General features: G+C 72.4%; 44 protein-coding genes, 1 pseudogene and 1 CRISPR repeat array (2 of these 46 cut by a window edge). Of the genes and pseudogenes, 16 read left to right on the top strand and 29 right to left on the bottom strand.

Annotated elements, in window-relative coordinates; genetic code table 11:
• The 5 genes from RND61_RS13825 to RND61_RS13805 form a co-directional block, all read right to left on the bottom strand.
• Positions 1-274 carry the start of a DUF6415 family natural product biosynthesis protein gene (locus RND61_RS13825; RefSeq protein WP_315878219.1) on the bottom strand. The gene continues 293 nt to the left of window position 1, outside the view, so the window shows 274 of its 567 coding nt (coding positions 1-274); it begins with the start codon at positions 272-274; its stop codon lies beyond the left edge, outside the window.
• On the bottom strand, positions 271-540 hold the full coding sequence (locus RND61_RS13820) for a hypothetical protein (RefSeq protein WP_315878218.1): 270 nt from the start codon (positions 538-540) through the stop codon (positions 271-273). Before RND61_RS13820 ends, RND61_RS13825 begins: the two co-directional genes overlap by 4 nt.
• 26 nt (positions 541-566) lie before the next feature.
• On the bottom strand, positions 567-785 hold the full coding sequence (locus tag RND61_RS13815; RefSeq protein WP_315878217.1) for a hypothetical protein: 219 nt from the start codon (positions 783-785) through the stop codon (positions 567-569).
• Between the two features lie 102 nt (positions 786-887).
• A complete protein-coding gene (locus RND61_RS13810) occupies positions 888-2,120 on the bottom strand; it encodes a helix-turn-helix domain-containing protein (protein WP_315878216.1) in 1,233 nt (410 codons plus the stop codon).
• Between the two features lie 203 nt (positions 2,121-2,323).
• Entirely contained in the window at positions 2,324-2,986 is a 663-nt protein-coding gene (locus RND61_RS13805) for an HAD family hydrolase (protein WP_315878215.1), read from the bottom strand.
• A 300-nt stretch (positions 2,987-3,286) separates the two neighbouring features.
• On the opposite strand from RND61_RS13805, the gene RND61_RS13800 reads away from it, so the two are divergent.
• Positions 3,287-3,850 (top strand): flavoprotein, encoded by a 564-nt coding sequence (locus tag RND61_RS13800; protein WP_315878246.1) that lies wholly within the window; start codon positions 3,287-3,289, stop codon positions 3,848-3,850.
• Between the two features lie 85 nt (positions 3,851-3,935).
• On the opposite strand, the gene RND61_RS13795 is transcribed toward RND61_RS13800, so the two are convergent.
• The 12 genes from RND61_RS13795 to RND61_RS13740 all read right to left on the bottom strand — a co-directional run bounded on the left by RND61_RS13795 (position 3,936) and on the right by RND61_RS13740 (position 21,570).
• Positions 3,936-4,343 (bottom strand): hypothetical protein, encoded by a 408-nt coding sequence (locus tag RND61_RS13795; RefSeq protein ID WP_315878214.1) that lies wholly within the window; start codon positions 4,341-4,343, stop codon positions 3,936-3,938.
• Between the two features lie 69 nt (positions 4,344-4,412).
• Positions 4,413-7,270: a CRISPR direct-repeat array (repeat unit 29 nt; unit sequence GGGACCACCCCCGCGTGCGCGGGGACCAC).
• Between the two features lie 101 nt (positions 7,271-7,371).
• Positions 7,372-7,725, bottom strand: a complete 354-nt coding sequence (gene cas2e, locus RND61_RS13790; protein WP_315878213.1) for a type I-E CRISPR-associated endoribonuclease Cas2e — start codon at positions 7,723-7,725, stop codon at positions 7,372-7,374.
• Positions 7,722-8,666 carry a type I-E CRISPR-associated endonuclease Cas1e gene (gene cas1e / locus RND61_RS13785; RefSeq protein WP_315878212.1) on the bottom strand — a complete coding sequence of 315 codons (945 nt, stop codon included), beginning with the start codon at positions 8,664-8,666 and terminating at the stop codon, positions 7,722-7,724. The genes cas2e and cas1e overlap by 4 nt, the downstream gene beginning before the upstream one ends.
• A gap of 4 nt (positions 8,667-8,670) precedes the next feature.
• Positions 8,671-9,432, bottom strand: a complete 762-nt coding sequence (cas6e, locus tag RND61_RS13780; protein ID WP_315878211.1) for a type I-E CRISPR-associated protein Cas6/Cse3/CasE — start codon at positions 9,430-9,432, stop codon at positions 8,671-8,673.
• Positions 9,433-9,440: 8 nt separating this feature from the next.
• Positions 9,441-10,190 carry a type I-E CRISPR-associated protein Cas5/CasD gene (gene cas5e, locus RND61_RS13775; RefSeq protein WP_315878210.1) on the bottom strand — a complete coding sequence of 250 codons (750 nt, stop codon included), beginning with the start codon at positions 10,188-10,190 and terminating at the stop codon, positions 9,441-9,443.
• Positions 10,187-11,377, bottom strand: a complete 1,191-nt coding sequence (gene cas7e / locus RND61_RS13770; RefSeq protein ID WP_315878209.1) for a type I-E CRISPR-associated protein Cas7/Cse4/CasC — start codon at positions 11,375-11,377, stop codon at positions 10,187-10,189. The genes cas5e and cas7e overlap by 4 nt, the downstream gene beginning before the upstream one ends.
• Before the next feature lie 93 nt (positions 11,378-11,470).
• Complete coding sequence (gene casB, locus RND61_RS13765) at positions 11,471-12,337, bottom strand: type I-E CRISPR-associated protein Cse2/CasB (protein WP_315878208.1); 867 nt, start codon at positions 12,335-12,337, stop codon at positions 11,471-11,473.
• Between the two features lie 43 nt (positions 12,338-12,380).
• On the bottom strand, positions 12,381-17,153 hold the full coding sequence (casA, locus tag RND61_RS13760) for a type I-E CRISPR-associated protein Cse1/CasA (RefSeq protein WP_315878207.1): 4,773 nt from the start codon (positions 17,151-17,153) through the stop codon (positions 12,381-12,383).
• Between the two features lie 129 nt (positions 17,154-17,282).
• Positions 17,283-17,438 (bottom strand): hypothetical protein, encoded by a 156-nt coding sequence (locus RND61_RS13755; protein ID WP_315878206.1) that lies wholly within the window; start codon positions 17,436-17,438, stop codon positions 17,283-17,285.
• An 850-nt stretch (positions 17,439-18,288) separates the two neighbouring features.
• Complete coding sequence (locus tag RND61_RS13750) at positions 18,289-18,765, bottom strand: NUDIX hydrolase (protein WP_315878205.1); 477 nt, start codon at positions 18,763-18,765, stop codon at positions 18,289-18,291.
• A gap of 331 nt (positions 18,766-19,096) precedes the next feature.
• Positions 19,097-19,870, bottom strand: coding sequence for an alpha/beta fold hydrolase (locus tag RND61_RS13745; protein ID WP_315878204.1), 774 nt, complete (start codon positions 19,868-19,870; stop codon positions 19,097-19,099).
• 236 nt (positions 19,871-20,106) lie between these two features.
• On the bottom strand, positions 20,107-21,570 hold the full coding sequence (locus RND61_RS13740; RefSeq protein ID WP_315878203.1) for a GMC family oxidoreductase: 1,464 nt from the start codon (positions 21,568-21,570) through the stop codon (positions 20,107-20,109).
• A 316-nt stretch (positions 21,571-21,886) separates the two neighbouring features.
• On the opposite strand from RND61_RS13740, the gene RND61_RS13735 reads away from it, so the two are divergent.
• The 12 genes from RND61_RS13735 (at position 21,887) to RND61_RS13680 (ending at position 38,452) form a co-directional block, all read left to right on the top strand.
• A complete protein-coding gene (locus tag RND61_RS13735; RefSeq protein ID WP_315878202.1) occupies positions 21,887-22,990 on the top strand; it encodes an NAD(P)-dependent alcohol dehydrogenase in 1,104 nt (367 codons plus the stop codon).
• Positions 22,991-22,992: 2 nt separating this feature from the next.
• On the top strand, positions 22,993-23,997 hold the full coding sequence (locus tag RND61_RS13730) for an ACP S-malonyltransferase (RefSeq protein ID WP_315878201.1): 1,005 nt from the start codon (positions 22,993-22,995) through the stop codon (positions 23,995-23,997).
• On the top strand, positions 23,973-24,224 hold the full coding sequence (locus RND61_RS13725) for an acyl carrier protein (RefSeq protein WP_315878200.1): 252 nt from the start codon (positions 23,973-23,975) through the stop codon (positions 24,222-24,224). Before RND61_RS13730 ends, RND61_RS13725 begins: the two co-directional genes overlap by 25 nt.
• Entirely contained in the window at positions 24,221-26,599 is a 2,379-nt protein-coding gene (locus tag RND61_RS13720; protein WP_315878199.1) for a beta-ketoacyl synthase N-terminal-like domain-containing protein, read from the top strand. The genes RND61_RS13725 and RND61_RS13720 overlap by 4 nt, the downstream gene beginning before the upstream one ends.
• A gap of 2 nt (positions 26,600-26,601) precedes the next feature.
• Positions 26,602-29,106 (top strand): SDR family oxidoreductase, encoded by a 2,505-nt coding sequence (locus RND61_RS13715; protein ID WP_315878198.1) that lies wholly within the window; start codon positions 26,602-26,604, stop codon positions 29,104-29,106.
• A gap of 114 nt (positions 29,107-29,220) precedes the next feature.
• A complete protein-coding gene (locus tag RND61_RS13710; protein ID WP_315878197.1) occupies positions 29,221-29,832 on the top strand; it encodes a hypothetical protein in 612 nt (203 codons plus the stop codon).
• Positions 29,833-29,841: 9 nt separating this feature from the next.
• Entirely contained in the window at positions 29,842-31,248 is a 1,407-nt protein-coding gene (locus RND61_RS13705; RefSeq protein WP_315878196.1) for a wax ester/triacylglycerol synthase domain-containing protein, read from the top strand.
• A gap of 16 nt (positions 31,249-31,264) precedes the next feature.
• The gene (locus RND61_RS13700) at positions 31,265-32,791 is read left to right on the top strand and encodes an ABC1 kinase family protein (protein WP_315878195.1); all 1,527 of its coding nucleotides are present in this window, start codon (positions 31,265-31,267) and stop codon (positions 32,789-32,791) included.
• Between the two features lie 518 nt (positions 32,792-33,309).
• Positions 33,310-33,984 (top strand): hypothetical protein, encoded by a 675-nt coding sequence (locus RND61_RS13695; protein ID WP_315878194.1) that lies wholly within the window; start codon positions 33,310-33,312, stop codon positions 33,982-33,984.
• Positions 33,968-35,230: a metal-dependent hydrolase family protein gene (locus RND61_RS13690; protein WP_315878193.1), complete on the top strand. Its 1,263-nt coding sequence runs from the start codon at positions 33,968-33,970 to the stop codon at positions 35,228-35,230. Before RND61_RS13695 ends, RND61_RS13690 begins: the two co-directional genes overlap by 17 nt.
• Entirely contained in the window at positions 35,214-36,701 is a 1,488-nt protein-coding gene (locus tag RND61_RS13685; RefSeq protein ID WP_315878192.1) for a glutamate--cysteine ligase, read from the top strand. The genes RND61_RS13690 and RND61_RS13685 overlap by 17 nt, the downstream gene beginning before the upstream one ends.
• On the top strand, positions 36,698-38,452 hold the full coding sequence (locus tag RND61_RS13680) for a flavin monoamine oxidase family protein (protein WP_315878191.1): 1,755 nt from the start codon (positions 36,698-36,700) through the stop codon (positions 38,450-38,452). Before RND61_RS13685 ends, RND61_RS13680 begins: the two co-directional genes overlap by 4 nt.
• A 774-nt stretch (positions 38,453-39,226) precedes the next feature.
• On the opposite strand, the gene RND61_RS13675 is transcribed toward RND61_RS13680, so the two are convergent.
• From RND61_RS13675 to RND61_RS13650, 6 genes are all read right to left on the bottom strand, one after another.
• Positions 39,227-39,586, bottom strand: a complete 360-nt coding sequence (locus tag RND61_RS13675; protein ID WP_315878190.1) for a cupin domain-containing protein — start codon at positions 39,584-39,586, stop codon at positions 39,227-39,229.
• Positions 39,587-40,262: 676 nt separating this feature from the next.
• Positions 40,263-41,258, bottom strand: coding sequence for a zinc-dependent alcohol dehydrogenase family protein (locus RND61_RS13670; protein ID WP_315878189.1), 996 nt, complete (start codon positions 41,256-41,258; stop codon positions 40,263-40,265).
• An 8-nt stretch (positions 41,259-41,266) separates the two neighbouring features.
• Positions 41,267-42,067: a HisA/HisF-related TIM barrel protein gene (locus RND61_RS13665; protein WP_315878188.1), complete on the bottom strand. Its 801-nt coding sequence runs from the start codon at positions 42,065-42,067 to the stop codon at positions 41,267-41,269.
• Positions 42,068-42,081: 14 nt separating this feature from the next.
• Positions 42,082-43,335 carry an FAD-dependent oxidoreductase gene (locus tag RND61_RS13660; RefSeq protein ID WP_315878187.1) on the bottom strand — a complete coding sequence of 418 codons (1,254 nt, stop codon included), beginning with the start codon at positions 43,333-43,335 and terminating at the stop codon, positions 42,082-42,084.
• Entirely contained in the window at positions 43,332-44,024 is a 693-nt protein-coding gene (locus tag RND61_RS13655; protein ID WP_315878186.1) for a hypothetical protein, read from the bottom strand. The genes RND61_RS13660 and RND61_RS13655 overlap by 4 nt, the downstream gene beginning before the upstream one ends.
• Before the next feature lie 279 nt (positions 44,025-44,303).
• Positions 44,304-44,957 (bottom strand): hypothetical protein, encoded by a 654-nt coding sequence (locus RND61_RS13650; RefSeq protein WP_315878185.1) that lies wholly within the window; start codon positions 44,955-44,957, stop codon positions 44,304-44,306.
• Between the two features lie 518 nt (positions 44,958-45,475).
• Between RND61_RS13650 and RND61_RS13645 the strand changes: the two genes are divergently transcribed.
• Positions 45,476-48,583, top strand: coding sequence for an amino acid adenylation domain-containing protein (locus tag RND61_RS13645; RefSeq protein ID WP_315878184.1), 3,108 nt, complete (start codon positions 45,476-45,478; stop codon positions 48,581-48,583).
• A gap of 168 nt (positions 48,584-48,751) precedes the next feature.
• Here the strand turns inward: RND61_RS13645 and RND61_RS13640 are convergent.
• The 5 genes and pseudogenes from RND61_RS13640 to RND61_RS13620 all read right to left on the bottom strand — a co-directional run bounded on the left by RND61_RS13640 (position 48,752) and on the right by RND61_RS13620 (position 53,204).
• Positions 48,752-49,135, bottom strand: a pseudogene (locus tag RND61_RS13640) (VOC family protein).
• Between the two features lie 220 nt (positions 49,136-49,355).
• A complete protein-coding gene (locus RND61_RS13635; protein WP_315878183.1) occupies positions 49,356-49,739 on the bottom strand; it encodes a carboxymuconolactone decarboxylase family protein in 384 nt (127 codons plus the stop codon).
• Entirely contained in the window at positions 49,729-51,066 is a 1,338-nt protein-coding gene (locus tag RND61_RS13630; protein ID WP_315878182.1) for a pyridoxal phosphate-dependent aminotransferase, read from the bottom strand. Before RND61_RS13630 ends, RND61_RS13635 begins: the two co-directional genes overlap by 11 nt.
• Positions 51,067-51,119: 53 nt before the next feature.
• On the bottom strand, positions 51,120-52,448 hold the full coding sequence (locus RND61_RS13625) for an amidase family protein (protein WP_315878181.1): 1,329 nt from the start codon (positions 52,446-52,448) through the stop codon (positions 51,120-51,122).
• Between the two features lie 111 nt (positions 52,449-52,559).
• Entirely contained in the window at positions 52,560-53,204 is a 645-nt protein-coding gene (locus tag RND61_RS13620) for a tryptophan 2,3-dioxygenase family protein (protein WP_315878180.1), read from the bottom strand.
• Between the two features lie 469 nt (positions 53,205-53,673).
• Between RND61_RS13620 and RND61_RS13615 the strand changes: the two genes are divergently transcribed.
• On the top strand, positions 53,674-54,888 hold the full coding sequence (locus RND61_RS13615) for a metal-dependent hydrolase family protein (RefSeq protein WP_315878179.1): 1,215 nt from the start codon (positions 53,674-53,676) through the stop codon (positions 54,886-54,888).
• 213 nt (positions 54,889-55,101) lie between these two features.
• Positions 55,102-56,700: a hypothetical protein gene (locus RND61_RS13610; RefSeq protein WP_315878178.1), complete on the top strand. Its 1,599-nt coding sequence runs from the start codon at positions 55,102-55,104 to the stop codon at positions 56,698-56,700.
• 271 nt (positions 56,701-56,971) lie between these two features.
• Here the strand turns inward: RND61_RS13610 and RND61_RS13605 are convergent, their stop codons facing one another.
• Positions 56,972-57,671, bottom strand: the 3' portion of a protein-coding gene (locus tag RND61_RS13605) for a glycosyltransferase (protein WP_315878177.1). The gene runs 515 nt beyond the window's last position; only the last 700 of its 1,215 coding nucleotides appear in the window; its start codon lies off the right edge, out of view — the gene reads right to left on this strand; its stop codon occupies positions 56,972-56,974.

The raw sequence follows: 57,671 nt of genomic DNA, 5'->3' as shown, positions 1-57,671 counted from the left end.
CGTCCACGGCCGCGACGGCCGATGCCGTGTCGCGCAGTTGCAGCGGTACGCAGCGCCGACACAGCCTCGGCCGGCACGAGCTGACGTAGTTCACCCAGTCGTCGCTCTTGTAGTCGTGCCGGGCTAGGTCCACCGCCGTCTCGGGGGACAGCCCGGTCCCGCAGCGGGCGCACGACCGGCCGTGCAACTCGCCCCACGGAGCGGACCGGAGGGTCTCCACGTCGAGCCGTATCACCGGCGCGAACACCTGCGCCTGATCGGACAGCGTCGTCACAGCGCCCCTCCCCCCAGGAACCGGGCCCGCTCGGCGGACGACAGGACGTACGGGCGCACGGGGCTGGCGTCCTCGACCAACACCTGGGGCCAGGCGGCGGCACGCGGCAGGTACGCGGCGGGGCGCCGCCCGGTGGAGGCAGCGGGACTCCAGGTGGGCGGCGCCTGCCGCACGGTGTACAGACGGTGCCCGAACGGCGCCGCGTGGGTGGGGGCGTGGCGGGCGGGACGGCGGCGTTCGGTGAGGACGGCCCTGACCCGCTGCAAGGCAGATCGGAACGGGAAGGCGTGACTCATGCGCGCCCCCGCTGGGCGACGGGGAGAGTCCGATCCATCACTCGGGCGAGGCGTTCCAGGAGCTGCCTCGCCTCCGCTTGGGACAGTACGAGGGTCGTGGTGCCGATGAGGGTGTCGATGTCCCACAGGTCTACGGGCAGGCGCACCTCGCCGGTGTCCGGGTCGTTGCTGAGGGCCGTGCCTGCGGCGGGGGAGGCGTGCGAGGGCGAGTCCATGGTGGCGTCCTCTCGGTAGCGGCTGGGTGACGAATGGTCACCATAAAAGTGCTACCGATGGGTAACGGGGACAGATTGTCCCCCCTACCCGGACCGCCCCCTTTAGCCCGCTTCCCGTACCCCGATCCGCTCCGCGAGCTGCGCGGCCTCCTGACGCATCGCCCGCGGCGCCTCCCGCCACAGCTGCGCCACCGCGCTACGTGCCGATGGGGTGTACGCCACCGTTTCTGCACCCACCCGGTGCGCCAGTTGCATCACGTGCAGCGCCGCAGTCCGATCGCCTCGCTGCAAGTGCCCGCGAGCGACCTCTACCCACAGGCGGGCGCGCCGTTCCACAGACGGCATCGTGTCCGGGTCGATGTCGTCCGCCAGGGACAGGGCCTGCCCGGAGGTGCGCAGGTCCACGGCCACGCTGATCTCGTGGAAGTCGACATTTGCTCGACCGAAGACGGTGCTGGGGTGCACGTATGCCGGGGGCAAGCTCTTGGCGACCTGGTCACCCTGCCGCCAGTACCGCCATGCCGTGTTGCCGTCCGCAGCCCGTGCGGCCGTCACTGCGGCGTGCAGTTGGAGGGCACCGTAGATGCCGGTCCAGTCGTCCGGCGCGCCATCGAGGTGGGGACGCAGGAGGTCAGCAGCGTCCGTCACCACCCGCAGCGCCTCTTCCGGATAGCTCGTCTCCCGGAGGATGTTGCCCATGTTCCATGCAGCGGCCGCGATGGCTGCCGGGTCGTCGGCGTCTTGCGCCGCGGTGAGGGCCCGGTCAGCGACTACCCACGCCAGTTCGGCCGGGGCGATGTACGCCGTGGCCTGCCCGGTCAGCCGGTACACGTCGGACAGGGCCACCAGCACGCGGCGCCGGTCCGAGCCATCCGTGGACCGTGCGGCGGCTTCCGCCTCCCGAATCAGGGCCGGCAGCAGACCGCCGACCGTCGTGCGGTTGCGGCTGGAGGAGTGCCACAGACGCCACGCCTGGTCGACGCGGGCCTGGAGCTTGGGCACGTCGACCGGTCCGGTGAGGCGGGCGACGGCGAGGGGGCGGGTCATGACGGCGTCCCAGACCGCTGTGACGCTGGGGTGGTGGAGGCGGCCAAGCGGTACGGGCTGACGGACGTCCCCGGTACCGGTGATGGCGGAGGCGTCGCGGAGTTGGAGCGCGGCGGCCAGGCGGAGGATCATCGCGTTCGAGTCGAGGGTCCGCTCGCCGCTCTCGATCTTCTTCAGCCAGTCCGGTCCACGGCCGCACATGCCAGCGAGGACCTCGCGGGACATGCCGCGGGAGTCGCGGAGGAGCCGTACGCGCTCGCCGATGGTGAGGTCGTCGGGGATGTCCATGGGTGGGTGCCCCTTCTGCTGCGTGTCGTTCTGTCAGCGTACGGGCGGACCTCGAACGGTGGAAACGACGAAAAGTTCTCCTGGGCTCTTCGGTATGGGAAGCCCAGTGGCCGGGCTCCGGTGAGGAGGTCATTGCGGGTGGACGGCCGGTGAGGCGAAGGTCCCGGTCGGCAGCCGGCGCCGACCCAGTCGGGAGACGACGCTCAGCGCTCTTGCCCGTTGAACTCCCGTACGACTCCGGGCAGGTTGGTGAGGCTGTCCACACGGAACGTGGGCAGCCTCACCGCGTCCTCGGTGCCCCATTGGATCGTCGCCCATGGGCCGCGCCGCACCAGTGCCGTGCGCATCCCCGCGGCGACAGCGGGACGGATGTCGTTGTCGACACGGTCACCGACGTACAGGATCTCGTCAGCCGCGTACGGGACTGCCTCGGCGACCCGCACGAAGAACTCCGGGTCCGGCTTGGACGCGCCCCAGTCGTCCGACGTGCCGATCAGGTCCACGTCCTCCGTGAACAGCTCCCGCAGGATGCCGCCCGCCCGGACGGTCTGGTTCCCCGCGATGCCCAGCCACAGCCCGTCCGCGCGCAACTGCGCCAGGGCCGGGCGCACGTCCGGGTACAGGTCGCCTTCACCGAACCACTCCGGCTGACCGGCCTGGGCGCGGCGCTCACGCTCGGCATACAGGTCGAACCTGGGTCGGAACTCCTGGAACGTCTCGCGGTAGTCGCGGCCCTGGGCGATGACGGCACCGAACATCGCGGCGAACGTGTGGCGCGGCACGCCGAGCCAGTCCGCCCACGTGCCGTACTCGCGGGTCTCGTCCACCAGGCACTCACCCACGTCGAACACCACAGCGCGAATCATGGCCGCAGCCTAGATGTGGATCCGGACATGACGAAAGCGCCCCCTGCCCTCCTCAAGGGGAACGGAGGAGGAGCCTTCGTCGCCATGAGTACGTCGTGGGAGGTGAGCCGTTGATGGCCTGGTCCGCGCGGTCCACCGTGTCCCTGAGCGACGAGCCGCTGTTCGGGTACGACTCGTGGTCGACACGGCCAGCCGCGAATCGTTTTCTGGAGCGGCACCCGTGTGCATGCGTATCGGAACAGGAATGGCCCTCGAAACAAACAGAGTTCATAGACAGTCGCACGTGCTCAGATGGAAGACATGACGAGGACGAGGACCCTGTACCTGTTCTGCTCCGCCGCCCCGCCGGTGTTCGACGTCGCCCGGGTAATTGAAGACGCGCAGGTGCGCGGGTGGGATGTCTGCTTGGGGTTGACGCCGAGTGCCGCGCGGTGGCTGGAGCCGAGTTTCGACGGGCTGGCCGCGCTGACCGGGCACCCGGTGCGTCACGAGTACAAGCGTCCGGGCGACCCGGACGTGTGGCCGCAGGCGGATGCGATCCTGTTCGCTCCCGCGACGTTCAACACGGTCAATTCCTGGGCGCTCGGGTTGACCGGCGTGTTCGTGGTCGGTGTTGTGGCGGAGGGCATCGGCAAGGGCATCCCCATCGTGACGATGCCGTGCGTGAACGCGGCGTACGCCCGTCACCCGCAGTTCGACCGGTCGGTTGAGACGCTGCGAACGGCAGGCGTGACGGTGCTGTACGGGGAAGGCGGGTTCGTGCCCAACCAGCCCGGACAGGGTCGTCCGAGCGCGTACCCGTGGGCGGTGGCGCTGGACGCGGTCGACAGCGCGTGGGATGCGGTGGCCAGCGACGTGCCGTGATGGGGGGCCGGCCGGTGTGCAGGGCCGAAAACGACGAAGGCGCCCCCTGGACTCCCGAGAGAGAGCAGGGGGCGACGTGCCCTGTTCAGCGGTGGGGGTTGAGCGCCCGCAGACGCGCCGCGAAATGGGGGTCACGCTCGGGCGGGGTGGTCAGCCCGGTCGCCGGGTCGAGGTGGGCCCACTTCCCGCGTTCGCCCTGTCCGCACACCATGAGGGTCACGGTCGCGCCCGGAGCCGTGTGCAGCTCACGCACTTCGTGGTAGATGGGCCGGCGTACCGAGTTGGTGGTTCCCTGCTCGTGTTCCACGCCGAGGTCGGGGTGGACGCGGCCCCCGGTGAGGACGTAGCGGTCCTCGGTGTAGCCGCCAAGCAGGATCCTTGATTCGAAATCCCAGGGGTGCGAGTGCGGGGTCGGGGCGCCGTCCCGGCTGCGAAGGTCAGGTGCATACCAGATGTTGCTCTTGGCGGTGTAGTTCTGGCTCTCTGCTAGCACGAGCTCCGATTTGCTGAGTCGGCCGCTGCCGTCCGGAATCAGCCACCACGACGCCGGCGCGGTGAACTGGGGACCACCCCCGCGTGCGCGGGGACCACGTCGGGAGGGGCCGGCGGCTGGGCGCGGACAGGGGACCACCCCCGCGTGCGCGGGGACCACTGGCAGCGTCGATTCGCCTCCGAGAAGGGCGTGGGACCACCCCCGCGTGCGCGGGGACCACGCATCCTCCAGTCCGGCGGTGCGCAGCGCGGCGGGACCACCCCCGCGTGCGCGGGGACCACAATCCGCCCCACCATCCGTTGTCGGCCTCGCCGGGACCACCCCCGCGTGCGCGGGGACCACCCGACGCGGCGGGGCCTTCGCACGCCCAATGGGGGACCACCCCCGCGTGCGCGGGGACCACCCAGGACGGGTCCAGCCGCTCCATCAGCCGCTGGGACCACCCCCGCGTGCGCGGGGACCACCTTCACAAGTGAGGACCGGTGGCCGCCGGTCGCGGACCACCCCCGCGTGCGCGGGGACCACGCGGCCTCGGTGAGCGTCAGGGACCCGAGGCCGGGACCACCCCCGCGTGCGCGGGGACCACACGGTCGGCTGCTGCCTGGCCACCGACGACGAGGGACCACCCCCGCGTGCGCGGGGACCACCCCGCCCTGCGGGGCGACCCGGCGCACGCCGAGGGACCACCCCCGCGTGCGCGGGGACCACCGCGTCGACGCGCATCCCGACACGAGTCACCGGGGACCACCCCCGCGTGCGCGGGGACCACTCGTGCCCAGTGGCGAAGGCGCCTGAGCCCGAGGGACCACCCCCGCGTGCGCGGGGACCACCGCTGGATCGACAGCGCGACCTACCCGACGCAGGGACCACCCCCGCGTGCGCGGGGACCACAGGATCCGCCGGGCCACCGCGAGGGCGTAGGGGGGACCACCCCCGCGTGCGCGGGGACCACCGCCCGGAGTTCACCCGGGCCGTGGGCGCCCGGGGACCACCCCCGCGTGCGCGGGGACCACCCGTCATGCCTGAGTTCTGGATCCGTTCCTACGGGACCACCCCCGCGTGCGCGGGGACCACCACCGGCGAGGAGTACCGCCCCTTGCCCAAAGGGGACCACCCCCGCGTGCGCGGGGACCACAGGCCGTCGGCCTGGACGAACGGGAAGGGGTAGGGACCACCCCCGCGTGCGCGGGGACCACACGACTCGGTCAACTGACGTGTCTCGGAAAGGAGGACCACCCCCGCGTGCGCGGGGACCACGACACCTCCCCAGCGGTCGCGACCAGGGCACCGGGACCACCCCCGCGTGCGCGGGGACCACGTGGCGGCCGAAGCGGCGGTGGAGGAGGTCGCGGGACCACCCCCGCGTGCGCGGGGACCACTAATGGGTACGCCTATGACCGTTTTTGTCACGGGGACCACCCCCGCGTGCGCGGGGACCACACCAGCCCGGACGGGCCGGTGGCGATGCCGACGGGACCACCCCCGCGTGCGCGGGGACCACTGCTCAGGGTGCGCATCGCGCAGAAGTGTCGAGGGACCACCCCCGCGTGCGCGGGGACCACAGTGGCCGCGACGCGCAGCGCTCCCCGTGGGCGGGACCACCCCCGCGTGCGCGGGGACCACTGGAAGCGCAGCGCGTCGTCGGGGAGCGTGACGGGACCACCCCCGCGTGCGCGGGGACCACCAGGGGCGAGGGGCGTACTGCGACGGCACGAGGGGACCACCCCCGCGTGCGCGGGGACCACCGTTCCGCAAGACGATCCGCGAGTCGGTCCCGGGGGCCACCCCCGCGTGCGCGGGGACCACCTGGATGGTCTCGCCGGTGACGTTGCTTCCGCCGGACCACCCCCGCGTGCGCGGGGACCACCTGCGCCCGGACTACCTGCTGTGCGGCACCCAGGGACCACCCCCGCGTGCGCGGGGACCACTTGGCCACCCGCCGCCAACTGCGCGCCCGCGGGGGACCACCCCCGCGTGCGCGGGGACCACCCAGTGCCTTGTTTGGCCACCACCACGCCGTCGGGACCACCCCCGCGTGCGCGGGGACCACCACCGAAGAAGAGGCCCACGGGGACCGTTGTTGGGACCACCCCCGCGTGCGCGGGGACCACCGTCGGCCGGGCGCCGAGCTGTCCGGGGTCTCGGGACCACCCCCGCGTGCGCGGGGACCACTCGGTGAAGCACCGACCAAGCACCCTGACGACGGGACCACCCCCGCGTGCGCGGGGACCACGCGCCGTGTGCCGCCGCTGTCCGGCGATGGAGGGGACCACCCCCGCGTGCGCGGGGACCACGTCGGCGGGGTGGTGTGGTCGTCGGGCTCGCAGGGACCACCCCCGCGTGCGCGGGGACCACCCGGCGGGACTGCATCGGATCATGGCAAGCCCGGGACCACCCCCGCGTGCGCGGGGACCACCTTTTCAGGAGGCCAGCGGCCCGCAGCGCGTCGGGACCACCCCCGCGTGCGCGGGGACCACCAGGGAAGCGTCTCACCTTCATGCGGTGGCTGGGGACCACCCCCGCGTGCGCGGGGACCACCCCCGCGTGCGCGGGGACCACTCACGCACGATCTCCGAGACGAACCGCAGCCCGGGACCACCCCCGCGTGCGCGGGGACCACAGCTGGGATTTCTGCGTCATTGCGTCACCTGCGGGACCACCCCCGCGTGCGCGGGGACCACCGCCAGGAGCGCACGGAGGTGCGGGCGGGCGAGGGACCACCCCCGCGTGCGCGGGGACCACCAGCTCATGGGCGCGGTGCGCGACGGCGAGCAGGGGGACCACCCCCGCGTGCGCGGGGACCACTACTTCTTCGACGCCCCGGAGTCCGTCCGCGAGGGACCACCCCCGCGTGCGCGGGGACCACAGTGCCGGCTTGGAGACGGCGGTGCCCAAGACGGGACCACCCCCGCGTGCGCGGGGACCACAGGAGGTGACCTGTGCTTTTACCGGAGGTGCAGCCGGTTTTTGCTCACTTCTCGAGAAACTCGCAAAAGGTACATAAATGGCATCAGTTCCTTACTCGGTCTCATCTTCCGAACCTTCGCCGCTTCGCCGCCTTGCTCCACCCCTGGCGCGGTGGCTCGACCGCCGCGCGGGGCGGGGACGGAGCGGCAGGGCGGTGGAGGAGGGTGAGACCCTCGTGGTCGGTGGGGTGCCAAGCGTGGTCGTGGGTGCGGAAGGTGAAGCCCTGTTCGTTGTCGGTGTGGTACGCGAGCAGGGCGCGCCCCTGGCCGGAGTACTTGCGGACTTCGTCCCAGAGAATGTCGCGGACGCGGGCGGACGGCGAGCCCAGGAAGACGCCGGGAGAGACCTCCAGGAGCCACCGGGTGAGAAATCCGCGCAGCCCCGCGGGGCAGTTGGTGAGGACGATGACGGTCACCAGATCGGCTCGTCCCCGTAGTTGCGTCCGCTGTCCAGCAGGCGTCCGCCGTCGGACTGGAGCCCCACACGGTCCGCGTCGGCGGCCGTTTCGGCTTCCTCGTAACGGAGCAGCTTCTTGATGTCGTTCGCGCAGCGTTCGAGGAGCCGTGTCTTGTTGATGCGGTCGCGCAGGGCCCGTCGCGTGCGCGTCGGGACGTCGTCCTCGCCCTCCGCCGCGGCGTCGAAGGCGGCGGGGATGGCGATCTCCGTCTTGTACAGGTCGGCGATGTCCATGACGAAGGACCGTTCGTGCCCGGAGTGGACGAAGCCGAGCCCGGGGGAGCAGCCCAGCGCGGCCACTACGGCGTGGGCGACGCCGTACATGCACTGGGCCGCCGCGGTGACTCCCTGGTTGGGGGCGTCGGCTGCCGAGAAGTCGTCCCGGTGGTATTCGCGGCGTTTCCAGGGCACGCCCGTACGGGCCGCTTCCCTGCGGTAGCACTCCTTCAGCCGGCGTCCTTCCATGCGCAGCAGGTCGTCGCGGGTGCGGCCCGAAGGGTCCTCGTCGGGGAAGCGCAGGCGGTACATGGCCCGCGCCACTTCGAGCCGCGTACGGCGGTTCGCCCATGCCGTGGCCTGCGCCTCGATCAGCCCTGAGGAACGGGTCAGGGCGCGCCCGCCGGCGTAGTAGCGCACGCCGTGTTCGCCCACCCACACCACTGCGGCTCCGCTCTCGCCGAGAAGGGCCATGGCCTGGTGGGTCACACGGGTCCCGGGGCCGAGTAGCAGCGTGCCGATCGTGGCCGAGGGGATGTGGGTGACGCCGTCGGCGTCCGTGGCGGTGATGGCGTTGTCGTCGCGGTGGACGGTGCAGCGCTCCAGGTAGAGGAATGAGACCCGGTCGCTGACGCGGGTGAGTTCCCGGGGCGAGGAGAGGCTGCGCTTGCTGACGGTGCTCATGGCTTCACCGCACCGGGGCCAGTGTCATCAGACCGCAGCCGTACGCCTTCGCCTTGCCCAGCCCGTGGGTCAGCGTGCGGCGGAACGCCGTGAGGTCGGTGATCTGCAGCCTGCCGTCGAACGTCACACGCGTGAAGCGCACGTCCGGCGCCGCGGGAACACGCCCGCCCTGGCCCCGTCCCGTGCGGGCCGCGACGGCTCCCGCCTCCGAGGGCTTGCCGAACCGCATCGGTGTCCGGTCGTGCACGATCACCTCGTAGTCCATGTCGGCCGTGGTGGGACCGCCCTCGTCCGGCCTTCTGACCACGGTGAACCCCGCACGCTCCTGGTGCTTCAGCAGCCAGCCGATCTGATGGCGGGGCGTGACGTGGGCGGCGCGCTTGGTCGGCGCGCCCGGGGCGTCCACGTCCCTGCGGATGTGGTGCACCGGGTTGGCGGTGAGGCGGAACGCCCAGGTGTCGCCCTGGCGGAGGGCGTCCAGGAACTCCCCGTAGGAGAAGGTGCTCCACCCCTTCTCGCCCAGGCTTGGCCAACCGGCCTGTTCTACGAGGTGGGTGAGGTCGGGTTGGGAGGGGCTGGAGATGAAGAGGTCGACACGGCCGGCCGGCGCGTGGTCGAGCCGCCACAACACTCGGGGGCCGTCGCCCTCGCGTGCCGGAGGGTCGGGGAACGCCATGTTCACGGCACCGTGCAGGCGGTGCGGGGAGCCGAGGAGCCGCCGTGTCTCGGGCCGGGCGGTGTTGAAACGGAAACGGGTCAGGTACATCGCGGGTCCTAGGAGACGTCCGTGGAGGGGGCCGGACGGCCGGGTGGCGCAGCCCGGCGCAGATGCGCGGTCGGATCGTGCGGGGGTGCGTCGACGTGTGAGGACCGCACGCCTCGCACCGCGTACTGCCGGTGACGCGGGTCGAAGGTGACGGGCGTGTCGCGCAGCGAGAAGTCGGGGGTCTCACCGGCGGGGCAGTCCACGAGGACGTCCAGTTCCTCCGGGGCGGCCCGCGTCCGGCCGGGGGGCCCCGTACGGGCGAGTTGCCTGACGTACCAACACGACGCCTGCCACGGCGCGCCGCGCAACGCGTCTTCCAGGGGCTGGTCGGTGAGGGACCCTTCGAACAGCAGCGGGCGGGCCGGTGGGCAGGAGCGGCGCCCCAGGTAGGGGAGGAACCGGGGGGCGTTCACGGCCGCGTGCAGTCGCAGCACCAGCTCTTCGTCGCCTTCCACTCCGGCGACGAAGACCGCGTCGGCCAGGTAGTACCGCTCCGAGAGCGGCATCGCCCGGCCCGAGTCGGCGTGGTGCGCGGTGTGGAAGTCCCGCACCCGCGTCCCCGGCTGGTCGATGCGAACACCGAAACGCAACGCGGTCAGGTCGGAGAGGTCCGCGCCCCGCGGACGCCCCTGGGCGGCGGCCAGCAGACCGAGCACGCCGCTCTTCGTCGGGGCGTTCTCCGTGGTGCGGCGCACGAACCGGGCCGCCGACCCCCATGCCTGCAACGGTCCGGCCAGCCGCAGCAGCAGCACGGTCATGCGCCGGACTCCAGGCGTTCGGCCACCGCGCTTTTGACCTGGTCCAGCAGGGCGGGCAGGGTCACGTTGGTGCCCAGTTCCGCCAGTGCCCGCGTTTCCTCGCCGACGCGGAACACCCAGGTGGGCCGGCCCCCGATGTCGTACTGCCGCTCCAGGTCGGGTACGTACGCGGCGAGCCGGCGGCAGCTCTCCCGCAGGAACCCCCCTTCCGCGGACTTGGGCACCGGCTCCTCGAAGGCGCCGACGAAGCTGATCGGCCACCGGTCGCGGATCGTGACGATGACGGCGGAGGGCAGGGTGTGGTTGCCGAAGGAATTGATCTTGCCGGTTGGCAGGGAGGTGATGAACGCCTCCAGGAAGGCGGTGACGGCCTTCGACGCGGGCGTGCTCGGGGGCTCGCCCTCCTTGAGGCCGACGCCGAGGTTGCGCTGGAGCTCGTCGATGTCGACCGCCGCGTACCGGTACAGCGTCGCGGAGTGGAAGTCGACCGTGCCGATCATGCCCGCGCCCGACTCGGACTCCCCGCTCAGATCGTCCACCGCCGTGTAGTAGTCCGACTCGATGTCGGACCGGTGCACGCTCAACGCGTGCGCGACCTGCGTCGCGGCCTCCACGTTGAGGTCGGCGGAGTCCGCCACCATCCGCCCGAAGAGCGCGATGTCCACCGAGTGGCGGGTGTCGACCGCGTTGCGTGCCCTCGCCTTCTGCTCCTTGTCCTTCAAGGACTTCTTGAGTTGCTCCACGTCCCCGCCGCCGCTGGCGTCCACCGCCACTTCGGCGAGCGCGTCCAGTTGCCGCCTGCTGAGGAACATCAGGTACTTCGACTCTGGAACTGTTGTCTCGTCGTCGTCCCTGCTCTTCCGCTTCGGGACCTCGAACGACGAACCGGTCGCCGTCCGCAGGGTCTCCTCGGCGAGCTTCAGGGCGGTTTCGGTCAGCGCCGGGTCGTGCGCGGTGATGCGTTCCGCCAGCGCCTCCACCACCTTCTTCGTCCGCACGCCGAGCTTCTCCGGCGGCAGCAGCTCGTTGAACCGGTTCCGGGTGGCGCGCTTCCATGCCTGGCTCGACACCCGTGCCCGGCGTACACCGCCGTAGTAGGCGGACTTGGGCGTTCCGGTGTCGTCCCGGTTGATGTTGCTCGGCGGCACGTTCTGGAGGATGTGGATGTCGAGGATGGTGCGGGTCACGGGCGTTCCGTTCTCTTGTCTGACGACCGGAAAAGGAAGGAGGGAAAGGGGCGGGGCGGGGACGGGTGTCTGAGGCCGGCCGGGCAGCCGGGGTCAGGAGTCGAGGTCGGCCACATCGAGGTCCTCCGCCGGTACGGCATCCGTGTCGGCCTCGTCGCTCCCGCTGCCCCCACGGTCGGGGCCGGGGAGTCCGTGGCGCCGGTGGAAGTCGCGCCCCCAGATCCGGCGGACGTCGTCCCGGCGGTTCTCGTCCTGCCACCGCAGGAGCTGGTCGGCGAGGAGCGCGTAGTCGAGGGGGATGCGCGCGGAACGCAGCAGCAGCACCATCTCGCGCAGCCGGGTCGCGAGGACGTCCGTGTCCGACGCGGCGCCGATACGGACGAACCGCCGACGCACGGTCTCGCCGGCGTCCTCGACCGGGTCCGCCACCGGGTTCGCGCCGGTGCCGTCGGCGGTCGCGCCGCTGTCACGGACGCCGGTCCTCCCGTGGGCCAGGCGGCGTACGGCACGACCGAGCGACCACCCGGCCAGGTGCATGGGCTCGTCCCGCAGGGACTGCTGGTGCAGCGCCCACAGCGTCACGGCGATGTGGACGGCCGTGTCCTCACGTCGTTCCCGCTCCTCCTGCCCGACGTGAGCCTCGGAGGAGAAGTAGGCGGGCGCGGCGCTCCCGCCGTCGCGTCCCTCCCGCTCCGTCACCCGCCGCTCTTCGCGGAGCTCGCTCAGGGTCTCCAGGTGGTCGAGCCCCCAGGCGGTGGGGGAGGTGTACGCGTTCCGTCCGGCTTCCCGGCGCAGCCGGGCGACGGCCGCGACCGCCCAGGGCACGTCCCGCCGGTAACCGGCCTGCAGTCGGCCGATGGTGTGCGAAACGGCCTCGCGGGGGAGCGAGGGGGGAGGGACGGTGAGGCCGCTTCCGTCCGCGTCCGCCTTGTCCCGGAAGGCCGGAGGAGTCGGTGCCATGGGGTTTCTCCTGACGACGATGGTTCGAGGGAGGTGCCGCGGGTCAGGGCGCGGCCGGTGGTCCCAGTACCTGGTGCAGCCTTGCGCGGAACCAGAGTTCGGCACGACCGGCGTCCATCAGGCGCTTGCCCCGGCCGGGAAGGTCGACCACTCTGCCGTCGCAGGCTGCCGGTCCGGCGGACCTGATCTCCTGCCTGGCCAGGCGGAGCACGTGGCGCCGGACTGTTTCCCGCCACTCCTGCCGGGCGGCTTGGAGGTCGGATTGTCGGGCCAGATTTCGCAACCACGCGCGGTAGGGGCCGTCCAGGGCCGCGTATCCGAGGTGTCGGGCTGACGCGGCCGCTGCGTCCGGGCGGCCACCCCCCGCGGCGCGGGCGAGATTGCCGGCGAGGTGCCCCAGGGCCTCGACGGCCTTTTCGGCGTCGCTGACAGCGTCCACGGCGGCGGCACCGTACACCGGGTTGGTCTCGTGCAGGGTGACGACCGGGAGCACGACGGAGTCGTCGACGATCTCGTCGATCACCGACTGCTGCGTGCCGTACACCACCCCGGCCAGGCGGAGCCGCACCAGTTTCCCGGGGTCGATCTCGCTTTCGGTGATGATCTGCGTGTACCAGCGGGTGATGCCCGCGCGAAGCTGTACGGGCGGCTCACCACGGCCGCCTGTCTCCCCCGCCTGAGCGCGGGAGGGGAGCAGGGCACCGAGGCCCCGCCACGCCGACTTCTCCGGGTCGTGCCGGGACGGGGTGTAGACGAGCGTGCGCCCCTGCTTCTTCTCCTGTGCGGGGCTGCGGCGCCATCCGCTCATCGGTTCCAGCAGCCACGGAGCGGACTGGACGAGGGGATCGCCGTAGCCCAGGACGACTCCCGTCACCACGCCTTGATCGGCGCACAGGCGGATCCGGCGGGTCTGCCAGGTGTACAGGTCCCGCAGGCCGAGAGGCTCGGGGCCGCCCGCGCGCTCACCGCGGGGACCGGGCCCGTACGGATCCTCCTGGCGCCAGACCGGCCGGTCCTCGTCGATCCGTTCGGCCAGCTCGCTTCCCGCGTACGCTTCCTCGAACGCGATGAGGTTGAGCAGCAGCGTCTCGCGCAGGGTGGCCCCCTCGGCGAAGACCCCGCCCAGGTGCCCCAGCGCCCCAACCCCCAGGGGGTACACCTTGCCCGCCTTGCTCCGCTCCTCGTCGCCCTTCATCGCGGGCTTGATGCCCGAGGTGTCGAAGGCATGGGCGTGCAGCAGCCACCGTGCGGCTTCCGCGAAGGACAGCTGGTCCACGTCCGGGCGTCGCATGGAGAACAGGGCGGAGCCGGTCGGTACGTCGGCGACGATCCGGCTGAGGGGGGCGACCTCGTCCTTCGCGGTCCGCAGACCGGCCACCTGGAAGAACGGCCGGACCTCGTCGAAGAGTTCGAAGCGTCGGGCGTGGCGATCCAGGTAGTCGAGAGCCGCCGCGAACGGCGCGGGACTCTCCCACAGCTCTTCCCAGTCCTCCAGGTCCGCCGGTCCTTCCAGGGCGTCGTGGAGGACTGCCAGCAGCAGCCGGAGCAGGACCGGCTCCTGGGTGGGGACGTCACCGACGATCCGGCGCAAGGCGTCGGCGTTCGCGAAGACCTCCCGCAGGGACAGCTCCGCGACCGTGCCGTCGAGGCGCTGCACCGGCATCCACGGCTCGCTCACGAGGTTGAACGCCGCAGGGATGTCGCCGGTGGTGCCGACCTGGCCGGCCAAGGCGGCGGCGGACCGGCTCACCGGGCCGCGGTCCCGGCTCGCGCCGCTCGCGGGGGCATCTGAATGCGCAACGGCGTCCACGTCGGCGCCGGGCGCCTCCTGCTCCTGTGCATCGTGTCCGTCCCCTCCGTCCTGCGCGCCGCCGTGTCCGTCCGGGCCGCTCCCGGGCATGCCGGGGGCAGCCACCCGCAGCCCCTCGGCGCGGCTGTAGCTCAACGTGAATCCTGCCAGCCGGGTCTGACAACGCTCGTCCAGAACGAGCAACAACTCCCCTGCGAGCCAGGGGCATTCCTTCACCTGCCAGGCCGGGACCAGGAACTTCTCCAGTTCCGCGATGGTGCGGTCGATCAGCCACTGCTTGCTGAAGCGCCCGGGAAGAGTGAGCGCGCTGGCGGCCACCGCCTCGGCCGCCCGCCGACTCGGAGGGAAGTCGGTGGGCAGTTCCAGGCCGCCCCGTCCGCCCTTCTTCCCCCCGTCCAGCCAGGGCACGGTGGTCAACCGGCCGTCGGCCCGCCGCTGGACGACCAGGACCTCCAGCGTCTCCTCGCCGTCCCGCACCTGTGCCCGCCCGGACCGGCTGTCGTCCGCGTCCCCCGCATGGGCCTCCAGCCATCCGTACACGGGCCGCCCGGGACGCCGTACCGGCCCCAGCAGAAAGCCGTCCGCCCTGTGCCGCTTCTTCGTGAGCAACGCCCGGTGGCGCGCATCGGCCTCGGCGACGGCCCCGGTCCACGCGGCCGGTCCGAGCGGTTCGTCGCCGTAGGCGCTCTGCACCAGCGGGCTGATGTCGTGCGGCAGACGTACGGGAACGCCGTCGAGGTGGGGCGTGAGGGCGGCGAGCGAGCGCAGCAGGGTCCAGTCGCCCGGGTACACGGCTCGGGAACCCGCGTCGGGGAGGGGCAGCGAGGCCGCCCAGTCGACGCCGGTGACCAGGCACCGGGGGGTGGACAGACGGGCCGGCCGGAACGAGGGGTGCCGGTGCAGCCGCCCCATGCGCTGCAGTACGAGGTCGACCGGGGCGAGGTCGGTCACCAGCAGGTCGAAGCTGACGTCGAGGGACTGCTCCACCACCTGGCTGGCCACCACCACGTGCCGCGCGGGCCGGTCGCCGCCCGGACCGAACATCCGGAGCAGCGCGGCGTCGTTGGCGGCGCGGTCGGCGGCCAGGAACCGCGAGTGAGCGACCGTCACGTGGTGGTCACCGAACCGTTCTCGCAGTACCTCGGCGGCCTCCAGCACCCGCCCCACGGTGTTGCGTACGACCAGGGCGCACCCGCCGTCGGCCAGCTCCGCCTCCAGCCGGTCGGCCAGCGCGGCGAGGTCGTCGTCCATGCGCTCGAGTACGACGGCCGTGCCACGCTCGGAGGCCGCTGCGGGCTGTGCGGTCAGGGCGGTCCGGCCCGGTGACACAGCGGTCAGCAGGGGATAGGCATCGGTGGCGGTCGTCACCGCCGCGGCGCCTTCGGCCCCCGCGTAGGCGGCGGCGAGGGCCTTCCTGCGGGCGGCCGGGAGGGTGGCGGAGAGCAGTACCACCGGGACCCGGTAGGCGGCCAGCCACTCCAGCGTCCGGTCCAGGTAGCGGTTCATGTAGGCGTCGTAGGCGTGCACTTCGTCGATCACCACCACCTTGCCCGCGACCGCCAGGTGCCGAAGGGCCAGGTGCCGGCTCTTGAGAGCGGCGAACAGCACCTGGTCCACGGTCCCGACGGCGAACGACGCGAGGAGCTGCTTCTTCCGCCCGCGCAGCCACTGGTGGGCGTGGAGTCCGGCGGGGTGCCGTGGTACGTCCCGTTCTCTCCCGCCCGGCACGGGCTCCTGTTCGTCCCCGTCCGGCTCGACGGCGGCGATGGCCCGGCTTCCCGCGCGCAGCAGACCGGACCAGGTCTCGTTGAGCGCCGCCTTCGCGTGCGCCAGGACCACGGACCGCGACGGCGCCCCGTCGGAGGGCAGTGCGTCGAGCCACGACAGGAGCCGGCCGAACATGGCGTCCCCGGTCGCCCGGGTCGGAAGCGCCAGCAGCAGCCCGCCGGCCCCCGAACGCGCCGCGAGGACCTCCGCCGCCGCCAGCGCGGCCTCGGTCTTCCCCTCGCCCATCGGCGCTTCGATGATGAGCAGCCCGGCCGGATCCATGGCGCCCGCCATCCGGACCGCTTCCTGCTGGACCGGGCGCGGCGCGGCCCCCTGCAGCCCGGGGAAACGCCGCGAGAACAGCGCCTGCGGCGATGCGGCGGGCACCTCCGGCTTCCAGGGACCCGGGAGATCCAGGCCCTCCCAGGCGGCCCGCAACCTACGCCGCTCACCGGACGCACCCAGCGGAAGCCACGACTCGGGCGCGTACGGGAACAGTTCGGGGGCGCTGGCGATCCAGTCCGCGAGGATCACCACGGCCGTCAGCAGCACCTGAGCCGGCTGGGGCAACCGGACCTCGCGCCAGGACGGCCACAGGTCCGTCACGCCGGTCAGTTCGGCACACCAGTCCAACAGCTCGTACTGGGTCCGGCGCCACAGGGCCTCGCTCGGTCCCGGGTGCCGCACGAGGTGCGGGCGCAGTTGCAGGTCGTGGATCTGCTGGCTTTCCGGCGGCACTCCGTGGTGCCCTCCCGCCACCACCGCGAACTGCCCTGCCCCGCGGGCTCCCAGCCCGAATCGCTCTCCCAGCCATTCCTGGAGCACCACCTGACCCGCCAGCCCGTGGGGCGCCAGCTTCCTGTCCTGGCCGTATTCCCTGGCGGTGGGCATGTCCAGGCCACGATCCCGCATGCGCTCGGCCAACTGCTCGACCTGGCAGGCGAAGGCGGGGGTGCACTTGCCGACGTCGTGGGAGGCCGCCAGGAAGCGTACGAGCCGCGAGGCTTCCTCGTCTCCTCCGGGGAAGGGCGCCGCCACGAGGCGCTTGACGGACAGGGGCAGCCAGTCGTCCCACAGCTTCTCCGCCACGGAACCGCTGTCGGCCATGTGCCGCCAGAGGGGCAGCCAGCCGTCGGTCTTGCGGTCGTGCTTCGCCCAGGCGGAACGGGCGGCATCCGAGAGGTGCTGGGGAGAGAGCGGTGCCTTCTGAGGGGCCGGGCCCCCGGAGACGGGGAACACGTTGGAGTCCTCCCATACGGAGTTTGCGCTGCATGGCTCGCGGCTGGCCGATCTCGCGGCAAGGAGCCACGACCCGGTGGCCGGGCGGGCGCCCAAGTGTTCGGAGCGCCCGCCGGACTTCTCGTGCGATCAGTGCTTACGACTCAACAGCACCCCCGCCACCACCAGCGCCGCCCATACCCAGGGGCGGTAACCCGAGGCGGCGATCATGGCGATGACCAGGCCCCAGACAGGGGGCGCGAGCGACTGACCAGGGTCGATGGAGATACGCATTGATAGACTCACCGTGTTCCTGTGGCTGATACGGGCTGTCAGGGACATGGGCCGGGCTCGGCCTGCTCCGTTGCACCGGAGCAGGCGTCGACGAGTCCGGCCCTTGACGCTTCGAGGGCCGGACTTGTGGCTTTGGCAAGAGCGTAGGGCCCGGTGAGCACGCCCGGGCGGCTTTTTCAAGATCTCTCACTTTTTGTGTTGTTGATACAGCTTGACCCTAGAGATGGACCCGATTAGCTAGATAAGCCTGAACACTGCCCATGCACCTGGTTGTCTAGTAAGTCGATGGGAGAGCCGAACAGTCTCGCTTCGGAGAGGCCACTGAAAAAACCTCAGCCCCGCGTACGCGGGGAACACGACCCCTGAGCATGTACCCGGGGATCACCCCCGCGTGCGCGGGGACTACGGGACACCCCTCAGTATGTCCTCCACCCCGCGTGGGACCACCCCCGCGTGCGTGGGGATCACACGTCGGGTCCGGGCAGGGCGAGGAGGAGCCAGGGACCACCCCCGCGTGCGCGGGGACCACGGCGGAGGCGCCACCGCCACAGCCACAGCCACCACGAAGGTTCAGGTCGTCCCCGAACGGCCGCGTGGGAGCAGGAGAGGGGGCTGGGCGGCCGTGTTACGGGGTTCCCGCCCGGAGGGGGTGCTGGATCTGCGACACGGGGAGTCGGCTGCGGCGGCACCATGGCGGGCGGGCGGTCCGTAGGAGGGTGCGGCTCCCGCCCAGGGCTTCCGCGAGCTGCTGGAGGGCCAGGGGCGGGCGGTCCGCGGGAGGGTGCGGCTCCCCGTGGGGAGCGGGGGAGCCGCGTCGTCTTCCGGGGGTAGCGGGTCGGTTCTCCGCTCCGGGCGGGGCGGGTCAGTTCTCCGGCCAGTTGTGGAAGGTCAGGCCGCCGGGGTCGTGCAGGCTGCCGTGCAGGCCGGCCGCGGGGTAGGGGATCAGGGCGTCGGGCAGGGCGTGTTCGGCGAACCACGCCAGCTCCAGGCACTTCTCCGGCTCCCGGTTGACCGGCTCGCCCGTGTAAGTGGTGGCTTCGTAGAAGAACCCCAGGCGGTCCGGGGTGCCGTCGCCCTGGTGGTGGACCACGGTGTGCAGGAGGGTCAGGGAGGCGGGATCGACGCGGAGCCCGGTCTCCTCCTCCAACTCGCGCGCGGCGGCCTGGACCGGGGTCTCTCCCGGGTCGAGCTTGCCGGAGGGGGCGTGCCACTGGCCGTACCCGTACGGTCCGCCGCGCTGGGACAGCAGCAGCTTCTCGCCCCGCCGGACGAGGACGTGCACGTCCACGACGGGGCGGACGGGACCGGGCCTGGTGTCGTCGTTCATGGTCTCTCTCACCGGGGCTGTGTGACGGTGCCCCCGACGGTAGTGCGGGGGGCCGGTGCGGCGCCGGCGATCACCCGGGCAACCCCCTCGGGGGTGAGGCCGGTCGCGTCGACGGTCAGGACCGGGTGGCCGAGACGTCGGAGGACGGGCACCGCGGCGTGGTAGAGGTCCCGCCCGAACGACGGCACCCGCACAACGCCCCCCGGTCAGCGGTTCCGCACAACGACCCCCCATCAGCGGTCTCGAACAACGACCTCCATCAGCGACCCCGCACAACACCTCCCATCAGCGGCCCACACCCCCCGGCCGACGGCCCCTTGGAGAACGCCCACGGGGCACGGGGTCAGGGTCGTCGCCCGCGTCGTGGTGCCGCGTGCAGGAACGGGACCACGACGTCGAGCAGCCTGTCCGGCGATTCCACGGGCAGCAGGTGGCCGGAGTGCGGGAACAGCGCCAGACGGGCGTCGGGGAGGTGCCGGAAGGCGCGCAGTGCTTGCCGGTACGGCAGCACCCGGTCGCGGACCCCCCACACCACGAGCGTGGGCACGGTCAGGTTCCGCAGGTCGTCCAGGAGCAGCCGCCGCTGGCCGAAGGGCCCGAGGAGGCAACGCTGGACGCGCAGGGCCGCGGCGAGGGCTTCCGGTGAGGAGGCGGCTCTGGTCTGGGGGCCCCACCACGTCGGCGGCAGGCGCCACGGCCGGTCGGTACCGACCAGGGAAAGCCACGTGACGAGCAGTTCCGGGCCGAGGGGGATCGCGGGGGCGAGCAGCGAGAGTTCCCCGAGGGGGGTCGACGCCTGGAGGACCTGCCCGGGGTGGATGGCGCGCCCCATGCCGATGGAGCCGACCAGGACCAGGCGGGGAACGCGTGCCGGGTGCCGCAGGGCCATGTGGACGGCCACGGCACCACCGAAGGAGTGCCCGATGAGGGCCGCGCTCCCGATGCCGATCGTGTCGAGGAACCGCCACAGGAACGCGGCGGTGGCGTCCGGGGACGGGCATGCCGTGGGGTCGCTCTCGCCGTTGCCGGGCAGGTCGACGGCTATGGCCCGGTAGTGGCGGGCGAGTCCCGTCATCACGTCGCACCAGTTCTCCGCGACGCCTCCTTCGCCGTGCACGAGGAGGACCGGACGGCCGTGTCCGGCTTGGAGGAAACGGGTGCGCACGCCGTGGACCGCCACGCGGTGGGCCCTGACCGCCGGTCGGGGAGTGCCGTACTTCACTGTTGGTCCCGTCGGTAGGGGTCCCCGCTGGGGCGCCGCGCGGTCGGTGGGTGGCAGGCGGGTCGTCGTTCCCGCCGGGTCTCCGTCTGGTCGGGCCGGTACCGGAGGGCCCGGGCCGGACGGCGGTCCGCTCAGCGCAGGGCTCTGGCGAGGTGTTCGGCGGCCATGATCACGGTCAGGTTGACGGGCACCGACGGCGCGTCGGGGAAGATGGACGCGTCGACGACGCGCAGGCCGTGGACGCCGTGGACGCGGCCGGTGGCGTCGACGACCGCCCGTGGATCGTCCGCGGGCCCCATCGGAGCGCTTGAGGTGGGGTGGTGGAACGTCCGCACCGATGCCCTGAGGACCGGGTGCAGGCGGCCGGGGGCCGTCGTGCCGGGGCCGGGGAAGAGGCGGCGGGCGATCATCCCGGCGAGCGGGTCCGTATGGGTCAGGTGGCCGGCCAGGCACACCGCTTGGGCCATGCGTTCCCGGTCCCGCTCGTCGGTCAGCCACCTCGGGCGGATGCGCGGGGCCGCGCGGGGATCGCGTGAGGCGAGGGTGATGGTGCCGTGGGAGCGGGGACGGGTCACCCCCGCGATCAGGGTGAACGTGGGGGCCGGTACGGGCGTGATCGGCTGCATGACGCCGACGTGGAGGTCGAGCTCTCCGGGCGGGGCCGACGCGCTCGCGGTCCAGACGGCAGCGGCCGCCACCGACCGCGGTCGGCCGGCCCACCACGGCCAGGTGAGGCACGGCAGGTGGAGGAGGGGGTGGTCGCGGTAGGCGGTGCCGACGGGCAGCGCCTGGACGACGGGGATGCCCAACTGCCGCAGGTGCCGCTGCGGGCCGATGCCGGAGCGCAGCAGCAGCGCGGCGCTGCCGTACGTACCGGCGCTGAGGATGACGTCGGGGGCGTGCAGTGTGCGGCCGTCGGCCAGCGCGACGCCCGTCACCCGACGGCCCCGCAGGAGGACGCGGTCGACGAGCGCGTGGCTCTCGACGCGCAGGTGCGGCCGTGCGCGCACGGCCGCGCTCAGGTACGCCATCGCGGTGTTGACGCGTGCGCCGTGCACGGCGTTGACGGGGTAGGGAGCGGCTCCGTGGGGCGTGGTGCCGTTGAAGTCGGCCGCCCGGTAGCCGAGCCGGTGCGCGGCGGACAGGAAGCCGGCCTGGACGCGGCTGAGTTCGCTCCGGCGCAACTGGTGTACGGGAACGGGACCGTTGCGGCCCCTGTGTGCCGTGCACGGGGCGTCGGCGTGTTCGAGGCGTATGTAGTCGGGAAGGACGTCCGACCAGGTCCAGCCGTGGATTCCCCGGCGCGTCCAGCGGGCGAAGTCCGCGGGCAGGGCGCGCATGGCCACGGTGCCGTTCATGGCGGAGGAGCCGCCGACCATCCTGCCGCGGGGCAGGGGAGAGCGGCCGGGGCACGCGGCGTACCCCCAGTCGTACCCGGTGGCCCGGCCGATGAAGGCGCTGGACACGACGGGGAGGGGGGAGGAGCCGGGGGGAAAGACCGGGCCGGCTTCGAGCAGGACGACGTGACGGCGTCCGTCCTCGGTCAGACGGGCGGCGAGAACGGCGCCGGCGGTTCCGCCCCCGACAATCACCACATCACATGAATGACGATTCATGGATTTCTCCTACGGATGGAAGATGCCGGGTCACGGAAAAGCGGCAGGAGGGGAGTTGTGTGCGGCCCGCGGTGCGGACACCGGTGAAGCGGAAGCCCCTGTTGTGCCGATGGCACCTGCTCGCCAGGGTGACGGGCGTCTAACTGGATTCTGTTACGCCCTTCTTGACATGTCAATGACTCCGGTATCACTGTGGAAATGCATCCACCTATCGCCCGGCTTCCGAGCGGCGCTGGTCATTTTTTGGGAAAAGCTGCGCCCGGACTCGGTTGCTTTCCTGTGCGAGGAGGACCCCGTGTTGGTCCGAGCAGCGGTCACCACCGCGCCGAATGATGTGTTTATCTTCCGGGAACTCGATATCGATTCCCCGGGACCGGACGAAGTGCTGGTACGCATGGTCGGGACCGGGGTGTGCCACAGCGACCTGATCGTCCGCGACGCCTGGTATCCCGTTCCCTTTCCGGTGGTTCTCGGTCACGAGGGCGCCGGCGTGGTCGAGGCGGTCGGGGACGGGGTGGCCGAGGTGTCCCCGGGCGACCACGTCGTCCTCAGCTTCGCCTCGTGCGGATCGTGCACGCGCTGCCGCACGGGAGCGCCCGCGTACTGCGCGGAGTTCCTGGGGCGCAACTTCGGGTGCGGCCGACCTGACGGGTCGACGTCGCTGAGGTGGGGCGCGAGCCGGGTCCACGGCTTCTTCTTCGGGCAGTCGTCGTTCGCCACCCACACGCTCGCCCCGCGGCAAAGCGTCGTCAAAGTCCCCGCCGACCTGCCGCTGCCGCTGCTGGGACCGTTGGGGTGCGGCGTCCAGACGGGGGCGTGCGCGGTGTTGAAGGCGCTGTGCTGCGAGGCGGGAAGCCGGATCGCCGTCTTCGGGTCGGGGTCCGTGGGGTGCAGCGCGGTGATGGCGGCGGCCCTCGCCGGATGCTCCACGATCGCCGTGGTCGGCCGGAACCGGTCCCGCTTGCGACTGGCCGAGGAACTCGGCGCGACATGCGTGGTCGACGCGGGCCGAACGAACGTGACGGAAACCCTGAGATCGGTCTCCGGCGGTTCGGGATTCGACTACAGCATCGAGGCCACGGGCGATCCCGGCATGTTGAGGGCGGCCGTCGACGTTCTCCACACGCGCGGCACGTGCGGCGTCATCGGCGCCGCACGTCCCGGAGTCGAAGTCGCCCTGGAGATGTCCGGGTTGATGTTCGGCCGGAAAGTACAGGGAATCGTGGAAGGGGACTCCGTCCCCCAGGTCGACATCCCGCTGCTCGCCGGTCTCCACAGGAAGGGACTGCTTCCCTTCGACCGCATGATCACGACGTACCCGTTCGAGGAGATCAACGAGGCGACCGAAGACATGGCCGGCGGAAAATGCGTCAAACCGGTTCTGCTTTTCCAGGGGTGAAGATGGGAACCGCATTGCTTTTCCCCGGTTTCGGCGCCTTCTACCCGGCCGCTTTCTCCGGGTGCGGCGAGGCGGAAGCGGTGGCCGAACCGGTCATTGCCGAGGTCGACGAGGTGACGGCGCGGTACGGTCTGCCGTCGGTGCGCACGGCCCTGCTGGCCGCCCCCCGGGCCGCCGCCGACGCCGGTGCGCGGGACTGCCGCGACACCCGGGCCCTGGAGGTCTTCGCCGGGCAGGTCGTCTGCCACCGGATCCTGCGACGCCTGTTGGGGGTCCGGGAGCACGTGGTCTGCGGGCACAGCCTCGGCGAGTACGCGGCGCTGGTCGCGGCCGAAGGGCTGACGGTGCCGGCCGCGGCGCGACTGCTGTGCGAACGGATCGTGGCGGTCCGCGCGCACGCCGTACCGGCCGGGCGGATGCTGGCCCTGCCGCTGAGCCGTGGCCGGGCGCGCCGGTTGGCCGCCCGCGAACCGGACGTCGTCATCGCCGCCGTCAACGCGCCCGAGCAGGTGGTGCTGTCGGGGCCCGCCGGGTCCGTCGACCGCGTCAGGGAGGCGGCGCTGGCCGACGGGGTGCGGGCCGTGCGCCTGCGCACCGACCCCTGCCCGCACCACCACCCGCTGCTCACCGCGGTGTCCCGGCGCTGCGCGGCGGCCTCCCGCCCGGTGCCGACGCGGCCGCCGGGACGCCCGGTCTACGGACCGGTGCTGGGCCGCGCCTACCTGCCCTGTGACGACCTGGCCGAGACGCTGGCGTTGCAGATGGTGCTCCCGGTCGACTTCGCCCGGGCGGTGCGGGACCTGTACGACGACGGCGTCCGGGTCTTCGTCGAGTGCGGGCTGAAACGCACCTTGTCGGACCTGGTCGAGGCCAGCGTCCCGGACGCACGAACCTTCGCCCCCTTCCGGACCAGGGTCACCCGCGAGCGCCTGTGCGAGGCGGGCGCGGGGATCCGGGCCGGCACGACCACGGGAGGACCGCCATGCCCCTTGACCGCGACGAACTGATCGGCGAGCTGAAGACGATGTACGCGCAGGTACTGGAGTACCCGCCGGAGGTGGTCACCGACGACATCGACCTGGAGGCGGAGCTGGGCGTCGACTCGCTCCAGCACCAACTGGTGCTGGCACGGGCGGCGGAACGCTGGCGGTTGACGCTGCCGCCCGAGACGGACGCGCCCTCGCCCCTGACCCCCGCGTCGGTCGCCGACCACCTCCTCCGGTCGACGTCATGAGGGCGTCGCCGCCCGGTCGCCCGCTGGTGGCCGTCGTCGGAGCCGGACTGGCGGTCCCCGGGGCCGCCGACCCGGAGGAGCTGTGGAGGCTGGTGCGGCGCGGCCGGCCCGTCTTCCGCGAACCGCGCACCCGCTTCGCACCGGACGACTTCTGGGCGCGGGACCCCGACGCCGAGGACCGCACCTACGGGCGGGTCTTCGGGGAACTGACGGCCTTCACCCCGCACCCCCGGCTGGAGGAGCAGTGGACCGCCCCCGGACAGGGCGACCTGCAAGCCGCCTGGCTGCGGCACAGCCTCCTCCAGGCGCTGGACGCGCCGCACACGCCCCCCGGCAGCCGGTTCGCCCTCTTCCTGGCCGCGACCACCGAGGCCAGCCACGAATGGGACGCCGCGCTCGCCGCCGACCTGGCGGCCACCGGAATCGCCCGCCACCTGCCGGGCGACCACGAGACGGCCCGTGTCCGGGTGCGGGACCGGCTGGAGGCGGCCGACCCCAGCGCGGCGCTCCCCCACCACCACTACCAGCCGCACGCACTGGCCCGCCGCGCGATGCGGGGCGTCGTCCCGGACGGCACCCCGGTGCTCGTCGTCGACAACATCTGCCCCGCCGGGCTGTACGCCGTCGACCTGGGGGTCCGGCACCTGCTGGCCGGGGAGACCGACGTCGCGGTCTGCGGCGGGGTCAGCTCCCACGGGCCGCTGCGGCAGGTCTACTTCGCCAAGATGGGCGCCCTGACACCGAGCGGACACGTCCGGGCGTTCGACGCGCACGCCGACGGGACCGCCTTCTCCGACGGCGCCGCGGTGGTGGTCCTCAAGCTCCTGGAGCGGGCCCGGCGCGACGGCGACGAGATCCACGGCGTACTGGCCGGGTTCGGCGGCGCGTCCGACGGCAGCGGCAAGGCGATCTTCGCTCCCCGGTCCGAGGGCCAGATCATCGCGATGCGGCGGGCCCTGGCCGTCAACGGCCTGGATCCGGGACAGGTCGGGTGGGTGGTGGCGCACGGCACCGCCACGGTGACCGGCGACGCCACCGAGGCGCGTTCCCTGGCCGCCGTCCACCCGGGGGGCGTGGACGTCACCTCCGACAAACCCGTCGTCGGGCACACCGGGATGGCCTGCGGGGTGGTCTCGGTGATCCAGATCCTCAACGGGCTGCGCCGTGCCGCCGTACCCGCCCAGCCGTGCTTCACCACCCCGCAGCGCACCACGCCGGCCGCCGTCCGGGTCCGTCCCTCCGAGCACCCGCTGCCGCCTGCCCGTCCCCCGTCCGGGGAGGGCCGGACCGGTGCCGCCCGCCGTGTCGCCGGCGCCTTCGCCTGCGGCCTCGGCGGCATCAACGGCCACCTGCTCGTCCAGCACCCCGACAGCCCCGCGGACGGACTGGTCTCCGGCGCACTCCGGTCGGAGGACGAGGTGGCGCTGATCGACTGGGACGCCCTCCTGCCCGGCGCGCCCACCCGGCAGGAGGTGCACGACAACCTGGTCGCCGGACGCGCGCCGACCGCACGGCGACACTTCCCCGAGCCCCACCCCCTACCGCCGTTCCAGCAGACCCGGGTGGCCCCGCGCGTCGCCGCCCAGGTCGACCGGCTGCACCTGATGGCCCTGTCGCTGGTCCACTCCTGCCTGCACCGCCCCGGCTTCGACTGGCGGGAACTACGCGCGCGTACCGGCGTGTTCGGCGCGCATCACGGCCCCACCCGGTTGGCCGCCGACTCCACGGTGCGGTGCTTCCGCACCCGGCTGACCCGGCGGCTGACCGGCGGCGAAGGCGGTGAAAGCGGTGAAGACGCCGAAGCGGCGACGAGGTTCTTCGCCGCACACGCCGAACGCACCGCCCCGATCGGCCCCTACACCCTGGCCGGCCGCATGCCCAGTGTCGCCCTCGGCTGGATCGCCAACCGGTACGACCTGCACGGCCCGACCATGATGCTCGACAGCGGCCCGGACTCCGGCCTCGCCGCCGTCCACGTGGCCGCCGACCACCTGCGCACCGCGGACCTGGACCTCGCCCTGGTGCTCGGTTGCAGCACCGCACCGCCGGAGACGGTCTCGCACGCGCTCGGCGTCGCCGCCTCCGACGTCGCGCAGGGACTGTTCCTGCTGGTGCTCGCACGGCACAGCACCGCCGAGAGCCGGGGCTGGCCGCGGATCGCAACGCTGCGCACCAGCCTGCTGCCGCCGACGCCGACGCCGTACGCCGACGCCGCCCCGCCCCGCCCCACCTACCTGGCGGCCGACGGCACCATCGCCGTGCTGCGGGCCGCCCTCGGCGCGGCGCCGGGCCCGCACCTGGTGACATCGGGCCGGTACGCCCCCGCGGTCACCGTGGAGCGGCGGACGGCCACGGCGCCCCCGAGGAGCAGGTGACCATGGAACGACACCTCACGGTCCTCACCCCCGCGCCCGTGTGCCGCACCCGGCCCGGGATCCCGCCCCTCGCACCCGACACCGCGGTCCTCACCGACGATCCCCGCCTCGCGGCGCACGTGGCCGCCCTGCCCCTGCCGTCCCCGCCGCTCGTGGTGTGCACCGTCCCCGCCGGACCGGGGGTCACCCACCTGCCCCGCGCGGAGGAGGGGGCCGTCGGCGCCCTGTGGGACCGACGGCCCGGCGCCACGGGACGCCGTCCGCTCCGGCACGTCCGCGCGCTCACCGACCTGCGCACCACCCCTTGGCCGCAGCCGCCCGGGCAGCCCCTGCTGACCCTGCAGGAACTGCTCTTCCTGGCCGCCCAGCACCTCTCCGCCGCCCGCCCGGACGGCTCCTCGCTGGCCGCCCTGGTCCTCGACCCGCTGCGCGGCGGCGTGCCGCACCCGCACGCGGCCCTCCTCACCGGCTTCGTGAAGTGCGCGTCCTGGGAACTGCCCGGCACCCGCGCGTACGCCGTCGTCACCGACAGCCCGCGCCTGGAGACCGCGCTGGACGAACTCGCCCACGAGTCCGGCGCGACCGGCGGACTGCCGGTGGGGTACTACCGCGGGGGAGCACGCGGTGCCGAACGCCTGGTTCCGGCGCCGCTTCCCGTACCGCCACACCGGGACCCCGTCGCGGACGACACCGTCATCGTGGCCGTGGGCGGGGCCCGCGGCATCACCGCCACCGCGCTGCGCGGCCTGACGGCCCGGGCACGTCCCGTGGTGTGGCTGCTGGGCAGCACCCCGGTGGCCGCCCTCGCCGACCGGGCACGGGAGCTCGGCGACACCGGCCGCGTGGAGTACCTGCGCCGGCGGCTCACCGACTCGCCGGGGCTGCCGGTCACCGAGGCCGGCACGGAGTGGGACCGGTTGCGCCACACCCGGCGGGCCCTGGACACCCTGGCCGCACTGCGCCGCCGCTGCGGCGGCACCCGGGTGCACTACCTGACGTGCGACGTGACCGACCCGACGGCGGTGCGGGCGGCGGCGGAGCGGATCCACCGCACCAGCGGCCGCGTGGACCTGCTGATCCACGCCGCCGGCATCGGCAGGGCGCGGGCGCTGCGGACCAAGTCCCTCACCGCGTTCCGGGAGGTGCGGGCCGTCAAGGTCGACGGCTACCACCACCTCAAAGCCGCCTTCGGCAGCCCCGGTCCGGCGACGTGGTGCACCTTCAGCTCCATCGCCGGGGTGCTCGGCCTGCCCGGCGAGTGCGACTACGGCCCGGCCAACGACACCCTCAACGCGGCGGCCCGCTACGAAGCGCTGCGGGGACACGACGAACGGGCGCTCGCCTGGACGATGTGGGGCGACTCCGGGCTGGGACCGCGCTCCGGCTTCACCGACCTGACCCGTCGCACCGGGCGTCTGAGTCTCCTCGACGACGGCGAAGGCCGACGGCTGTTCACGGCGGAGCTCACCGCGCCGCCCGGGCTCGGGAACGCCGTACCGATCTTCCTCGGACCGCCCGAGCGGCGCACCATCGACGGACACTGTCCCGGACTGGCCCCGCGGCGGCCCGCGTTCGCCTTCCTCGACTCGCCGACGCGGCTCTCCCTCGGCGGACCCGCCACCTCCGCGGTGTGGCCGATCGACCTGCGCCCGTACTCCTACCTGCTGGGACACCGACGCAACGGCACCGCGCTGCTGCCGGGGGCGCTCGCCGTCGAACTCGCCGTCGCGTCCGCCGGACGCCTCCTCCCGGGGACGACGGCGAGCGAGGTCACCCGGGTCCGCTTCCACGCGCCCATCGCCGTCACCCCCCGCCACACCCGGTACGAGCTGCACGCCACCTACCTGCCCCACCCGGGCGGCCGGGGCCTGGTGCGCACCGAGATCCGGAGCGTCGCCCTGCCGCCGGCTCCGCCGCGGCCCCGGCCGGGCCTGCACTTCTCCGCCGACGTCGTCCTCGGCGCGCGCCGAGCGCTGCCGCCCCCCTCACCCGGTCCCGCGTCGCCCAGTGCCGGGTCGCCCGCCGGGTCGCCCGGTCCCGCGTCACCCAGTTCCGTGCCGCCCCACCCCGCGCTGCCCGGCCCCGGGTCGCCCGGTTCCGTGTCGCACGGTGGCCGCCCGCCGCGCCGCGGCGCCGCCGCCCGACTGGCGCGGCCCTTCGACCACGTCCGTCTCTCCCACCTCGACCAGGACGGGGTACACGCCCGGTGCCACCTCGACCTCGCGGGACAGGACCCCCGGCACTTCGCGCGGATGGCGACCTGCTGGCTCGTGATGGACGCGGCACTGCAGACGGCGTGCTTCGTCGCGCCCGGACGCCTGGCCACCCCCCGTGCCATCCGCAGCATCCGCCTTTCGGACGGCCCCGCCAACGACCACGCCCTCGCCATCGACGGCGCGGACATCACCCTCGCCGCCTCCCCCGACCGCCACCACGCCCACGCCGCCGCGACCACCGCGCGGGGGACCCGCGTGCTGGTGCGGATCGAGGGCTTGGAACTGGCCTGAACCACGAGCCACCAACCCGGAAACCCGGACGGTGGCCGGCCCCCGCCACCACGAGCGAGCAACGCGCGACCCACCACGAGCGGGCAACGCGCAACGAGGACAAGGAGGAACCCGGTGTACAGGACCGCAGGGCTCGGCCGCGCCGTGGCCGACATGCTGGACGGCGTCCAGGAGATCGTCGGCGAGGTGCTCAGCGGCTACGAGACGCGCTACGGAACTACCTGCCGGGGCTGCGAGGAGCGGCCCGGAGAACGGTACCGCCGACGCGACGACATCCGATGGGAGGAGGCCGAGGAGTTCGACTGGGACGATCCCTGGTGCGACCGCCGCGACGACTGCCGGTGCGGGCGGCAGGAGCCCCGGTGCTGCGAGCGGCGGGAGCGCCGCCGGCGCCGCGGGTGCCGTTGTGGCGAGCGCCCCGACCCGTGTGACGACCGGCTCCCCGACCCGTGTGACGACCGGCGCCGTGACCCGTGCGACGAGCGACGTCGCGACCCGTGTGACGACCGGCGCTGCGACCCGTGCCGGTGCGCGGACCGCTGGTGGGAGCTCCCCGACGGCTGCCGCGACGACGAGTGCCGCTGCGACGGGCGGGGCGAGCGCCGCCGCCGCGTCCCCTGCCGGTGCGCGGACGACCGCGACGGCGACTGCCACGGACACCGCCGCCGCGGCAGGAGATTCCCCCGGGGCCTCATGTCCCGCCAGGAATCCGAACGGACCGACTGAGGAGTGCCCGTGGCCACCGACACCACCCGGTTTCCTCCGGGCACGCCCGAAGCGGACGAGATGAGCGCCAAGGACCACATGGTCTGGCGCCTGGAGTCCGGACGGCGGGCCCGGCCCATCATCGTCGTCGTCCTGTTCTTCGAGGACGCCGTGCCCTGGGAGGCGTTCACCGCCTGGCACGAAGGGCTCTGCGCCGCGATGCCCCGTCTGCGCGGCCGGGTGGTCCCCGGCCGCGGCCCCGGTGGGCGGCCGCGCTGGGTCCCGGACGAGGACTTCTCCCTCGCCCACCACCTCCAACGCGTGGAGGTGGGCGGCAGGGGCACCCGGCGGGACGTCTTCGACACGGCCGAGGTCCTGGCCGAGATCCCGTTCCCCCAGGGCCGGTCGCCGTGGAACGGTTACCTCCTCTCCGGCCTGGAGGAGGGCAGGACCGCCTACGTACTGAAGATCTCCCACAGCATCGCCGACGGCATCCGGCTGCGCGAGATCTTCCTGCGGCAGGCCGCCGCGGCGACCGCTCCCCGCACCCGGGGAACCCCGGCGGCCGGAGACCCGTGGCAGGTGGTCAGCCCCATGCCCCGGGCAGAGGCCCCCCTGCCTCGGGAGGAACGGGCCGTACCGCCTTCCCCCCGAGGCCGCCGCCTCCTCAAGGCCGCGCGCTTCCTGGGCCGGGCCGTCCTCGACATGCTCGACCTCCCGCACCCCGTACCGGAGGCGGGCGCCCGGTTCCGCCGCCACTTCTTCACCACCACGGTGCCCCTGCCGGCCGTCAAGCGGCTCGCCGCCGCGTCCGGGGGCACCGTCCACGACGCGCTCGTCGCCGCCGTCACGGAGGGCTGCCGCCGCTACAACGCGCACCACGGCGTACGGCGCCGCCGCATGCGCGTCTTCTCGCCCTACGGCCGCCCGCCCCGGGCGACGGCGCACGACCCGCGCGGCCAGGGCAACCACTGGTTCATCGTCCGGTTCGCGGTCCGCGCCGAACTCCCCGACGTCCCCGCCCGCATCCGCGCCGTCCGGCGTGCCGTACGCGACAGCTACCACCACGACTCCGCCGACTGGATGGGCGCCATCGCCCGGCTGTGCCCCCTGGTGCCGCGGTCCCTCTTCGAAGCGGTGTTCCTGCGCCTGTGCGCCACCCACGAGTTCGTGGTCAGCAACATGCCGGGCCCGACGTCCGCGGCGTCGATCGGCGGCCACCGCGTCAGCGAGATCTACGCCATCGCCCCCACCCTCGGCTCGGCCGTCACCGTCACCCTCATGTCGTACCGGGACACCTGCCACATCGCCGTCAACATCGACCCCACCGTGATCCCCGACTCGCACCTCGTCGCCCGCCACATCTGCCAGGCCGTCAAGGAACTGGCCGAACCGTCAGGTTCCCGCCCGGCCGGCGGCGGGGAGACCGGGCGATGACCGGGCGGTCCGATCGGTGAACCTCGCGCGCTCCCGCCTGCTCGCCCGGATCGCCTACCACATCGTCCACGCGTCGGTCCGGAAGGGGGCTCCCGGGACGGTCGGTGCGGTGGCGGGGGGCACCACCGGGGAAGTGGCCCACGCGGTGGCCGTACGGGAGGCGTTCGAGGCGCTCGGACCGCTCTACATGAAGGTGGGCCAGGTCCTGTCGACCCGCCCCGACATCGTCGCCGCCCCCATCGCCAAGGAACTGGAACACCTCCACGACCGCGCCGCCGCGCTCCCCTTCCACCTGCTCGAACCCGTACTCGAAGAGAGCCTCGGCCGCACCTGGCACCGCCGATTCCGCCGCTTCGACACCGAACGCCCCCTCGGCACCGCCTCCCTGGCCCAGGTCCACGCCGCGACGCTGACCGACGGGCGCCGGGTGGCGGTCAAGATCCAAAGGCCCGGGATCCGCCCCCTGATGGAACAGGACATGAGGACGCTGCGCCGCCTGGCGCGCTTCTTCGCCAAGCGGGCACCGGCGTTCAACGCCACCATCGACGTCGAGGCCATGCTCGGGGTCGTGTTCGACGCCATGCGACCCGAACTCGACTTCACCCTGGAGGCCCGCAACATGGACCGGGCCCGCGTCGCCGCCCGCCGCTTCAGCCTCGTCACCGTTCCCCGACCGCTCGACGCCACCCCCAAGGTCCTCATCCAGAGCCTCGCCGCGGGCACCAGCATCCGCGACGCGAACCCGGCGCGCTTCACGCGGGACGAGCGCCGGGCCATCGGGCACCAACTGCTCGCCTTCATGTTCCACGGCTACTTCACCGACATGACCTTCCACGCCGACCCCCACCCTGGCAACGTCCTCGTCGCCGCCGGCCACCCGGCCACCCTCATCGACTGGGGCATGATCGGGCACATCGACCGCCGGCAGAGCATGTCCCTGATGCTCGGCCTGCTCAGCCTCTCCCAGAACGACGGCCACGCACTCGCCAAGGCGTGGGTGGAGATGGGCAAGGTCACCCCCTGGGCCGACGTCTCGGCCTTCACCCAGGACATGGCCGCGCTCGTACCCAAGATCGCCTCGGCCTCGCTGGAGGAGCTCAACTTCGGCGCGGCCCTCACCTCCGTCCTCGCCAGCTCCACCCGCCGGGGCATCCAGACCAGTTCCACGATCTCCATCCTGGGCAAGTCCTTCGCCAACGCCGAGGGCTCCGTGCGCTGCCTGGCCCCGGAGCTGTCCGTGACCGACGTCTTCCGCAGGGAGGTCCGCGGGATCGTCGCCGCGTACCTGCGGGAAGCCTCGTCGGACCAGCAAGCCGCCCGCACCCTGATGGAGGAGCTCATCAGCAGCCTGTCCATGCCCGGCGAGATCCGCGGCATCATCCGCGACCTCTCCCACCAGGACCTGACCCTCCAGGTGGCCCACGCCGCCAAGCAGCGCCTCTCGCCGCGCGACGACCGGGCCGACGCACGTCTGCGCCGAGCCCTCCAGGCGGCCAGCCTCGCCGCCCTGGTCTGGCGGGCGGCACAACGCCGCCGGCCGTGAGGGCCCGCCGGACGGTTCGCGGTGCCGTCCCGCGCTCCACGTGTCCGGGCCGGGTGACGGAGGCGTCGCGCACCGCGCGTGCCCGATCGGCCACGGGCCGCTCCGGGACGGTCGGGAAGCGGATCCGGGACGGTCGGGAAGCGGATCCGGGACGGTCGGGGAGCGGATCCGGGTCGCCGGCGGCCGACCACCGGGGAGCGCGTGCGGGGCCCGGCCGCGGGCGGCGCGGTAACAGAGACGGCCACGGTCCGGATCTGCGAGGACGGACCGGGCCGGTACCCGGCCGGAGTTGCCGGGGCGTACAGCGGTGCCTAGCGTGGAGAGAACAGGCCGACGACGCCCGTGACTCAGGGCTGTCGGACTTTTCGTGACGCGGCCCCTTGGCCGGAATCCCACGCGACCGTGTTCCGCCGGACAGGCGGGTCGTCGGCGTCGTGCCGCCAGGGCGTGTCGGGCGTCCTGCCGGACCGCTTTTCCGCGGCCGAACACTTACCGCTTATCCAGGAGGAGGTGCCGGGGTGTCTGCCACTTCGTTCATCGACGCTGTTGGTGCGGACGTGCCCAAGCACGTCCGGGAGAACGAGTTCCTCGCGCTGGCCCGTGAAGGGAAGGTGACCAAGGAGCACCTGAGGCGTTTCGCGCTCGCCGAGTTCCAGTCGCAGGAGGCCGAGTTCGCCGCCTACGGCCTGCTGTTGTCCCGCTACCACCACGAGGTCCCCGGCGGGTTCTTCAGCTTCGTCGCGTACGAGCTGATGCAGGCGCGTCACCGCATGGTCGGCGGGGCCGCCGGCTCGGTGGGCATGACGCCGGACGAGATGCGGCACGCCCCGATCGAACCCGCGGTGAAGAGGTTCACCGAGTTCATCTCGTGGGTGGCCCTGCACGCGGGCCCGGCGGAGGCCGCGCTGCTGGCACGCACCGACTTCACGCTGTGGTGCACCACGTGCGCGGAGCTGGCCGACGCGGTGCGCGAGCTCGACGAGGTGCCGCAGGAGATCGTGTCCTACATCGACGCCTACCGGGAGAACCCGCCCGAGGTGGCGGACGGGGTGCTGGAGGTCATCGAGTACGGCCTGGCCCAGGGCGAGCCCGAGGAATGGATCACCCGGAGCGCCGTGCGCATGGACCCCGCGCTGCGCGCCTGGTGGCACAACGTGGTCACCGGTGAGGACCTCGATGACAAGGGAGCCTGAGCCGCGTCTCGTCGCGCTCGTCCCAGAGCTGCTGTGGGACGGTCTCGCCGACGCGCCCCGTGAGGGCGCGGTCATCGTCAGCGAGGGGCGGATCACCGCGGTCACCGGGCCCGGGGAGCGGCTGCCGGTGGGCGCCGACCGCGTCGACCTGCCCGGACGCACCCTGATGCCCGGGCTGATCGACTGCCACGTGCACCTGAGCAACGCCCCGGACAGCACCGACGACGACATCACCGCCCCCGTCAGCCAACGGCACCTGAACACGCTGACGGCGCTGCGCACGCTGCTGGACAACGGCTTCACCACGGTGCGGGACCTCGGGTGCGCCCTGCCCCAGCCGATGTCCCTGGTCGTGCGGGAGTCGGTGGAGGCGGGTGTCCTGCCCGGCCCGCGCCTCATCGTCGCCCCGCACATCATCTCCGCGCGCAGCGGGCACGGTGACGAGAGCGCGGAGCTGGGCACGTTGCCGGAGACGGAGATCGGGGCGCTGGCCGACGGCCCGCAGGAGATCATCGGCATGGTCCGTGCCGAGGCCCGGTCCGGAGCGGACTGGATCAAGTTCGCCGGCACCGGCGGGTTCTTCTCGGCGACGGACGAGCCCGAGCAGATCACCTACTCCCAGGAGGAGATGGACGTCCTCGTCTCCGTCGCCCGCGACCTGCGGCTGCCGTGCGCGGTGCACGCGTTCGGCGACGAGGGCGTGCGCCGGGCGGTGCGCGCCGGGGTGCGGTCGGTCGAGCACGGCGGCCTGGCCCGGCCGGAGACCCTGGCCGAGATGGCGGAGCGGGGAACGTACGTCGTCCCCACCCAGGGCATCGTCTTCCAGGCGGTGGAGCACCTGGACGACGACGACTTCTGGCAGGAGCGGTCGCAGCGGGCACGGGAGAAGTTCCGCGCCCACCGGGACGAGCTGTACGACAGCGCGCACGCCCTGGCGGACAGCGACGTCAAGGTCGCCTACGGAACGGACGCCGGTGTCCTGTCCTCCGAGGACAACCAGCGGGACTTCTTCACCATGGTGGACAACGGCATGACGCCCCTGCGGGTGCTGAAGGCGGCCACCAGCACGGCGTCCGAGCTGCTGGAACGGCCGGACCTGGGTCGCATCGCGCCCGGCGCCCGCGCCGACCTCGTCGCGGTGCGCGGCGACCCGCTCGCCGACATCGGAGCCATGACGCACGTCGACCTCGTCATGCGGGACGGCCGGATCCACAGGGGCGGAGACGGCCATGGGGCTGCGCACTGACCGCGCCCCCAGCCGCGCCGGGCAGCCGCTGTTCCAGGAACGGCTGGAGCAGTCCCTGGCCGCACTGGGGGAGCTCCTGGTCCGTCCCTCCTTCACCCACACCCCGGCCACGGTGGGGGCGGAACTGGAGATGTTCCTGGTCGGGCCCGACGGCGCGCCCGTCCCGCGCAACGAGGAGGTCCGCGCCGCCGCGGGCGACCGCAGGCTCACCGTGGAGGTGAACCGCTTCAACCTGGAGGCCAACCTCTCTCCCGTGCCACTCGGCGGGCGGCCCTTCACCGCCCTGCACACCGAGGTCCGCGACCTGCTGGACACGGTGAGTGCCGCCTCGGCCCTCTTCGACGCCCGCCCCGCCCTGACCGGCACCCTGCCGACACTGGGCCCCGAGCACCTGACCCGGGACCACGTCAGCGACGTGCCCCGGTTCGAAGCGCTGGAGCGGGCGTTCGCCCGGGACCGCGGCCACCGCTTCCCCGTCGTGATCGATCCCGCCGACGGCGGTGAGCGCTGCACCCTGTACGGCGACTCCATCGGTGTGCAGGGGGCCGCCTGCTCCTGGCAGGTCCACCTGACCGCACCGGCACCCGCGTACACCCGTCTGTACAACGCCGCGCAGCTCGCCACCGGCCCGGCCCTGGCCGCCGCGGTCAACTCCCCGCTGCTGTTCGGCCGGCCGCTGTGGCAGGAGACCCGCATCCCCCTCTACGAGCAGGGGTTCGGCGACCGGGCCGGCGCACCGGGACGGCGGGCCCCACGGGTGCTGTTCGGGCACGGCTGGCTGCGCCACGGCGCCCGTGAGCTGTTCGAGGACGCGGTGCGCCGCTTCCCGGTGCTGCTGCCGGTGGTCTTCGACGAGGACCCCCGCGATGTGCTCCGCGCGGGCGGCACGCCGCGACTGGAGGAGCTGCGGCTGCACCAGAGCACCGTGTGGCGGTGGAACCGCCCGGTCTACGACCCGTGCGGCGGCGGGCACCTGCGCATCGAGTTCCGGGCGCTGCCCTCCGGGCCCACCGCCGTCGACATGGTCGCCAACACCGCCTTCCTGCTGGGCCTGACCCTGTCCCTGGCCGCCCCCCGGCGGCACGCCGCCGCCACGGCCGTGCCCTTCGCCCTCGCCCGCGAGAACTTCTACCGCGCCGCCCGCCGGGGTATGGACTCCCGCCTGTGGTGGCCCGGTTCCGCCGGGCACCCGGCCGGCGCGCACCCGGCCGGCGAGCTCCTGCCGCGGCTCGTCCCCGAGGCGGCCGCCGCACTGACCGGAGCCGGGGTCGCGCCCGAGGAGGCCGGACGCTGGCTGTCGGTGATCGCGGACCGCGTCCGCGCCCACCGGACCGCGGCCTGGTGGCAGGGCGCCGCCCTGCGCCGGACCGCCGACCCGCCGGCCCTGCTCCGGCGCTACCTGCTGTTGAGCGCCGGCGACCGGCCGGTGCACACCTGGCCCACCCCCTCACCCCCCGGGAGCGCGCCATGAGCCACGACCCGCAGGCGGACCCCCCGCCCGCCAGCGACCTGGAAGCCGACTTCCCCTTCGACTACGCCGCCTACACCGCCGGCCGGCGCATCGGCCGGCTGCCCGACCACGCCCTGGGCACCCCCGTGGCCGTCGTCGGCACCGGAGGCGCCGGCATGACCGCGGCCTACGAACTGATGCGCGTCGGCTGCCGCCCCGTCCTGTACGAGGCCGAGTCGAGTCAGGACGGGCCCGGCGGCCGGCGGCTGGGCGGCAGGATGTACTCGCGGCGCCTGCACCCCGCCGACAGCGCCGTGGTGGAGCTGGGCTGCATGCGCTTCCCCGACTCGGCCCGGCTGCTGCGCCAGTACACCGACGCGTTCGGCCTGCACTGGCGGCCGTTCCGCGAGAACTACGCCTCCGGCACCACCCCGCTGACCGTGCTGCACGTCGACGGCCAGCGCCACGAGGTCCGCAGCATCACCGACCTCTACCCCCACCAGGAACTCTTCCAGCAGGCCCACACCAGTTGGACGCGAGCCCTGACCGACATCGGGTTCTTCGACCTGCAACGGCACCTTGCCGCCCGCGACCGCGCCGCGGCCCGCCAGGTCTGGAAGGACCTGGTCCACCGCTTCTCCTCGTGGAGCTTCCAGCGCTTCCTCACCGAACCCGACGGCGCCGGGCTCAGCCCCTACCAGGCCCAGTTGCTGGGAACCGCCGGCGTCGGCCCCGCCGCCTGGGACACCTTCTTCGACCTGGCGTTCCTGGAACTCGTCCGCCTGCTGCTCGCCAGCGAAGGCGGCACCATGTACTACCTGCACGAAGGCATCAGCGCCTTGGCCGAGGGCTTCTGGACCCACCGCACCACCGGCCCCGACAGCCGCACCACGAGCCTGGAGGAGATCAACCGCGGAGCCCCCCGGCCGGCCGTCACCGCCCTGGATGTCCCCACCACCGCCGACCGCCCCATCACCGTCCACAGCGCCGACGGCCGCAGCGAGTCCTTCCCCGCCGTCGTGTTCACCCCGCAGATGCACGCGCTGGAGACCACCGTCGACATACGCTCCACCGGCCCCGGCAGCTCCCCGTTCGGGCCCCGCCTCTGGCGCGCCATCCGCCGCCTGAGCTACTGGCCCTCCGCCAAGACCGCCCTGGTCACCCGCGACCCGTTCTGGGAGGGCACCAGCCTGGACGGCGTCACCCTCACCGACCGCCTGCCGCGCGCCAGCTACACCCTCGACTACGGCGAACCCCGCGAGGACGGCGGCAGGCGCGCCGTCCTGGTGCTCAGCTTCACCTGGGCCGAGGACTCCATGAAGGTCGCCACCTGCCCCCTGGACGAACGCGTCGAGCTCTTCCTGCGCGAGCTGTCCGCCATCCACCCCCAGGTCGCGGACCGGCTGCGCCAGGAGGCGGCCGACGCCGGGGCCGAGACGATCTCCTGGGAGAACGAGCCCCACTTCCGCGGACTGTGCCGCTTCTCCCGGCCCGGCGAGTACCAGTACCAGTGGGACCTGTTCGCCCACTTCATGAAGGAGTTCACCGGCGAGCCCGTCATCCCCGGCGAGCCCTCCCACAACCTCTTCCTCGCCGGGGACGACATCGCCTGGTCCTCCGGCTGGCTCGACCACGCCATGGCCTCCGGCCTCAACGCCGCCTGGGGCGTCCTGCGCGCCCTCGGCGGACGGACTCTCCCGGACAACCCCGGCCCCGGCGACCTGTGGACGGACCCCGCCTACCAGCCGATCCCTTCCCCCACGTCCTCGTGAGGGCGCGCGCGTCCTCGTGAGGACCCGCCGTGGGCGGCGGGCCCCTGCCGCCCACGGCGGGAATCCGTACGGTCGAGAGCCTCCCACCCCGCACCGCCACGCGGGACGTGCAGGTTGGTCGGAGCACGTTCCCGGCTCCAGTCTGTGGTTTCCCGTCGACGTACCTAGTGCGGGGGAGCGGGTCCGGCTGCGTTCGCGGGAACGTCAGGCGAAAGGCGGACCTTCGTCTTGTCCGCGCTCTTCGTGGCCTTTCGCGCCCCCACTTCTTTCGTACCCCCACTTTTCCCTCGGTCCGCATGCCGCCCTCCGGGGCTTCGGTGATCACGTTTCCGAGCATTTCTGGTCGCAGTGCGGGGGAGAGTCATCATCCCGTTCACATATTTCCATCGGAAGGCGCCCAGGGGCGAGAGGGCTGTGCCGGCGAGCATGAGGTGCCATGGGAAAAGAGCTGACAGGCACGCGAAACTCCTGGAAGTCAAGGGAAGTTCTGCTCGATTCCCTGACTTCCAGGAGCTCCATTCCCCGTGATCGGTACGCACCGACGTTCCACCCGCACGGTCAGGCGGGAAACAATCCGCAGTCAGCGGAGGTCCCTCCCGCCCTTACCGCTGCCGCGATACGGGACAGAGGGCACACCCGAGCTGAGGTATGGTTCCCTGCAGAGGAGCGTGTCGCAGGGGTCAGCATTGTGTGCTGTACGGCAGAGCCGACGTAACCCCGCCGCCCCTTTTCTGCCCCCGTCGCGCAGCGCCGTGCGCGGGAACTCCCGAGGGTCTACAGAGTCCACTCGGGACGCGTGCTGTGACCGTCGGCCTTCACCTGGACGCCGGCCTGTGCGACCGCGACCACCTCGACCCGCTGGAACCCGTCGTTGCGGGCCTGGACGGGCGTGCCGGCGGGGAGGGTGTACACGTCCCCGGCCGAGAGGACGACGGTGTGCTGGTCCGTGGTGAGTGTCAGTTCACCGGCCAGGACCATGCAGACCTTCTCCTTGTCGAGGCTGTGGACCGCGCCCTCGGCTCCGGCGGCGATTTCCACACGCCACACGGCCAGTTCGGTCGTGCCCGTCGAGGGGGTGGCCAGCTTCTCGTAGGAGAAACCGGTCTGCGTCATCGAAGTGTTCATGACTGTCATCGGATCTTCCTTACTTCTCGGTTCTTCCGCGTGAGCATCCGGCTTGTTCCGGATACTCCACGCCCGGGTCCCCCGCGACTCTCGCCCCACACCTTCTTCCGTGGCCGATCGAGAATTTTTTGTGCCTTTCGTGCCGCCCCGCAATTGCCCCCGAGCGGACCGTACTTGACCCTGTCTCCGTCGCGGGTCGACGGTGAGATCGTGATGGCGGGCGGCGTCGAAGTCGTGGAGCGGGCGCCGCCTTCTTCGAGGCGGCTTCCTCGGCCCGTCTTCCGTTTCCTCATGGGTGTTTCCCCATGCGGGGGGAAATCCTCTCCGAACTGACGGGCACACAGCCGAGGCGGGCCGCGCCACGCGAAGAAGCCCCCGGTGGACGGGTGAGCGGTCAGGCCCACCCGTCTCCACCAGGAGCTTCACGTGTTTTTCTGTCTGCCATCGATCGGTCTTTTCCGCCGCACCTCGCGCTGTTCGGAAGGACGGCTCCGAGTCCGGCGGTACGGGACCCGGACGCGTTGGCGGCGGATTCCGGCGGGCCGGCGGGATCCGCTCGTCCCGGCGTACCGGGCCGTGCGCGGGACGCTCGCCCCGAACGCCTTCGACGGGCCGGCTCCCGGCAGCCCGCCGGAGGCAACCGGCCACTCCGGCCACGCCGTTCGTCTGCCAGAACCCAGGGACGTCAACCGGTGAGGACGATCTTCCCGGAGCGGCCGGGCCGTGCGTGGTGGGCGAGGGCGCGGTGGACGTCGGCCAGGTCGTAGTGCGCCTCCACTGGGGCGGCCAGGGTGTGGTCGGCGAGTTGGCGGGCGATGGTGGAGGTCAGCTCGCGCAGGGCCGGGGCGTCGAGCTTCTCCAGGTGCCGGGGCAGCCAGAACCCCTCGACGCTGATGCCGTGGAAGAGGGGAAGGGCGGGGGGAACCGGGAGCGGGCGGCCGGACAGGGAGCCGTAGACGACGTGGCGGCCACCGTCGCGCACGCACGTCAGGGCCAGGGCCCCCTGCTGCCCCCCGACGGCGTCCAGGGCGGCGGCCACGCCGGGGGCTCCCGCCAGGTCCCGTACCTTCTCCACGGCGGCGTGGTCCTCGGCGGACACGGTGAGCTCGACCCCGAGGTCCTTGAGCCGGGCCTCCTGCCCGCTGTCGCGTGCCAGGCATATGCAGCGGACGCCCCGGCGGCGGGCCAGGCACATCAGCATCCGCCCCACGGTCGACGTGCCCGCCGTCAGGAGCAGGGCGTCTCCCGCCTCCAGCCGCAGGTCGGCCAGGAGGAGGTGCGCGGTGAACGGGTTGACGGTGAACTGGCAAGCGGTGTCCAGGGGCAGGTCGTGGGGGAGGGGAACCACCGCGTCGAGGGGGGCGGTGACGTACTCCTGCCAGGTCCCGGTGACCGCGACGGCGACCAGGCTTCCCGGCTCCAGGGAGACGCCCGGGCCCACGCGGTCGACGCGTCCGGCCCCCTCGAACCCGGCGGGACTGACGGGACGGCGGCCCTCGACCGGGACGAACTGCGCTTCCCGCCCGTACTCGCCCTCGACGAACATCACGTCCGAGGGGTTGATGGGGCGGCTGAGGAGGCGTACGCGCACCGTGCCCGGGGGAGTGTCCGGCAGGGGCAGCTCCGTCAGGAACACGGTGTGAGCCGGGTCGCCGTGGCGTTCGAAGACGACAGCGCGCATCTCTCTCCTCAGGCGAAGGGCGAAGCGGCCATGAGCGAATCGCGGATGCCGGCGATGGAGAACCTCCCGCTGTGCACCATCGAGTTGACCAGGACGTAGGTGGCTCCGCCCTTCCCCAGGGCCTCCGTGAGGTGCTCCAGGGCGCCGCAGCCCCCGGAGGCGATGACGGGCAGGCCGGACGCCTCCGCGACGGCGTGGGTCAGCGCCAGGTCGTAGCCCTGGCCCACGCCTTCCCGGTCGACGGCGTTGGGGAGGAGGGCGCCGACCCGGAGGCGCCCGAGTTCACGCGCCAGTTCCACGGAGTCGACGGACGTCTTCCTCGTGCCGTTGTGGGTGTACGCCGCCCAGCCGCCCGTTTCGCGGGGCCGGCTGTTGATGACGATGACGAAGCGGTCACCCCCGTAACGGCTGATGGCCTCCTTCACCACCTCCGGGTTCTCGATCATGCTGGTGCTGGCGGAGACCACGTCGGCCCCCGCCTCCAGCAGGTGTCCGACGTGGTCGGCCGAGGGGACGACACCGTGCCCGACGGAGACGAGGAGGGACAGTCCGGTGCCCTTGAGGCGGCGCAGCAGCGGGGGGAGGTAGTCCTCGACGCGCTCCCACGGATCGATGACGTCGACGAAGAGCTTGTTGGCGCCGTCGCCGGCGTAGCTGGCGGCCACCGCCACGGCGTCCGAGCGGTCGGGCAGCCCCGGGATGCCCGAGGGGAGCTGGGTGCGCCCTCCCGTCACGTCCACGCAAGGGATGATCAGGTCGGTGATGTGGGAGTTCCGGTCGTGGAAGACGGGGGATGTCACTTGGGTCATGTCGGGCTCTCTTGTCAGGAGTTCGTGAGCTGGGCCAGGCGGGGGCTTTCGGGTGCGAGCGCCCGGGCGACGTCGACGGCCGAGGCCACGGCGTCCTCCTGCGAGTCCAGGGCCCTGGTGTAGGCGCCCGCGAAGTACAGGCCCTCCTCGCGGCGCTCCGCCAGGCGGCGCCGTGCCCGGTGCGCCGCCGGGGTGGGGAGCGGAGCGTGGAAGGCGGCCCGGGCCACCTCGTGGCGGGGCGTGCCGCGGTGGGTGACCTGGCTGACGAAGACCTCGGCGTGGTGGCCGGGGCCGTACCAGGTGGTCGACTCGCTCCACCCGTCGTGCACCGTCACGTTGGTGGTGGACCAGTGCCTGCGGTCCTCCGGCATGCCGAAGGGGTCCAGGTGCGCGGCGTAGACGAGTTCCTGGTAGGTGAAGGCGCCCAGTGCCGCGCGCAGGCCGGTGCAACCCGCCAGCGACTGGAGCGCCGCCGCCGCGGCGTACGCCGGGACGGCGAGGACGACCGCGTCCACCAGGTGTCTGCGCCCGGACGCCTCGACCATGGCGAACCGGTCGCCGTGCGCCTCCAGCCGGTGCAGCGGGGCGCGCAGGTGCACCTCGGCGGCGCTCAGCCGCCCGGCCAGCGCGCGGGCCAGTTCCTGGGTGCCGCCCTTGAGGCTCTGCATCGGAGCGGCTTCGGAGGGGGACGGCTGCGGGGCGGCGAAGAACCCGCCGACGCCCCGTGCGGCCAGCCCGGCCACGTCGTGGGTGCCGCAGCCGAACACGGAGGCCGGCAAGGCGTGGACCACGTCGTTCTCCATGCCGTCGGCCAGCGTGGACCAGTCACCCGCCTCCGCCACGGTGACCTCCCCGCCTAGGTCCTCCTCCTCCCAGCGCGAGGCCTCGCGGCCGAGGCGTCCCAGGGCCTCCCACGCCGGGCCCAGGACCACCTCGCGGTCCCGGTCCGCGTCCGGGGTGTGCGGACCGACCAGGTAGGGGCGGGTGCCGCCCGGGTGCTGCAGGGTCCGGGAGGCGGGGACCGACAACAGCGGGTCCGGCCCCAGACCGACCGACCGCACCAGGCGCGACCACAGAGGGAACTGGTCGGAGACCTCGTGCACCCCCAGGTCCAGACAGAGGGCGCGGTCCCCGACACGGACCTGGACGGTGCGTGCGTTGCCCCCGAGGTCGCCGCGCCCTTCCAGCACCACCGTCTCGTGGCAGGGGTCGAGCAGCCAGGCCGTCGCGAGGCCCGCGGTGCCGGCACCGGCGATCCCGATCCTCATGCCCGGTCCCCGGCGGTGGACTCCGGGTCCGGAGCCCGCCCTTCCGCCGCGCTGGTCCAGAACTCCGCGGTGAACTCCTCCAGGAGCCGGGCCATGAACACCGCTTCGCGGGGGTCGTCCCCCTTGTCCAGGCCGTCCTGCACGACGGTCAGGGCGAGCGGGCGCAGCTCCTCGGTCGGATCGCTCTCGAAGTAGGAGGTGAACTCCTCGGGAGCGTCCACACCGTGCTCGCGGATCTCCGCGACGATCTCCTGGCACGAGGGGAAGTAGATGCACATGTCCGTGTACGCGGCCAGGGCGGTGACCGCCTGACTGCCCTGGACGGCGAGCCACGACAGGAAACCGTTGAAGGAGTACGCCTTCCGGTCGGACGGCCACATCCACTTGGCGCTGTCCTCGCGCGGCAACCCCAGGGACTCCGCAGCCGCGTTGAGCCTGGGCCCGGCTTCGTACGCCACCTGGGAAAGGCCCAAGTACAACCCTGCGGCGGGCCGGTGCGGGAAGCGGCTGAGCGTCAGGGCGTAGCCCGGTAGTTCCGCATGGTGGAGCTGCGCCTCGACGTACACCAGCCGGCGCATGTGTTCCTCGGTGAGGCCGCCGTTCCGTGCCAGGTCCAGGAACGGGTTTGCCAGGGGGTGCTGCCGGCGTTCGAGGGCGAGCTCATCGGCCAGTTCCTGTGCGGTCGTCATGCGGTGTCCATTCCTCGCGGTGGTGCGGCGCCGGTGGTGATCGGCTCGTTACGGCGGACGCGGGGGCGTGAGGGGACGTGGTGTTTCCTTCGTGGCGCCGTGGACACGAATCCCACCGTCGCCCCTTTCTTTCCGAAGCCGTCGGGCCCTCTTCCCGTCCGTGCGGCGGCACGCGTCCGCACGGAGGAACGACAGCGGTCGACGCGCGCTGTGCCCGCCCGGCGCACGAGTCCGGCACATCCGCGGAAGCGGAAAGCGACCGGGATGCCCGGTGGCCGGCTAAGCCGCGGCGGCGCTTGCCCAGAAGTCCCCGAGGGCTTCCTCCAGGAGCCGCGCCATCAGGACGGCCTCCCGCGGATCGTCGCCCCGGTCCAGCCCGTCCTGCACCACCTCGATGGCCCGCCGACGTGTTCCCTCGCACGGGTCGCCCTCGTAGTACGAGAGGAACGACTCCGGCGCGTCCACGCCCTGCTCACGGATCAACGCCGAGACTTCCATGCAGCCGGGGAAGTACACGACCATGTCCGTGTGCACCGCCAGAGCGGTGGCGGCCTGGTTCCCCTGGGCGGTGATCCAGGACATGACGCCGTTGTAGCTGTACGTCCTCCGGTCGGCGGGCCACATCCACTCGTCCTTCTTCTCGCGCGGCAGCCCCAGCGCCTCCGCGGCCTCCTCGAGCTTGGGTCCGCAGGAGTGCAGGAGGTCGATCAGCTCGACGTAGAAGTCGGCCGCCGGACGGTGCGGAAACCGGCTGAGCATCTTCCCGTAGGAAGGCACTTCGGTGTGGTGGCACTGCAACTCGGTGCGCACCAGGCCACGCATGTGGTCCTGGGTGAGGCCGTCGCTTTTCGCCACGTCCAACAACGCGTTCGGGACGGGGTCCTGATCCCTTTTCCGCGCGAGTTCGTCCACCAACTGCTGTGCGGATGACATACGTGCTCCTTCCTGCCGTGCCGGTGACCGACGACACCGCAGGTCATTTCGGGTACCGAACAGGGATGTGCTACGAGCGCCTGATCGCTTCGGCGAGTGTGGAGAATGAGACGGATGCGGCCGGTCCGGGCGGACTCTTGTCACCCGACGGGGCCGGAGGCCGAGATCTTCTCAAGGGCATCCTTCCGAAAACCATAAGCGGGGGCTTTGTCTGCCGCACCTTTTCCGGCAACAACCTCGCGGACGGATCTTTCCGCCGCTGGCCGCGTTGGTTTCGGCTGCAACTTCCGTACGACCGAGCTCCACGCGTATGCGTCACATCCGCCGTGCCTCTACTGTGGGAGGGGCACGACATCTGCCCTTGCGGCGACGCCCCGTATCCGCGGCATACCGGCCCACGCGTCGCCGGACGCCGCCGGGTGGGCTGACCGCTTCTCTCCGAGAGCCCCGCTTGCCCGCAGCCGCCCGCCCGGCACCCACGTGCACGAACATTCCGATCGCACGGACGGGGAATTCTCATGGTCCCAGCACGGTCGCGGGGCATACCGCCCCAGTGGAACGACACCACGGTCGACTACCCCCGCGATGCTCTCATTCCGCACCTCTTCGCCGAGCAGGCGCAGCGACGCCCGGACGCGCCCGCGGTGGTCTGGGACGGCGGCGGCTGGAACTACCGGGAGCTGTACGCGCGTGTACGCCGCGGAGCGGCGTCCCTGCGCGCGCACGGCGTGGGCGACGGCGACCTGGTCGGCGTCCTGCTGGAGCGCTCACCGGAGGCGGTCGCCGCGGTCCTGGCCGTCCTGGAGGCCGGCGGCGCATTCGTCCCGCTCGACCCGTCCGCCCCGACCTCCCGCCTCGAAACCCTCCTCCGCGCCGCGGGCACGCGCCACGTCATCACGGCCCCGGGCCGCGTGCCGGACCCGGTACGGCGGCTCTGCCGGTGCGTCACCACCGATGAACTGTCCGCGCACCCGGAGCCTGACCGCCACCGGCGCTGGGCCGTGGGACGGCGGGCGACGGACCCCGCCTACGTGATGTACACCTCCGGATCCACCGGCACCCCCAAAGGCGTCGTCTGCCCCCACCGGGGCCCGGTCCGCCTGGTCAAAAGCGGCGGCGACTTGCAGATCCTGCCTGACGACCGGCTGCTGGCCACGACCCGCCTGACGTTCGACGTCTCGTGCCTGGAGATGTTCGGTCCCCTGCTCAACGGCGCGTGCCTCATCGTGCCCGCCCCCGCGACCCCGCTGAGCACGGAGGCCCTGCACCGCATGCTTCGTGACCAGCACGCCAGTGTCATGTGGTTGAGCACCGGGCTCTTCGACCAGCACGTGCAGCAGCGGCCCGGGATGTTCCGCGACCTGCGCTGCCTGATCACCGGAGGCGACGTCGTCAGCCCCTCCTCGGCGCGGGCGGTCCTGGAACACGGCCGGCCCCGGCTCTTCCTCAACGGATACGGACCGACGGAGAACTCGGTGCTGTGCGTCGCCCACCGCATCGAGGACCTTCCTCCCGGTGCCTCCTCCGTCCCGATCGGCCGCCCGCTCCCCAATTCCACGGCTTACGTGGTGCGCGAGGACGGCGAGTTGGCGGAGCCCGGGGAGGTCGGCGAGTTGTGGCTGGGTGGTGACGGCGTCGCCCTGGAGTACCTGGGTGCTCCGGACATCACCTCCCGGAGTTTCGTTCCCGACCGCTTCGGTCCCGACCCGGAAGCGCGGCTGTACCGTTCGGGCGACCTGGCCTACTGGCGTCCGGACGGCAACCTGGAGTACTGCGGGCGCCGGGACCGTCAAATCAAGATACGGGGGTACCGCATCGAACTCGGCGAGGTCGAAAGCGCGCTGTCCTCGCACCCGAAGGTCGTCGAAGCCGCAGTGGACGTACGGGGCGAAGGGAATGGGCAACACCTTTCCGCCGCCGTCGTCCTCGCCCCCGGTTCCGCCACCGAAGGCATCGCTTCGGAACTCCTCGCGTACACACGTGACCGCCTGCCCGGGTACATGATGCCGAGGCGCGTCGACACCGTGCGTGAGATCCCTCTCACTCCAAGCGGAAAGGTCGACCGCAGGCGGCTGCTGGAGATGACGGACGAGCGGCGAGAGGACTCACCTGACGGACCGGCCGGCGATTCGCCGATGAATTCCACGGAGCGTGTCGTAGCAGAGGTGTGGGCCGATGTCCTCGATGTCGACGTGCCCCGTCGCGACGACTACTTCTCCGCATCAGGAGGAAACTCCCTTCGGGCCGCCCAGGTGGCCTCCACCACCCAGAAGAGGCTGGGCATACCGAGCGCCGGTGGCAACGCCCTGATACACAGCCTGGCCGACGACCCCACTGTGGAGTCCTACGCCCGCCACGTACGGGAACTCCTGGATGCCGGGCACCCGGGGCGCGAAAGGCCCGACCTCGCGGGCGAAGCGGTTCTGGACGCCTCCCTCCACTTCGCCGCCGCACCCGCGCGCCCCCCGGCCCCTCCCTTCACGGTCCTGCTGACCGGCGGCACCGGATTCCTCGGCGTCCACCTCATCGACCGCCTGAGCCGTGCCGGGGCCGAATCGGTCCTCTGCCTCGTGCGCGCCCGCGATTCCCTGGAGGCGCGCGCCCGGATCGCAGCCCGGATGCGCCGCTACGGCTTGGACCCGGAACCCTGTGGAAACGTGGTCGTGCCCGTCCCGGGCGACCTGGCGAAGCCCCGCTTCGGGCTTGAGAAAAACGTCTGGGAACAGCTCTCCGAAAGCGTGGACCTCATTGTTCACAACGGGGCCCAGGTCAATTTCTCCTACCCGTACGAAACGCTGAAACCGGTGAACGTCACCGGCACGCGCACGGTGCTGGACCTGGCAGGAGGGCCGCGACCCAAGCCCGTGCACTACGTGTCCACCATCGCCGTCCTCTCAAGCGCCGACCCGGCACCCGACGGCACGGTTCACGAGGGAAGTCCGCTCCCGCACCCGGAAAACCTCCTGCTCGGCTACACGGAAAGCAAATGGGTGGCCGAGCGCCTGGTGGCCCAGGCGTCCCAGCGCGGCCTCCCGGCCGCCGTCTACCGGCCCTACGAAATCACGGGGAACCTTTCCGACGGAACATGGAACACCGACACGATGATGTGTGCCCTGTTCCGCACCATCGCCGAGACCGGAACGGCTCCCGACGTGGAGCTCCCCTTGAACTTCGTACCGGTGGACTACACCGCCGACGCCCTCACCCACATCCTGACGCACGAACGACCCGACGGCCGCGCCTACCACCTCGACAACCCGGCCGAGGCACGCCTTTCCCTGCTGGTGGACCGCCTGCGAACCGCCGGGTACCCCGTCGAAACCCAGCCTTACCCCGTGTGGGTGGAGCGCCTCGTCGAACGGGTGGCCGCGGACCGCGACCACCCCATGGCGCCCTACCTGCCCCTCCTCGCGGAGCCCGCCGCTCCCGACGGACGCTCCGTACTGGAAACGTACTGCGCCGGTTCCTTCCCGACGTTCAGCCGGACCAACGCCGAGCACGCCCTCAGGGCCAGCGGCATCACCTGCCCGCCCGTCGACGCCCACATGATCGATACGTACGTGGGGTACTTCCGCCGCAGCGGCTTCTTCGCTCCTCCGGGCGCGTTCCCCGGCGCCCGCCGGTGAGCCCTCTCCGACCCGTCCGACCCCGCCACCGAGGGCGGGCCGACCCTTCGGCACGACGAAGCCCGTAGACGCACTGCGTGACCACCCCAGTCACAGGAATGCGCGGGCGGCCTCGCCCGCTCCCGCCCCGTCCCGTTCCCGCGGCCGGGCGGGAGACGGGTGCCGTCGTCACAGGGGCTTGAGCCGGGTGCGCAGGAGGCAGAACTCGTTGCCCTCGGGGTCGGCCAGGACGTGCCAGCTTTCGGTGCCGGTCTGGCCGACGTCGGCGGGCCTGGCGCCGAGGGCGAGCAGGCGTTCCAGCTAGGCGTCCTGGTCGCGGTCGGTGGCGTTGACGTCGATGTGCAGTCGGAGCTTCTCCGGCCGGGGGTCGCTGGTCGGGCTGAGGACGAGGACGGGCTGCGGGCCGCCGAAGCCGGTGTCGGGCGGGCCGATCGCGATGCTCCCGTCGGCCTCCCGTTCGAGCTCGACGTAGCCGAGGACGTCGCTCCAGAACGCGGCCAGCCGGTCGGGATCCGCGGCGTCGATGACCAGTTCGCTGATGCGGCATGCCATGGCCGTCACTATACGGAGACGGCGTGACGGACCCGGCCGCGGACGCCCGGCGGGGGCAGCCATCCACACGGCCTTCGCGAACCGGTGGCGGGTCCCCGTCGGCCGGGTTGCGACCGGGTCGGTGGGCGCGGGAACGGACCGGCAGGCAAACGCCTGAAGGGCGGGGAAGGGGCGCGACCCGGGAACCCCCTGTTCCCGGCGTGGGCCCGCCTCTGGCGTGTCACCGGTCTTCGAGCACGTCCTTGGCGTATTCGAGGGCGGTGATGACGCGGGGGAACCCGGCGTAGGGGAGTGTCTGCAGGAGGGCTTCGACGATGTCCCTGGTGGGAATGCCCAGGTTCACGGCGGAGGAGAGGTTGGCCTTGGCGGCGCTTTCCCCGGCGTCGAGAGCGGTGAGCGCCGCTATGCGGATCAACTGGCGTTCGCGCAGTGACAGGACGGGGCGGTCGTAGACGTCCGCGAAGACGAAACCGAGCAGGAGTTCCTCGAAGTCGGGCGCCAGGCCGGCGAACTCGCGGAGCATCTGCTCCCCGCCCCGGGGGTTCACCTGGTTCATCAGGGCGCGCCCGCGCCGCATGCGGTCGTGCCGGGTCTCATCCGTCATGGTCGTCTCCTTCGGTGCCGGAGGGAGGGGTTGGTTCCGCGTCCCATCCGAGGCCGGCCTCGCCGAGGCGGTCCAGGGCCCGGTCGAGGACCTCGGAGGGGTGACCGAGGTAGTAGCGCACGTAGGAGTCCTTCTCGTGGGTGAGGGACTCCGCCGGGGTCATGCTGCCTTCACCGAGGAGGACGTGTGCTCGGAGCATTCCGGCGCGACGGTAGTCGCGGGCGCGGCCGCGGTAGGCGGGAGGCACCGGCACGCGGAGGAAGGGGGTGCAGGTGCCGGGCACCAGGGAGTCCCGCGGGTACCCCAGGTCACCGACCAGCCGGTCGATCAGGCGGCGGCGCCCGGAGGCGTACCTGACGCGCAGGCGCTCGACGAACGAAGCGGCAGCGGGGTCCTCCAGCCACACGGCCATGGCCGCCTGCAGGGGTAGGGCACACGTGAGGCTGTGCTGGTCGCGCATGCGTGTGACCAGCGCGGTGAGGGTTTCCCGGGTGCTGGTCATGGCGCCGATGGCCCAGCCGTTGCAGTGGAACTGCTTGCCGAGCGTGCGGACGGCCAGCCAGGGAGCGGTGCAGGGGGTGCGGGCGGTGTGCTCCAGGAGGAGCCGCAGTCCGCTCGTGGCCGTGGTCCCCGGGTCGTGGAGCGCGTAGTAGGCGTCGTCGAGCAGGATCGCGGTTCCGGTTTCCACCGCGGCGGTGATGATCGCCCGCATGGCATCGGGAGGCCAGTCGACCGCGGTGGGGTCGTGCTGGGGGTTCAGGGCGAGCAGCCGGGCGGACCGGGGGGCGGAGCGGTGCGCCTCGGTGAGGGCGGAGGCGATCCCGCCCGGGTCGGGCCGGTAGGCGTTCTCCGCGGCGAGGGGGTAGTAGGCCACCTGGAACCCGAGGCCGCCGAAGACGCCCGGGTAGTCCCAGCCCGGGCCGGAGCAGAAGAGCACGGGAGGGTGCGAGCCGTCGTGGTGGTCGGCCAGTAGCAGGCGGCCCAGGTCGAACATGGCCTGTCGGGTGCCGCTCTGGACGACTGCGGTGTCGTAGCGTTCCCGGTCGACGTCCTCCAGGCGGTGGGTGCTGGTGACGTAGTCGCGCAGGACGGTGTGCAGGGCAGGCAGGCCGTACGGGGTCAGCAGGTAGCCGTGGGCGTACGTCGGGACCTGGCGGGCGAGGGCCGAACGCAGGCCGGGGGCGGTCTCGGTCCAGGTCTCGCCGAGGCTGAGGTACAGCAGCGAGTCCGGGTCGCCGCCGCTGCCCTGGTACTCCCGCAGCAGTTGTACGTCTCCGTACGGGTTGTCGTCGCGCTTCGGGCCCAACACGTCGGTCAGTGGTTGCATCGGCTGTGCTCCTGGAGGGGACGGAGGCGGGGGTGGGGGGCTTCGCCGGGTGGTCACCGGCGGGGGTGCCAGAGACGCTCGCAGAGTCCGGCGATCTCCAGGAGGCGGCCGTCCGTGCCCACCGGTCCCTGCAGGTCCATGCCGAAGGGCAGCCCGCGGCGGGTGCGGAAGGCCGGAACCGTCACGGCGGGCCAGCCCAGCAGACTGGAGCAGTCGCTGTTGCGCAGGAGCGTCACGAAGGCGTTGCGCGGACGACCGCGGAACCAGACCGACTGACCGGGCAGGAGGCGCGGCGGGAGCATCGGGGCGGTGGGCACGAGGAGGGCGTCCAGACCGTGCGCGTCGAGGAGCCGTTCCATGGCGCGTGCGATGCGTGGGCGGTCGTCCGTGATCGCGCGGGCGTACGCGTCGTGGTCCACGCCGTGCCGGAGGACCGGACGGAGGAAAGCCACCACGTCGCGGCCGGCGATGCGGGCGGCGACGTCGTCGAAGCGGAGGGGCAGGCCCCGCGCCCGCAGGTAGTCGTCGACGGCGTCCGGTATCTCGTTCAGCGCGATCGTACGGCTGCACCGCGGCACGCGGTCGACGACCCGGGGCGGCACGGCGCAGTCGACCAGTTCGACCCCGACGTCCCGGAGCAGGCGCAGCCGGTCCCGCGCGGCCCGGACGAGCGAGGCGGGCATGCCGTCCCAGTACGGGTGTTCCGGGACTCCCAGACGCACGGCCCGGGGCGGCCCGGGGTCGGGACGCTGGTCGCCGGTGAGGACGCGGTGGACGGCGGCCACGTCGGCCACGGTCCTCGCCATGACACCGACGGTGTCGTGCGTACGGGTGGGGGCCACCACGCCCTGGCGGGGATAGGCACCCGTGGTGGGACGGAAGCCGACCAGTCCGCAGAAGGCGGCCGGGACGCGGATCGAGCAACCGGTCTCGGTTCCCAACCCTATGTCCGCCACCCCGGCCGCCACCGCGGCGGCGGTGCCCCCGCTGCTGCCGCCCGCCGTGCGGTCCGTCGCCAGCGGATTGCGCACGCGGCCGAAGAGGGGGTTGTCGCTGGTGGCCCCGCACGCGAGTTCGTGCATGTTGGTCTTGCCGACGACGAAGGCTCCCGCCCGGCGCAGGGACGAGACCACCGGGGCGTCGAAACGGGGGACGTTTCCCAGTAGGGCCGGGGTTCCGGCGGTGGTGGGGAGGCCCGCGACGTCGATGTTGTCCTTGACCGCCAGTGCCATGCCCTCCAGGGGCCCGGCCGGTCGATGGCGCGGCGCACCGGGTTCGGCCGCCCCGTTCGGAACGGGGGACAGGGCCGTGAAGGCGTGGAGGACGGACAGGGCCCACGCACGCTGCGGTACCCGGGCCATACGGCGGCTGTCTGCGGGCATTTCGGCTCCTGTGTCGGACGTCCTGGCGGGTACGGCCCCGTGGACGGGGCCGTACCTCCCCTCGCGCCTCCCGTCCCGGGGTCTCGTCGGCACCGCGGGGTGGCCGACGGGTCAGGACGGGGAGGAGAGCTGAGGCAGGTCCGGGAGCGCCGGGCACTGTCGCCGCCGCAACCAGGCGACACCAGCCGTTCCCCCGGTCCCGGGCGCGTCCGCGATGAACCGCTCCGCGACGGCGATGTGCCGGCGCTGCCACTCCTCCACGCTCGACGCCAGCCCGCGCAGGCTTCGCACGGCCCGTCCGAACTCCTCCGAGTCCGTGTTCTCCCCTCGTACGGCGGAACGCAGCGTGGCGGTGAGCGGACTGGGGTGCCCGCCGATCCCCATCGAGGAAAGGAAGGAGGAGAACTGGTGCGACTGGCCGGCGCTGGCGCTTCCCAGCGCCGGCCGGAAGGCCGCGAACTCGTCCACGGAGAGATGGTCGAACAGCCGGAGAAGATCCTTCAATGCCGTCACCAGGGCGTCGGCGCGCTCCAGGCTCTCGTGGACCAGCGGCCAGTCGACCCGGGACCTTCGCAGCTCCGCGGTCACGGCGTGGAGGTCCGCCAGGAGCTGCTTCAGGAGCAGTTCGGAAGCCTGGTGCACCACGATGAAGAAGTGCTCGCTGCTGCGTCTGCGCGCGAACTCGGGTCCGGTTGCCGGCTGCTGCAGTTCCAGCAATTGGTCGAGTCTCAGGTAGCGGCTGTACTCGGTGCCCATGCGTCTCCTACTCCGGTAGACGTCGGGAATTCGGACCGGTGCGGGGAGTCCTTGTCCGTTCCGGTGACCTGACCGGCCCTGCGAAGCTGTTCCCAGGCGAAACCGTTCAAAAGGAAACTGGAAAATCCGGAAGAGGTCTGGGCGCCCCATCGGCCGAAGGAAAGGACGATCGGTTGATAAATGGACGTATTCATGGCCATGCTAACCGTGGCTCTGGTCGACGGCTACTGGACCTTGACGCCGGGAACTTCACGGAAGAGCGACCCGCGGGCGCGATTGTTGTTGCGGCGGGCGGCGCGATGACCCGAACCTGAGTATGTTGAGATCTATTCGATGTGAATCCGGAGACGGAAGGGTGTCCATGCGGTACGAGAGCCCAACGCCTCTGTGGTGTGCGCCGTCGCGGCGGACGGACCGGAGCCCGTGCGATGACCGGCACGGCCGTTCCGTCCGCGGCGGGGAGTGAGCCGTGCGTGCCGCGGACCGGGCCCTGTACCTCCGCCCGGCGCGGGTGTGGGACGGCGTCGCAGACGGGCCCGTCGCCGACGTCGGAGTGCTGGTGCGCGACGGACGCGTCGTCGAGGTGGGCAGCGAGGTCCGGCACGGCCGGGACGCCGAGCTGGTCGAACTCCCCGACTGCACGCTGCTGCCCGGTCTCATCGACTGCCACGTGCACACGCTGGACGAGAGCCTGGACACGCAGCCCGCCGCCTACCAGGTCCTCAGGGCGCTGGAGAGCCTGCGGGCCCTGCTGGCCGGCGGCTTCACCACGGTGCGGGACCTGGGCGGTTCCGGACAGCCGCTCAACACCGCGCTGAAGCGGGCGATCGAGGAGGGCATAGTCGTGGGGCCGCGCATGGTGGTCGCCCCCAACATCATCTCGGCGCGCGGAGGCCACGCCGACAAGAGCCCGAACCTGTCGCAGCGCTACGGACTGGAGATAGGCGCCGTGGCCGACGGGCCGGACGAACTGCGCAGCGCGGTGCGCCGCCAGGTCCGCGCGGGCGCCGACTGGATAAAGTTCGCGGGCGGCGGGGGGTTCTCGTCGCCGGCGGACGGGCCGACGACCACCGCCTACAGCCAGCACGAGGTGACCACCCTGGTCACCACGGCCAGGGACTGCGGTCTGCCCACCGCCGTGCACGCCTTCGACGACGAGTCGGTCATCCGGGCCGTACGGGCCGGGGTGCGCAGTGTCGAGCACGCCAGCCTGGCGACCCCCACCGCCTTCCGGTGCATGGAGAAGGCCGGCACGTACCTGGTGCCCACGCAGTACATGGCCTGGCTCGTCCTGGAGAAGTTGGACGACGACGCCTACTGGGAGGGGCGCCCCGCCGTCATGCGGGAGACGATCGAACGGCACGCGGAGGGCCTGCGCGAGACCCTGCTCCTGCCCGCCCGGAGCCGGTTGAAGATCGCTTTCGGAACCGACGCGGGCATGTTCCCGCATTCCGAGAACTGGAGAGAGCTCCCGACGATGGTGAAGCACGGCATGTCTCCTTCGCGGGCTCTGCGCGCAGCCACGAGCACCGCCGCCGAAATGCTCGGCCTTCCCGATCTCGGTAGGATCGCACCGGGAGCCGTCGCGGACCTGGTGGCCGTCAAAGGAGATCCGTTCCAAGACATCCACGCGATCGGCCAGGTTTTCCGGGTCGTACAGGCCGGGCGCGTCTGCGACATGTGAGGAAACGGAATCACCGGGAGGCGGGAGGCGTCGGCGCGATGCCGACCGCACACCGCACCGAATTTTCGTCCGGATACGGGCCCTTTCAGTGCTCCGGCGCCCGTTCGCCGGGAGGAAGGAAAGCGCCCCATGCTTGTTCCTGTAGAACCGACGTTTCATGTCGTGGGCGACGGCCGGAAAGTGTGGTGGGTGAACTTCTTCACCGGACACCGCGTGAAAACCCCTGCGGAGGTCTCCGCCTACGCCGAACGGCTCCTGGGAACGCACCACTCCGATGTCCCGCGCGCCGCTCGGCAGCGGATACGCCCGTGCGACATGCCACCGCCCCGCGCGTGTCCCTCGCTGTTCCTCCACTCCGCCACCCCGACCCTGCGCGCCTTCGACATCGAACTGGCGGCACTGCTGGCCGGGGGCCGCGCGCACGACATCCCCACGTACGTGGAGGCACGGTCGGTGTCACTCGGCACGGCGGACGATCTTTCGGTCGGACGCACGGCGCCGTGGGCCGAGGCGGTCGCCCACTGGGGCGTCCCCTCCGTCGACATCGGCGACCGCGACCACTACTACCTCAGCCAGGCCCTGCTCGCCATGGCCGGCGCCCACGAGCAGGGAGCGGCAACTCCGCTCAGGGACGTCATCGAGTGGCTGCGCGACCACCCCCAGGCCGTCGTCCGGCTGTACGCCCTGGATCTGGAGATGCAGGTCTTCCTCTTGTGGCTCCAGCGCCAATGCGGTCTGTCCCGCCTGCTCACCGACGCGAACGCCCCGGTGATCGCCGCCCGGTGGAACCGCAAGCGCCCCCTGCACCCGACCGTCACGGCGGCCCGGAGCATCCCCGTCGAAGGGACGTCCGCAGTCGGACTCCTCGCCGCCGAGCAGAGACTCAGCGAAGCCCATCGACGCCTCGGCCTGCGGATACCCGTGCTTCCCGGGTACACCGTGCCGCGCGAGGGGGTCTCCCGGGAGGTCTTCGTCGCCCAGGTGCTGGAGGCGGCCGAGATGCTGCGCCACCGCTACGACCTGTCCACCGCGGTACTCAAACCCAGCGCGGCGGGCGACGGCATCGGTGTCGTCGGCGGCCTCGACCTGACCGACACCGAGCGCCTGACCGCCGAGGCCGAGGCCGCCCACGCGCTGGAGGACGACTACCTCCTGGAGGCGTGGGTCGACTACCTCCCCGTGCGGCTCGGCGAGACCACGACACCGCTGGCGGTGTCGGGCCACTTCCACTTCGGGCAACTCGTCGACGGTCTGACCCTCCAGGTGCTGAAAGGCTATTCGTGGCAGGGCAACATCTCCCTCGACGAGCCCTCGTGGCGCGCGCTCGGCCTGCCCGCCGACTCCTACCGCCGGATCCGCGAGGCACTGATCGCCCTCCGCGAGGCCTTCCGCGGTCCCGCCAGCCTCAGGGAGGGAAGCTACCGAGGACTGTCCGCCGGCGGCATCGACTTCGCCGTGGGCCGGATCGGCGGCCGGTTCGGCGACACCGTACTGACCGCGGCCATCGACCTCAACCTCTCCGCGCACGGCGCCGCCGGCCTCCATGCCTTCCAGCGCACCGCGAGGAGTGAGGGAGCCGTCCACCGGTTCGCCGCCACACGAGTACTGTGCCCCACCGCCGACCAGACACTGACGCGCATGGCCGCCACCGCCCGGTCAATGCCACCCCCGGGTGGCCGGATGGGGGCCCTCGCCTGCGTGCCTCGCCACTGGGGAATGATCGCCGCGACGGGCCACGACCCTGCCGCCGCCGCTCGGCACGTCGCGGAACTGCTCGATGCCATCACCACGCAGGACGTGCCCGCGACCTGACGGGACGCCACGTCTTCCACGGGAAGCTTCCCCTTGATCGTGGACACCTGGAGACCGGGATCTTGAGGTCCAAGGGAAGCGGCACCGGGTGGGAAGCTGAGGCGCCGTTCACCGGCTCCACAACGGCGGCCCCGTCAGCCATGAGGTCGCGGTCCGGTCAACTGACGGGGGGCGGCGGGGCGGTGGTGTCCGATTTGTCCGCGTGTTTCTGCGGCACCGGATGTGGCGGGGTGCCTCGGGTGGCCTGGGACAGTTGCACGGTGACGCGGCTTCAGGCGGTGTCTCCCGTGCCGATGTGGGCGAGGAGCGGAGCGGTGCCGTCCTCCGCGGCGATCCGGCGGGCGAGTTCGGCGGCGCGGTGGCGGTGGGCCGGTTCGGACAGGCAGGCGGTGATCGCGTTGCCGAGGGTGTCGGCGGTGAGGTCCTGGAACGGCAGGGGCCGCGGGGCGACTCCCAGTTCGTACAGCCGGGATGCCCAGAACGGCTGGTCGGCCATGACGGGGACGGGGACGGCGGGTACTCCGGCCCGCAGGCCGGCTGCGGTGGTGCCCGCTCCGGCGTGGTGGACGACGGCGGCGGTGCGCGGGAACAACCAGTCGTGCGGGACGTCGCCGACGGTCAGGACGTCGTCGCCGCAGCCGCTCAGTTCGGCCCATCCCGCCTGCACCACCGCGCGCACGCCTGCCCGTTTCACCGCCGCGGCCACCAGCGTGCTGAGCTGTTCCCCCTGCCCCGCCGCCATACTGCCGAACCCGATGAACACCGGAGGCGGACCGGCTCGGAGGAAGTCGACCAGTTCGGCCGGGGGGTGCCAGCCGTCCGGCCGCGCGGGCCACCAGTAGCCCGCCACTTCCACCCAGGACGGCCAGTCCTCGGGGCGTGGCACCACCAGCGGGCTGAAGCCGTGGAAGACCGGCCGGATGTCCACCGGTGCCGAGGGCGCACCGGCGGGCAGCCCGAAGCGGGTCCGC

This window comes from Streptomyces tamarix (assembly GCF_032423885.1).
GTDB lineage: Bacteria > Actinomycetota > Actinomycetes > Streptomycetales > Streptomycetaceae > Streptomyces > Streptomyces tamarix.
The sequence above is the reverse complement of the archived record's forward strand: the minus strand, read 5'-3'. Positions and strand labels throughout refer to the sequence as shown.

Excerpts from the sequence above, each read along its gene's own strand:
- RND61_RS13815 (WP_315878217.1), bottom strand. The coding sequence starts at position 785 with ATGGACTCGCCCTCGCACGCCTCCCCCGCCGCAGGCACGGCCCTCAGC.
- RND61_RS13810 (WP_315878216.1), bottom strand. The coding sequence starts at position 2,120 with ATGGACATCCCCGACGACCTCACCATCGGCGAGCGCGTACGGCTCCTC.
- RND61_RS13805 (WP_315878215.1), bottom strand. The coding sequence starts at position 2,986 with ATGATTCGCGCTGTGGTGTTCGACGTGGGTGAGTGCCTGGTGGACGAG.
- RND61_RS13800 (WP_315878246.1), top strand. The coding sequence starts at position 3,287 with ATGACGAGGACGAGGACCCTGTACCTGTTCTGCTCCGCCGCCCCGCCG.
- cas1e (WP_315878212.1), bottom strand. The coding sequence starts at position 8,666 with ATGAGCACCGTCAGCAAGCGCAGCCTCTCCTCGCCCCGGGAACTCACC.
- cas6e (WP_315878211.1), bottom strand. The coding sequence starts at position 9,432 with ATGTACCTGACCCGTTTCCGTTTCAACACCGCCCGGCCCGAGACACGG.
- cas5e (WP_315878210.1), bottom strand. The coding sequence starts at position 10,190 with ATGACCGTGCTGCTGCTGCGGCTGGCCGGACCGTTGCAGGCATGGGGG.
- casB (WP_315878208.1), bottom strand. The coding sequence starts at position 12,337 with ATGGCACCGACTCCTCCGGCCTTCCGGGACAAGGCGGACGCGGACGGA.
- RND61_RS13730 (WP_315878201.1), top strand. The coding sequence starts at position 22,993 with ATGGGAACCGCATTGCTTTTCCCCGGTTTCGGCGCCTTCTACCCGGCC.
- RND61_RS13725 (WP_315878200.1), top strand. The coding sequence starts at position 23,973 with ATGCCCCTTGACCGCGACGAACTGATCGGCGAGCTGAAGACGATGTAC.
- RND61_RS13720 (WP_315878199.1), top strand. The coding sequence starts at position 24,221 with ATGAGGGCGTCGCCGCCCGGTCGCCCGCTGGTGGCCGTCGTCGGAGCC.
- RND61_RS13715 (WP_315878198.1), top strand. The coding sequence starts at position 26,602 with ATGGAACGACACCTCACGGTCCTCACCCCCGCGCCCGTGTGCCGCACC.
- RND61_RS13690 (WP_315878193.1), top strand. The coding sequence starts at position 33,968 with ATGACAAGGGAGCCTGAGCCGCGTCTCGTCGCGCTCGTCCCAGAGCTG.
- RND61_RS13685 (WP_315878192.1), top strand. The coding sequence starts at position 35,214 with ATGGGGCTGCGCACTGACCGCGCCCCCAGCCGCGCCGGGCAGCCGCTG.
- RND61_RS13680 (WP_315878191.1), top strand. The coding sequence starts at position 36,698 with ATGAGCCACGACCCGCAGGCGGACCCCCCGCCCGCCAGCGACCTGGAA.
- RND61_RS13675 (WP_315878190.1), bottom strand. The coding sequence starts at position 39,586 with ATGACAGTCATGAACACTTCGATGACGCAGACCGGTTTCTCCTACGAG.
- RND61_RS13670 (WP_315878189.1), bottom strand. The coding sequence starts at position 41,258 with ATGCGCGCTGTCGTCTTCGAACGCCACGGCGACCCGGCTCACACCGTG.
- RND61_RS13665 (WP_315878188.1), bottom strand. The coding sequence starts at position 42,067 with ATGACCCAAGTGACATCCCCCGTCTTCCACGACCGGAACTCCCACATC.
- RND61_RS13660 (WP_315878187.1), bottom strand. The coding sequence starts at position 43,335 with ATGAGGATCGGGATCGCCGGTGCCGGCACCGCGGGCCTCGCGACGGCC.
- RND61_RS13655 (WP_315878186.1), bottom strand. The coding sequence starts at position 44,024 with ATGACGACCGCACAGGAACTGGCCGATGAGCTCGCCCTCGAACGCCGG.
- RND61_RS13650 (WP_315878185.1), bottom strand. The coding sequence starts at position 44,957 with ATGTCATCCGCACAGCAGTTGGTGGACGAACTCGCGCGGAAAAGGGAT.
- RND61_RS13645 (WP_315878184.1), top strand. The coding sequence starts at position 45,476 with ATGGTCCCAGCACGGTCGCGGGGCATACCGCCCCAGTGGAACGACACC.
- RND61_RS13635 (WP_315878183.1), bottom strand. The coding sequence starts at position 49,739 with ATGACGGATGAGACCCGGCACGACCGCATGCGGCGCGGGCGCGCCCTG.
- RND61_RS13630 (WP_315878182.1), bottom strand. The coding sequence starts at position 51,066 with ATGCAACCACTGACCGACGTGTTGGGCCCGAAGCGCGACGACAACCCG.
- RND61_RS13625 (WP_315878181.1), bottom strand. The coding sequence starts at position 52,448 with ATGCCCGCAGACAGCCGCCGTATGGCCCGGGTACCGCAGCGTGCGTGG.
- RND61_RS13620 (WP_315878180.1), bottom strand. The coding sequence starts at position 53,204 with ATGGGCACCGAGTACAGCCGCTACCTGAGACTCGACCAATTGCTGGAA.